Annotated in this window: 55 protein-coding genes (2 of these 55 only partly in view); 28 read left to right on the top strand and 27 right to left on the bottom strand. The window is 68.0% G+C overall.

Annotated elements, in window-relative coordinates:
- The 4 genes from ACSQ3D_RS14250 to ACSQ3D_RS14235 form a co-directional block, all read left to right on the top strand.
- On the top strand, positions 1-968 hold the 3' portion of the coding sequence (locus tag ACSQ3D_RS14250) for a threonine ammonia-lyase (RefSeq protein ID WP_056163130.1). Its footprint begins 232 nt before the window's first position; 968 of the gene's 1,200 nt are visible here — the last part of the coding sequence; its start codon lies off the left edge, out of view; it ends in the stop codon at positions 966-968.
- A gap of 131 nt (positions 969-1,099) precedes the next feature.
- Positions 1,100-1,249 (top strand): hypothetical protein, encoded by a 150-nt coding sequence (locus ACSQ3D_RS14245; RefSeq protein ID WP_200912360.1) that lies wholly within the window; start codon positions 1,100-1,102, stop codon positions 1,247-1,249.
- Between the two features lie 67 nt (positions 1,250-1,316).
- Entirely contained in the window at positions 1,317-2,024 is a 708-nt protein-coding gene (gene queC, locus ACSQ3D_RS14240; protein ID WP_396504288.1) for a 7-cyano-7-deazaguanine synthase QueC, read from the top strand.
- Positions 2,025-2,464: 440 nt separating this feature from the next.
- Positions 2,465-4,336 carry a phosphoenolpyruvate carboxykinase (GTP) gene (locus tag ACSQ3D_RS14235; protein WP_056410406.1) on the top strand — a complete coding sequence of 624 codons (1,872 nt, stop codon included), beginning with the start codon at positions 2,465-2,467 and terminating at the stop codon, positions 4,334-4,336.
- Positions 4,337-4,550: 214 nt separating this feature from the next.
- Here the strand turns inward: ACSQ3D_RS14235 and ACSQ3D_RS14230 are convergent, their stop codons facing one another.
- Positions 4,551-4,991 carry a hypothetical protein gene (locus ACSQ3D_RS14230; RefSeq protein WP_056163122.1) on the bottom strand — a complete coding sequence of 147 codons (441 nt, stop codon included), beginning with the start codon at positions 4,989-4,991 and terminating at the stop codon, positions 4,551-4,553.
- Positions 4,992-5,128: 137 nt separating this feature from the next.
- Here ACSQ3D_RS14230 and ACSQ3D_RS14225 point away from each other — a divergent pair, with 137 nt between their 5' ends.
- From ACSQ3D_RS14225 to ACSQ3D_RS14210, 4 genes are all read left to right on the top strand, one after another.
- Positions 5,129-6,088 (top strand): LysR family transcriptional regulator, encoded by a 960-nt coding sequence (locus tag ACSQ3D_RS14225; RefSeq protein WP_056411561.1) that lies wholly within the window; start codon positions 5,129-5,131, stop codon positions 6,086-6,088.
- 32 nt (positions 6,089-6,120) lie between these two features.
- A complete protein-coding gene (locus ACSQ3D_RS14220) occupies positions 6,121-6,966 on the top strand; it encodes a metallophosphoesterase (protein ID WP_436127337.1) in 846 nt (281 codons plus the stop codon).
- Between the two features lie 116 nt (positions 6,967-7,082).
- Complete coding sequence (locus ACSQ3D_RS14215; protein ID WP_436127336.1) at positions 7,083-7,505, top strand: universal stress protein; 423 nt, start codon at positions 7,083-7,085, stop codon at positions 7,503-7,505.
- Positions 7,506-7,671: 166 nt separating this feature from the next.
- Complete coding sequence (locus ACSQ3D_RS14210) at positions 7,672-8,127, top strand: fasciclin domain-containing protein (protein WP_396504285.1); 456 nt, start codon at positions 7,672-7,674, stop codon at positions 8,125-8,127.
- 87 nt (positions 8,128-8,214) lie between these two features.
- Here the strand turns inward: ACSQ3D_RS14210 and ACSQ3D_RS14205 are convergent, their stop codons facing one another.
- Complete coding sequence (locus ACSQ3D_RS14205; RefSeq protein ID WP_156370394.1) at positions 8,215-8,838, bottom strand: TetR/AcrR family transcriptional regulator; 624 nt, start codon at positions 8,836-8,838, stop codon at positions 8,215-8,217.
- Between the two features lie 113 nt (positions 8,839-8,951).
- Positions 8,952-9,863, bottom strand: a complete 912-nt coding sequence (locus ACSQ3D_RS14200) for a LysR family transcriptional regulator ArgP (protein WP_056410413.1) — start codon at positions 9,861-9,863, stop codon at positions 8,952-8,954.
- Positions 9,864-9,980: 117 nt separating this feature from the next.
- Here ACSQ3D_RS14200 and ACSQ3D_RS14195 point away from each other — a divergent pair, with 117 nt between their 5' ends.
- Genes ACSQ3D_RS14195 through ACSQ3D_RS14185 form a run of 3 tightly spaced genes read left to right on the top strand, consistent with a single transcriptional unit; the run spans position 9,981 to position 12,334 of the window.
- A complete protein-coding gene (locus ACSQ3D_RS14195; protein WP_436127335.1) occupies positions 9,981-11,318 on the top strand; it encodes a D-amino acid dehydrogenase in 1,338 nt (445 codons plus the stop codon).
- A 38-nt stretch (positions 11,319-11,356) separates the two neighbouring features.
- A complete protein-coding gene (locus ACSQ3D_RS14190) occupies positions 11,357-11,917 on the top strand; it encodes a flavodoxin family protein (RefSeq protein WP_436127334.1) in 561 nt (186 codons plus the stop codon).
- 51 nt (positions 11,918-11,968) lie between these two features.
- Complete coding sequence (locus ACSQ3D_RS14185) at positions 11,969-12,334, top strand: hypothetical protein (protein WP_436127333.1); 366 nt, start codon at positions 11,969-11,971, stop codon at positions 12,332-12,334.
- 9 nt (positions 12,335-12,343) lie between these two features.
- Here the strand turns inward: ACSQ3D_RS14185 and ACSQ3D_RS14180 are convergent, their stop codons facing one another.
- Both ACSQ3D_RS14180 and ACSQ3D_RS14175 read right to left on the bottom strand, forming a co-directional pair.
- Positions 12,344-13,117, bottom strand: a complete 774-nt coding sequence (locus ACSQ3D_RS14180; protein ID WP_436127332.1) for a YdcF family protein — start codon at positions 13,115-13,117, stop codon at positions 12,344-12,346.
- A gap of 116 nt (positions 13,118-13,233) precedes the next feature.
- A complete protein-coding gene (locus ACSQ3D_RS14175; protein ID WP_056163105.1) occupies positions 13,234-14,022 on the bottom strand; it encodes an alpha/beta fold hydrolase in 789 nt (262 codons plus the stop codon).
- A gap of 241 nt (positions 14,023-14,263) precedes the next feature.
- On the opposite strand from ACSQ3D_RS14175, the gene ACSQ3D_RS14170 reads away from it, so the two are divergent.
- Positions 14,264-14,785, top strand: a complete 522-nt coding sequence (locus ACSQ3D_RS14170; protein WP_436127454.1) for a flavin reductase family protein — start codon at positions 14,264-14,266, stop codon at positions 14,783-14,785.
- A 73-nt stretch (positions 14,786-14,858) separates the two neighbouring features.
- Positions 14,859-15,434 (top strand): MOSC domain-containing protein, encoded by a 576-nt coding sequence (locus ACSQ3D_RS14165; RefSeq protein WP_436127331.1) that lies wholly within the window; start codon positions 14,859-14,861, stop codon positions 15,432-15,434.
- A 53-nt stretch (positions 15,435-15,487) separates the two neighbouring features.
- Here ACSQ3D_RS14165 and yccS read toward each other — a convergent pair whose 3' ends face one another.
- From yccS to ACSQ3D_RS14130, 7 genes are all read right to left on the bottom strand, one after another.
- Entirely contained in the window at positions 15,488-17,749 is a 2,262-nt protein-coding gene (gene yccS, locus ACSQ3D_RS14160; RefSeq protein WP_436127330.1) for a YccS family putative transporter, read from the bottom strand.
- Positions 17,750-17,853: 104 nt separating this feature from the next.
- On the bottom strand, positions 17,854-18,246 hold the full coding sequence (locus ACSQ3D_RS14155; protein ID WP_056163091.1) for a VOC family protein: 393 nt from the start codon (positions 18,244-18,246) through the stop codon (positions 17,854-17,856).
- A gap of 75 nt (positions 18,247-18,321) precedes the next feature.
- Positions 18,322-18,588, bottom strand: a complete 267-nt coding sequence (minE, locus tag ACSQ3D_RS14150) for a cell division topological specificity factor MinE (RefSeq protein ID WP_056163087.1) — start codon at positions 18,586-18,588, stop codon at positions 18,322-18,324.
- Between the two features lie 3 nt (positions 18,589-18,591).
- Positions 18,592-19,410, bottom strand: a complete 819-nt coding sequence (minD, locus tag ACSQ3D_RS14145; RefSeq protein ID WP_436127329.1) for a septum site-determining protein MinD — start codon at positions 19,408-19,410, stop codon at positions 18,592-18,594.
- Positions 19,411-19,414: 4 nt separating this feature from the next.
- Positions 19,415-20,221, bottom strand: a complete 807-nt coding sequence (gene minC / locus ACSQ3D_RS14140; protein WP_436127328.1) for a septum site-determining protein MinC — start codon at positions 20,219-20,221, stop codon at positions 19,415-19,417.
- A 211-nt stretch (positions 20,222-20,432) separates the two neighbouring features.
- Positions 20,433-20,759, bottom strand: a complete 327-nt coding sequence (locus ACSQ3D_RS14135) for a proteophosphoglycan ppg4 (RefSeq protein WP_436127327.1) — start codon at positions 20,757-20,759, stop codon at positions 20,433-20,435.
- Positions 20,760-20,913: 154 nt separating this feature from the next.
- The gene (locus ACSQ3D_RS14130) at positions 20,914-21,693 is read right to left on the bottom strand and encodes a hypothetical protein (RefSeq protein ID WP_436127326.1); all 780 of its coding nucleotides are present in this window, start codon (positions 21,691-21,693) and stop codon (positions 20,914-20,916) included.
- Between the two features lie 216 nt (positions 21,694-21,909).
- On the opposite strand from ACSQ3D_RS14130, the gene ACSQ3D_RS14125 reads away from it, so the two are divergent.
- Positions 21,910-22,839 carry a DMT family transporter gene (locus tag ACSQ3D_RS14125; RefSeq protein ID WP_436127325.1) on the top strand — a complete coding sequence of 310 codons (930 nt, stop codon included), beginning with the start codon at positions 21,910-21,912 and terminating at the stop codon, positions 22,837-22,839.
- A gap of 67 nt (positions 22,840-22,906) precedes the next feature.
- Here ACSQ3D_RS14125 and pssA read toward each other — a convergent pair whose 3' ends face one another.
- Positions 22,907-23,533, bottom strand: a complete 627-nt coding sequence (gene pssA, locus ACSQ3D_RS14120) for a CDP-diacylglycerol--serine O-phosphatidyltransferase (protein ID WP_056410436.1) — start codon at positions 23,531-23,533, stop codon at positions 22,907-22,909.
- 250 nt (positions 23,534-23,783) lie between these two features.
- Between pssA and ACSQ3D_RS14115 the strand changes: the two genes are divergently transcribed.
- Complete coding sequence (locus ACSQ3D_RS14115; protein WP_436127324.1) at positions 23,784-25,769, top strand: acyl-CoA synthetase; 1,986 nt, start codon at positions 23,784-23,786, stop codon at positions 25,767-25,769.
- Positions 25,770-25,885: 116 nt separating this feature from the next.
- Entirely contained in the window at positions 25,886-26,923 is a 1,038-nt protein-coding gene (locus ACSQ3D_RS14110; RefSeq protein WP_436127323.1) for a Bug family tripartite tricarboxylate transporter substrate binding protein, read from the top strand.
- 236 nt (positions 26,924-27,159) lie between these two features.
- Here ACSQ3D_RS14110 and ACSQ3D_RS14105 read toward each other — a convergent pair whose 3' ends face one another.
- Together ACSQ3D_RS14105 and ACSQ3D_RS14100 are read right to left on the bottom strand one after the other, a co-directional pair.
- Entirely contained in the window at positions 27,160-29,268 is a 2,109-nt protein-coding gene (locus tag ACSQ3D_RS14105) for an acetoacetate--CoA ligase (protein ID WP_436127322.1), read from the bottom strand.
- A 194-nt stretch (positions 29,269-29,462) separates the two neighbouring features.
- Positions 29,463-30,293, bottom strand: a complete 831-nt coding sequence (locus ACSQ3D_RS14100; protein WP_235503859.1) for a M48 family metallopeptidase — start codon at positions 30,291-30,293, stop codon at positions 29,463-29,465.
- 469 nt (positions 30,294-30,762) lie between these two features.
- Between ACSQ3D_RS14100 and ACSQ3D_RS14095 the strand changes: the two genes are divergently transcribed.
- The 4 genes from ACSQ3D_RS14095 (at position 30,763) to ubiM (ending at position 35,014) form a co-directional block, all read left to right on the top strand.
- Complete coding sequence (locus tag ACSQ3D_RS14095; RefSeq protein WP_056410441.1) at positions 30,763-31,374, top strand: TetR/AcrR family transcriptional regulator; 612 nt, start codon at positions 30,763-30,765, stop codon at positions 31,372-31,374.
- A 387-nt stretch (positions 31,375-31,761) separates the two neighbouring features.
- Positions 31,762-32,718, top strand: coding sequence for an alpha/beta fold hydrolase (locus tag ACSQ3D_RS14090; protein ID WP_436127321.1), 957 nt, complete (start codon positions 31,762-31,764; stop codon positions 32,716-32,718).
- Between the two features lie 188 nt (positions 32,719-32,906).
- Positions 32,907-33,338, top strand: a complete 432-nt coding sequence (locus tag ACSQ3D_RS14085; RefSeq protein WP_056410443.1) for a hypothetical protein — start codon at positions 32,907-32,909, stop codon at positions 33,336-33,338.
- Positions 33,339-33,661: 323 nt separating this feature from the next.
- Complete coding sequence (gene ubiM / locus ACSQ3D_RS14080) at positions 33,662-35,014, top strand: 5-demethoxyubiquinol-8 5-hydroxylase UbiM (protein WP_436127320.1); 1,353 nt, start codon at positions 33,662-33,664, stop codon at positions 35,012-35,014.
- A 260-nt stretch (positions 35,015-35,274) separates the two neighbouring features.
- On the opposite strand, the gene ACSQ3D_RS14075 is transcribed toward ubiM, so the two are convergent.
- Entirely contained in the window at positions 35,275-36,102 is an 828-nt protein-coding gene (locus ACSQ3D_RS14075) for a class I SAM-dependent methyltransferase (RefSeq protein ID WP_436127319.1), read from the bottom strand.
- Positions 36,103-36,474: 372 nt separating this feature from the next.
- Between ACSQ3D_RS14075 and ACSQ3D_RS14070 the strand changes: the two genes are divergently transcribed.
- Positions 36,475-37,383 carry a hypothetical protein gene (locus ACSQ3D_RS14070; RefSeq protein WP_436127318.1) on the top strand — a complete coding sequence of 303 codons (909 nt, stop codon included), beginning with the start codon at positions 36,475-36,477 and terminating at the stop codon, positions 37,381-37,383.
- A complete protein-coding gene (locus tag ACSQ3D_RS14065; protein WP_396504267.1) occupies positions 37,384-37,884 on the top strand; it encodes a hypothetical protein in 501 nt (166 codons plus the stop codon). It abuts the gene before it with no gap.
- 94 nt (positions 37,885-37,978) lie between these two features.
- Here the strand turns inward: ACSQ3D_RS14065 and ACSQ3D_RS14060 are convergent, their stop codons facing one another.
- The gene (locus ACSQ3D_RS14060) at positions 37,979-38,743 is read right to left on the bottom strand and encodes a zf-TFIIB domain-containing protein (RefSeq protein WP_436127317.1); all 765 of its coding nucleotides are present in this window, start codon (positions 38,741-38,743) and stop codon (positions 37,979-37,981) included.
- 169 nt (positions 38,744-38,912) lie between these two features.
- On the opposite strand from ACSQ3D_RS14060, the gene ACSQ3D_RS14055 reads away from it, so the two are divergent.
- From ACSQ3D_RS14055 to ACSQ3D_RS14045, 3 genes are all read left to right on the top strand, one after another.
- A complete protein-coding gene (locus ACSQ3D_RS14055) occupies positions 38,913-40,199 on the top strand; it encodes a solute carrier family 23 protein (RefSeq protein WP_056410457.1) in 1,287 nt (428 codons plus the stop codon).
- 320 nt (positions 40,200-40,519) lie between these two features.
- The gene (locus ACSQ3D_RS14050; protein ID WP_056410458.1) at positions 40,520-41,671 is read left to right on the top strand and encodes an ABC transporter substrate-binding protein; all 1,152 of its coding nucleotides are present in this window, start codon (positions 40,520-40,522) and stop codon (positions 41,669-41,671) included.
- A gap of 99 nt (positions 41,672-41,770) precedes the next feature.
- The gene (locus ACSQ3D_RS14045) at positions 41,771-42,193 is read left to right on the top strand and encodes a hotdog fold thioesterase (protein WP_436127316.1); all 423 of its coding nucleotides are present in this window, start codon (positions 41,771-41,773) and stop codon (positions 42,191-42,193) included.
- A 269-nt stretch (positions 42,194-42,462) separates the two neighbouring features.
- On the opposite strand, the gene ACSQ3D_RS14040 is transcribed toward ACSQ3D_RS14045, so the two are convergent.
- A complete protein-coding gene (locus ACSQ3D_RS14040) occupies positions 42,463-43,032 on the bottom strand; it encodes a cob(I)yrinic acid a,c-diamide adenosyltransferase (RefSeq protein WP_436127315.1) in 570 nt (189 codons plus the stop codon).
- Positions 43,033-43,266: 234 nt separating this feature from the next.
- Complete coding sequence (locus ACSQ3D_RS14035) at positions 43,267-43,704, bottom strand: hypothetical protein (RefSeq protein WP_056411574.1); 438 nt, start codon at positions 43,702-43,704, stop codon at positions 43,267-43,269.
- 334 nt (positions 43,705-44,038) lie between these two features.
- Here ACSQ3D_RS14035 and ACSQ3D_RS14030 point away from each other — a divergent pair, with 334 nt between their 5' ends.
- A complete protein-coding gene (locus ACSQ3D_RS14030) occupies positions 44,039-44,404 on the top strand; it encodes a calcium-binding protein (RefSeq protein WP_056410461.1) in 366 nt (121 codons plus the stop codon).
- Positions 44,405-44,625: 221 nt separating this feature from the next.
- On the opposite strand, the gene ACSQ3D_RS14025 is transcribed toward ACSQ3D_RS14030, so the two are convergent.
- The 8 genes from ACSQ3D_RS14025 to ACSQ3D_RS13990 form a co-directional block, all read right to left on the bottom strand.
- Positions 44,626-45,423, bottom strand: coding sequence for an amino acid ABC transporter ATP-binding protein (locus ACSQ3D_RS14025; RefSeq protein WP_056410463.1), 798 nt, complete (start codon positions 45,421-45,423; stop codon positions 44,626-44,628).
- Entirely contained in the window at positions 45,407-46,060 is a 654-nt protein-coding gene (locus tag ACSQ3D_RS14020) for an amino acid ABC transporter permease (protein WP_218383891.1), read from the bottom strand. The genes ACSQ3D_RS14025 and ACSQ3D_RS14020 overlap by 17 nt, the downstream gene beginning before the upstream one ends.
- A gap of 6 nt (positions 46,061-46,066) precedes the next feature.
- A complete protein-coding gene (locus ACSQ3D_RS14015; RefSeq protein ID WP_056410469.1) occupies positions 46,067-46,741 on the bottom strand; it encodes an amino acid ABC transporter permease in 675 nt (224 codons plus the stop codon).
- A gap of 202 nt (positions 46,742-46,943) precedes the next feature.
- The gene (locus tag ACSQ3D_RS14010; RefSeq protein ID WP_396504261.1) at positions 46,944-47,765 is read right to left on the bottom strand and encodes a transporter substrate-binding domain-containing protein; all 822 of its coding nucleotides are present in this window, start codon (positions 47,763-47,765) and stop codon (positions 46,944-46,946) included.
- The gene (locus ACSQ3D_RS14005) at positions 47,762-48,625 is read right to left on the bottom strand and encodes an FCD domain-containing protein (RefSeq protein ID WP_436127453.1); all 864 of its coding nucleotides are present in this window, start codon (positions 48,623-48,625) and stop codon (positions 47,762-47,764) included. The genes ACSQ3D_RS14010 and ACSQ3D_RS14005 overlap by 4 nt, the downstream gene beginning before the upstream one ends.
- A gap of 126 nt (positions 48,626-48,751) precedes the next feature.
- A complete protein-coding gene (locus tag ACSQ3D_RS14000; RefSeq protein ID WP_436127314.1) occupies positions 48,752-50,266 on the bottom strand; it encodes a carboxylesterase/lipase family protein in 1,515 nt (504 codons plus the stop codon).
- Positions 50,263-51,264: a Bug family tripartite tricarboxylate transporter substrate binding protein gene (locus ACSQ3D_RS13995; protein WP_436127313.1), complete on the bottom strand. Its 1,002-nt coding sequence runs from the start codon at positions 51,262-51,264 to the stop codon at positions 50,263-50,265. Before ACSQ3D_RS13995 ends, ACSQ3D_RS14000 begins: the two co-directional genes overlap by 4 nt.
- Before the next feature lie 117 nt (positions 51,265-51,381).
- Positions 51,382-52,071, bottom strand: coding sequence for a TetR/AcrR family transcriptional regulator (locus ACSQ3D_RS13990; protein ID WP_436127312.1), 690 nt, complete (start codon positions 52,069-52,071; stop codon positions 51,382-51,384).
- A gap of 164 nt (positions 52,072-52,235) precedes the next feature.
- Here ACSQ3D_RS13990 and ACSQ3D_RS13985 point away from each other — a divergent pair, with 164 nt between their 5' ends.
- Together ACSQ3D_RS13985 and ACSQ3D_RS13980 are read left to right on the top strand one after the other, a co-directional pair.
- Entirely contained in the window at positions 52,236-53,660 is a 1,425-nt protein-coding gene (locus tag ACSQ3D_RS13985) for an FAD-binding oxidoreductase (RefSeq protein ID WP_436127311.1), read from the top strand.
- Between the two features lie 88 nt (positions 53,661-53,748).
- Positions 53,749-54,418 carry the 5' portion of an alpha/beta fold hydrolase gene (locus ACSQ3D_RS13980; RefSeq protein ID WP_436127310.1) on the top strand. Its footprint extends 71 nt past the window's final position, so only the first 670 of its 741 coding nucleotides appear in the window; its start codon is at positions 53,749-53,751; its stop codon lies off the right edge, out of view.

The raw sequence follows: 54,418 nt of genomic DNA, 5'->3' as shown, positions 1-54,418 counted from the left end.
ACCACGCGCAGGGCGTGGCCTACCATGCGCAGCGCCTGGGGCTGCGCGCGGTGATCGTGATGCCGCGCTTCACGCCCGGCGTGAAGGTGGAGCGCACCCGCGGCTTCGGCGCCGAGGTCGTGCTGCATGGCGATACGCTGGAAGAAGCCCGCGCCCATGCCTATGCGCTGGCCGATGCGCAGGGGCTGACCTTCGTGCACCCCTACGACGATGAAGGCGTGGCGGCCGGCCAGGGCACGCTGGGCCTGGAGATGCTGCAGGCCGTGCCCGACCTGGACACGCTGGTGATCGCGGTGGGCGGCGGCGGGCTGATCTCGGGCGTGGCGACGGCGGCCAAGGCCATCCAGCCCGGCATCGAGATCGTGGGCGTGCAGACCACGCGCTTTCCGGCCATGGTGAATGCGGTCCAGGGCACCCGCCACCCGCAGGGCACATCCACCATCGCCGAAGGCATCGCCGTGGGCACGCCCGGCAAGATCACGCAGGAGATCGTCAAGCGCCTGGTGGACGACCTGGTGCTGGTGGATGAAGGCGACATCGAGCAGGCCGTGCTGATGCTGCTGGAGATCGAGAAGACCCTGGTCGAAGGCGCGGGCGCTGCGGGCTTGGCCGCATTGTTGCGCTACCCCGAGCGCTTCAAGGGCAAGCGCGTGGGCCTGGTGCTGTGCGGCGGCAACATCGACCCGCTGCTGCTGGCCGCGATCATCGAGCGCGGCATGGTGCGGTCCGGCCGCCTGGCGCGCATCAAGGTCAGCGCGCGCGACGTGCCCGGCGTGCTGGCGCGCATCACGGCCACCGTGGCCGACGCGGGCGCCAACATCGAAGAAGTGCACCACCAGCGCGCCTTCACCATGCTGGCGGCGCAGAACGTGGAGATCGAACTCGTGCTGCAGACCCGGGGCAAGACGCACATCGACGATGTGCTGGGTCGCCTGCGCGAGGCGGGCATGGAGGCGGCGCTGATCTGAGAACCGGCCGGCGATGGGCAGGGGTTTGCGCACGCGTGATCCTCTGCGGCACGGCGAACCGGTCCCGCCGTTTGGAGTGCGCGCCGCTCGCGGCTAGAATTGCGCAAGTTTTAAGCATCTGGAGCCGCCCCATGTCCGAACACAACACCGCACACGCACCCGCCGAATCCCACCCCCACGACCCCGTGGAGAACGTGGTCCACGTGGCCCCGGTCGTGCTGCCCGTGGTGGGCGGCGTGCTGATCTTCCTGCTGGCGTTCATCGCCGTGTACATGGCCTGAGCCACCGGAACATCGCCACAAGCCCCGCGCTGCGGGGCTTTTTTTTGCCCACGCCAGGAGCCTTGCCATGCGACCCGGACACGCCCTCGTTCTTTTCTCCGGTGGACAGGACTCCACCACCTGCCTGGCCTGGGCGCTCACCCAGTTCGCCCATGTGGAGACCATCGGCTTCGACTACGGCCAGCGCCACCATGTGGAGCTGCAGGCGCGCCAGACGGTGCTGGCGCAGATGCGCGAGCGTTTTCCGCAGTGGCGCGAGCGCCTCGGCGAGGATCACATGCTCGACCTGGCCGTGCTGGGCCACATCAGCGACACCGCGCTGACCAGCGATGCCGAGATCCAGATGACGGCCGCCGGGCTGCCCAACACCTTCGTGCCCGGCCGCAACCTGCTTTTCTTCAACCTGGCGGCTGCGGTGGGCTACCGGCGCGGCCTGCACACCCTGGTGGGCGGCATGTGCGAGACCGACTTTTCAGGCTACCCCGACTGCCGCGACGACACGCTCAAGGCCCTGCAGGTGGCCGTGTCGCTGGGCATGGGGCAGCGCTTCACGTTCGACACGCCGCTCATGTGGCTGGACAAGGCCGACACCTGGGAGCTGGCCCGCACCCTGGGTGGGGACGCGCTGGTGGACCTGATCATCACCGAGTCGCACACCTGCTACCACGGCGTGCGCGGCACGCTGCATGCCTGGGGGCATGGCTGCGGCACCTGCCCCGCCTGCGAATTGCGCAAGGCCGGGTACGAGCGCTGGAGTGGACAGAAGACCCCCTGAGTCGCCTGCGGCGCCTCGGTGGCGCGCGTCAAAGGGCGGCCTCCTGTGCCTGTCCACGCCTGTGCAGGCAGGCTCGGAGCCGCGGGCCTGCGCCGCCGAAGGGGCGCATCCGCAGTGACCTGGCTGCCAGCTCCACGGGGCACTGGCGTTGCGCGCGCCGGTTTTTGGCCGCATAACCCCATGCATCTTTTGCATAATTTTGGGCCGAGTCTGACAGACAAGTCGGCAGCAGATTCATAAAATTGACATCCCAGCCGACCCGCGGACTCCGTGGAATAGCCGCCACACCGTGGGGCTGACCCCTGCGCCCGCCCGCCGACTGAGCACGAAAGCCGTTTTTTCAAAGGCAGCGCTCAGCATCGCACCTGCGCCAGGCCTTGCCGCGTACCACCGGGTTCGCTTCCTTTGAAAAAACTGTTTTTTAACTTAGGAAGCTCCCGATGAACGCACCCACCATGCAGGGCCTGAATCTCAACGCCCCCACCTACGTGAAGAACGCCCGGCTGCTCGCCTGGGTGGCCGACATGGCCGCCCTGTGCAAGCCCGAAAGCATCTACTGGTGCGATGGCACGAAGGAAGAGTACGACCGCCTGTGCCAGCAGCTGGTCGATGCCGGCACCTTCAAGAAGCTCAACCCCGCCAAGCGCCCTGGCAGCTTCCTGGCCTGGTCCGACCCGTCGGACGTGGCCCGCGTGGAAGACCGCACCTACATCTGCTCGGCCGCCAAGGAAGACGCCGGCCCCACCAACAACTGGATGGCCCCCGCCGAGATGCGCGCCACGCTGCAGCCCCTGTTCGACGGCTGCATGAAGGGCCGCACCATGTACGTGGTGCCTTTCAGCATGGGCCCGCTGGGCAGCCACATCGCCCACATCGGCGTAGAGCTGACCGACAGCGCCTACGTGGCCGTGAACCAGCGCCTGATGACCCGCATGGGCAAGGCCGTGTACGACGTGCTGGGCGTGGAAGGCGAGTTCGTGCCCTGCATGCACACCGTGGGCGCCCCCCTGGCCGACGGCGAGAAGGACACCACGAGCTGGCCCTGCAACCCCAAGGTCAAGTACATCGTGCACTACCCCGAAACGCGCGAGATCTGGTCGTACGGCTCGGGCTACGGCGGCAACGCGCTGCTGGGCAAGAAGTGCCTGGCCCTGCGCATCGCATCGACCATGGGCCGCGACCAGGGCTGGCTGGCCGAGCACATGCTCATCCTGGGCGTGACCAACCCCGCCGGCAAGAAGTACCACGTGGCTGCGGCCTTCCCCAGCGCCTGCGGCAAGACCAACTTCTCGATGCTGGTGCCGCCCGAGGCAGGCTTTGCCGGCTGGAAGGTCACCACCATCGGCGACGACATCGCCTGGATCAAGCCCAACGCCGACGGCAAGATGGTCGCCATCAATCCCGAAGCCGGCTACTTCGGCGTGGCCCCCGGCACCAACATGCACACCAACCCCAACTGCATGAAGAGCCTGGACAAGGATGTGATCTTCACCAACGTGGCCCTCACGGACGACGGCGACGTGTGGTGGGAAGGCATGGAAAAGGACACCGGCAAGCTGCCCGACCACCTGATCGACTGGCAAGGCAAGGACTGGACGCCCCAGATCGCCAAGGAAACCGGCGCCAAGGCCGCCCACCCCAACTCCCGCTTCACGGTGGCTGCCGCCAACAACCCCGCGCTCGATGCGCAGTGGGACGACGCCAACGGCGTCGCGATCGACGCGTTCATCTTCGGCGGCCGCCGCTCCACCACCGTGCCCCTGGTAACGGAAGCCCGCACCTGGACGGAAGGCGTGTACATGGCCGCGACCATGGGCTCGGAGACCACCGCCGCCGCCTTCGGCGCCCAGGGCGTGGTGCGCCGCGACCCGTTCGCCATGCTGCCGTTCTGCGGCTACAACATGAGCGACTACTTCCAGCACTGGCTCGACATGGAAGGCAAGATCGCCGCCACCGGCAAGCCGCTGCCCAAGGTCTTCTGCGTGAACTGGTTCCGCAAGGACGAGGCCGGCAAGTTCGTCTGGCCCGGCTACGGCGACAACATGCGCGTGCTCAAGTGGATGATCGACCGCATCGAAGGCACGGCCCAGGGCACGGAGACGATGTTCGGTGTGGCACCCCAGTACGCCGAGATCAACTGGACAGGCATCGACTTCAATGCCCAGCAGTTCGAAGCCGTGACGCACATCGACAAGGCCGCCTGGGCCGAGGAGTTCAAGCTGCACGACGCGCATTTCGAGCAACTGGCGTACCACCTGCCCAAGGCGCTGCTCGATACCAAGGCCGCCCTGGAAAAGCGCCTCGCGGCTTGATCCGGTAGCCTGCCCGGCCCCGCAGCCGGGTCAGCCCCGCCCCTGAAAACCGCCCCGTCTGGTGACCGGGCGGTTTTTTTTGATGCCTGCCTTTCCCGTATGCGCCTCGGGCGCGTGCCGCGCCAAGCCTCGGGGCACAAAAAAAGCCGTGGCGCGAACGCCACGGCTTTCAAAGTAGTTCGGCGGATCGTGCGGCCTGGCCGCACGGTCCATCTCAGTAGTACTTGCGGATGTCGCTCACCGTGGCGATGCCCATGGCGTGGTTCAGTTCAGCCATGATGCGGGGGTCCTTCATGGCGACTTGCCAGGTGCGCTCGTCTTCGGCAGCGCGGCGGCGGTTTTCGGTAAAGGCCTTGCCAGCCACGCGCAGGACAGCGCTGGCGCGGCGGGCTGGCGACGTCAGCAGGGCCAGGGCGGCGAAGGCGACGAGCCACAGCACCATCCAGGCAGCCAGCAGGTGGCCTTCAGTCCAGGTGTCGACCACCTGGTGGGCTACCACCAGCAGTGCGGACACCACGGCAGCCAGCAGGAGGGTGGCAGCGCCACGGGCGCCGTCAAATTGGGTGGCAGCGCGCTTCAGGGCAGCGGCGGCGTTTTCGGCGCGTACAACGCCAAGGTGTTCGGTGGGGTAGTCAACGTGTGCGAAGGTGGTCATTTCGGTTTCCCTTTTCTAACGCTTGTGGCGTGATTGCCGGGCGATGGGGTGATATTAGGGTTTACCCTTTCAGCATTCAAGTTTATATTTTGAATCATGGATATTCACATTGGTGATAATTGCTGGCAGGCAAAACCATGACACCTTTGAACTTCCGCTCCCTCGACCTCAACTTGTTGCGTGTTTTCGACGAGGTGATGGCCGAGCGCAGCCTGACGCGCGCCGCCCACAAGCTGTCCATCACCCAGCCCGCCGTGAGCAACGCGATGCGCCGCCTGCGGGACGTGGTGGGCGACGAGCTGGTGGTGCGCAGCGGCCAGGGGGTGGAGCCCACCGCGCGTGCGCTGGCGCTGTGGCCCCCGGTGCGCGAGGCGCTGGCGCAGCTGCAGGAGTCCTTTTCGCCCGGGCGGTTCGACCCTGCCACGGCCGAATCCACCTTCGTGCTGGCCATGGCCGACGCCACCGCGGCCACGCTGGTGCCGGCGCTGGTCGAGATCATCGAGCGCGAGGCGCCCGGCATCGCCATCCGCGTGCTGCCCCTGACCACGCGCGACCCGCGGCGCCTGCTCGATGACGAGGCGGCCGACATGGCCGTGGGCTACTTCCCCGCCGTGCTGGCGGACCTGACGGCACGCGCCCAGTCGGGCGATGCGGTGGCTTTCGAGAGCCGGCGTCTGTACGACGGCGAATACGTGTGCGTGATGCGCCAGGGCCACCCGTTGGCCACCGCGCCCCTGACGCTGGACGCCTACTGCGAGGCCCGCCACATGCTGGTGAGCTTCTCGGGCCGGCCGTTCGGCTTCATCGACGAGGCCCTGGCGTCGCTGGGGCGCGAGCGCAAGGTGGTGATCACCGTCAACCAGTTCTTCACGGCCGGACGGGTGGTGTCGGGCTCGGACCTGCTCACCGTGCTGCCGCGCCACTTCGTTCCGGTGACGGGCATTGCCGATGCGCTGGTGCAGCGCACCCTGCCGCTGGACGTGCCGCCCGTGCACGTGGATGCGCTGTGGCGCCGCCGCAGCGCCCAGCAGACCGCCATGACGTGGCTGCTGCAGGCCCTGGCCCGGTCGGCCCGGCGGACCTTCCCCGAAGCCTGACCCTCAGCGCGAGGACGTAGACTGCCCGGTCCATGAAGATTCAACTGCTGTCCGACCTGCACCTGGAAGTCCACCCCCATTTCAAGCCCGAACCTGCGCCCGGTGCCGACGTGTTGGTGCTGGCCGGGGACGTGGGCTCCTACCAGACCGGCTCCCTGCTGGCCGACGACGACTTCGGCCTGGCGCGCTTTTCACCCTTGCCCCAGTACGCGGGCTGGCCCACGCCGGTGCTCTTCGTACCCGGCAACCACGAGTACGACGCGCAGGATTTCGACGAAGCCCACGCCCGCCTGCGCCGCACCTGCGAGGGGCTGGGCATTGTGTGGCTGGAGCGTGAAACGCTGCAGCTGCAGGGCGTGCGCTTTGTCGGCGCCACGCTCTGGTGCGACTTCGACGCCCTGGCCGACCATGAAGGCACGACCGACATCACCCGCCGCCTGAAGCACCGCGACAAGGCCTTCCGCGCCGCAAACTTCTACCTGCGCAAGACGGGCGGCACGCGCCAGGGCGAGCCCTTTCTGGCAGAGTCCATGCGCGAGGAAGCCCTGGCCAGCCAGGCCTGGCTCACGGCGGCACTGGCCACGCCCTTCGACGGCCCCACGGTCGTGGTCACGCACTTCGCGCCCAGCCTGAAAAGCGCCGACCCGCGCTACGGCCTGGTGCCCGGCACCGCAGGCTTTTGCAATGCGCTCGATGCCCTGCTGCCCCAGGCCCAGCTCTGGCTGCACGGGCACCTGCACGCCCCCAGCGACTACCTGGTGCGGGGCGTGCGCGACAACGGGCTGCCCTGGCAGTGCCGCGTGGTGGCCAACCCGCTGGGCTATGCCCGCAAGGGCGAGCAGGCTGCGTTCGAGCCGCATTTTTGCGTCACCGTATGATGGGCTTGACGGTGCCATGAGGCACCGCCAGCGCAGGAGAAAAAGCATGACCCAGGTCAAGACAACAGAAGTCCCCGCGCAGTAGTCTGACCCCATCCCTTTTTCTGGAGCACCTCATGAACATCCTGCTTGCTGTCGACGGCAGCGCGTACACCAAGAAAATGCTGGCCTACCTCGCCACCCACGAGGAACTGCTCAGCGGCAACCACCAGTACACCGTGCTCACCGTGCAGGCCCCGCTGCCCGCCCGCGCACGCTCCGCGCTGGGCAAGGACGTGGTGGACAACTACCACGCCGAAGAAGCCGAGAAAGTCCTCGCCCCCGTGTGCAAGTTCCTCGGCCGCCACGGTATCGAAGCCAAGCGCAGCGTCAAGGTCGGCGCGGTCGGCGAGTCCATCGCCAAGGTCGCGGACTCGGGCAAGTTCGACCTGCTGGTGATGGGCTCCCATGGCCACGGCGCGCTGGCCACGCTGGTCATGGGCTCGGTGACCACCCAGGTGCTGGCGCACAGCAAGGTGCCGGTGCTCCTGGTGCGCTGAGCTTCCGCGCCCAACGCAGCCCCGCCCTGGCGGGGCTTTTTTGTGTCCAAAATTTACCAATCGGTCATTGAATAACCAATTGGTTTACTTTGAGACCAATTGGTTATACAGTCGCGCCACGCCCATCTTGGCGTGTCATTTCCATCGAAACCGAGAGGAACGACCCATGAAGAAGACCTTGATCGCAATCGCCCTGACTGCTGGCGCCACCTTCAGCGCCATGGCGCAGGACATCGTTGATACCGCCGTGAAGGCCGGCAACTTCAAGACGCTGGTCGCAGCCGTGCAGGCAGCCGGGCTGGTGGACACCCTGAAGGGCCCGGGCCCGTTCACGGTGTTCGCGCCCACCGACGAAGCATTCGCCAAGATTCCCAAGGCCACCCTGGACGGCCTGCTGGCCGACAAGGCCGCATTGACCAAGGTGCTGACCTACCACGTCGTGCCCGGCAAGGTCATGGCCAAGGATGTGAAGGCCGGCAAGGTCAAGACCGTGCAGGGCCAGGAACTCACCGTGTCCACCAGCATGGGCGTGATGGTGGACCAGTCCAAGGTCATCGCGACCGACGTGCCGGCCAGCAACGGCGTGATCCACGCCATCGACACCGTGCTCATGCCCAAGTGACCACCCCGAGGTCTGGCCTGCCATCGGGGCCAGCCACGCAGCAAAAAGCCCGGCAAGCCGGGCTTTTTTTCGTCGATGCGGGGCGTCTCAGCGTGCCGCCAGCCCTTCGAAGCAGGTGCGCACCACCAGGTCGATGATCTCGGCGTCCGAATACTGGCCGCCTTCCTTGAGGAAGCTCACCACCGGGTCGCAGGCGCGGGCGTACAGCGTGTAGAGCACCACCAGCGGCGGCAGCGTGGGGTTGATCAGGCCCTGCGACTGGGCCACGGTGATCCACTCGCCGATCTGGTCGCTCACGGTGACCAGGCCGTCGAGGTAGTCCTTGTTGGCCATCAGCACCGCGCGCAGCGTGGAGTTGCGGCTGGGCAGCAGCGGCATTTCGTTGGTCAGCAGGCGCTCCAGCGACCAGCGCACCAGCGCCTGCAGCTTCTCCACCGGCGGCATCTCCTGCGGGAGGCTGGCCAGGTAGGCCTTCACCCGCCCCAGGATCTGCACCATGGCGGCGCTGCACAGCTCTTCCTTGCTGCAGAAATGCTTGTACAGGCTGGCCTTGGCGATGCCCACGGCGTTGGCCACGTCGTCCATGGTCATGGCGTCGAAAGCTTTTTCGCCGAGCAGCTGGCAGGTGGATCGCAGGATGGCTTCCTCGCGGGCCTGGTGCATCTGCTCCTTGAACGACGGTTTGGTGGGCTGCGTTTGCATGCCGTCCATTTTATACATTCCGGTAGAAAAATAAATGACCAAGTTGCAATGCAACTACGTCGTTCACGACATAACCGGCATCGCAAGGCCGGCAACCGGGCACCGCAGCCTCCCCTCCCCCGTCATGGCACCAGCGAATGCGCTGCGGCGGTGGTGAGCGCGGCGGTCAAGGCATCTAGCAATTCCGATTCCAGGTTCCAGCAGTGCCAGTACAGCTGGATGGGCAACGAGCGGCCCGGCGCCACGTTGACCAGGCTGCCGTCCGCGATGGCGGGGCGGGCGAGCAGTTCGGGGATCACCCCCACCGCCCAGCCCGCGGCGACGGCCCGCAACTGCGCCTCCGAGCCCGGCACGAACAGGTGGTTCAGGGCCACACGCTTCAAGCCAAAGGCCCGGGCGACGAACTCGGCGGCCATGTCGTCCTTGCGGTTGAAGGACAGGAACGAGACCTCGCGGAAGTTGTGGGGTGTGAGCCCCTGGGGCAGGTGCTGCTCGGCATAGCGGGTGGCCGCCACCGCCACATAGGGCATGGCGCCCAGCGGCACCATCTTGCAGCCGCGCAGCGCCTGCTTGAGCGTGGTCACGCAGCCCAGCACCTGGCCCGAGCGCAGCCACTCCTGCGTGAAGTCCTGGTCGTCCACGATGATTTCGAGCGGCAGGCGCTGGCACACCAGGTCGTGCAGCGCCCCCATGGCCCAGGTTGCGATGCTGTCGGCGTTGATGGCGATGGAGATGCGCTCGTCCTCGCGCGTGCCGCCCGGCGCGCTCGGTGCCAGCTCGTGCAGGTCGCGCTCCAGGTCGGCGCGCAACAGGCGCAGCTGCTTGGTGTGCTTGAGCAGCAACTGCCCCGCCGAGGTGGGCCGCAGCGGCCGGCTGCGCACGATGAGCACCGAGCCCACCTGCGCCTCCAGCGCGCGCAGGCGCTGCGAGACGGCGGACTGGGTCACGTTCAGGCGCTGCGCCGCGCGCTCGAAGCCGCCCTCTTCGACGATGGCGGCAAGGCATTCCAGGGCGGCGGGGTCGTAGGTGCTCATGATGTGACAGCGTATGAACCGGGTGCAGCGCGGCCCGCTTCATTAGGCCTGCTGATGTTTTTGGAGTAAGTTTAATTTTGCTTTTAGTGGAACGCAATGTGGATCACACTGCGCCCCATGAAAACCATCATCCTGGGCGCCGGCATCATCGGCATCAGCACCGCCTGGCACCTGCTCGAACGGGGCCATGAGGTCGTCGTGGTCGACCGCCAGCCCGATGCGGCGCTGGAGACCAGTTTTGCCAATGCCGCGCAGATCTCGGTGAGCTACTGCGAGCCCTGGGCCAACCGCGATGCGCCGCTCAAGGCGCTCAAGTGGATGTTCGACAACGAAGCACCACTGCTGTTTCGCCCGCACCTGGACTGGCAGCAGTGGCGCTGGGGCCTGCAGTTCCTCGCGCAGTGCAACGATGCGGCGTTCGAGCGCAATGTGCAGCAGATCGTGGCGCTGGGCGCGTACAGCCATGCGGCGCTCAAGGACCTGGTCAGCACCACGGGCATCGAATACAACCGCCTGGAGCGCGGCATTGCCCACTTCTACACCGACCAGAAATCGTTCGACGCCGCCGGCCACGCGGTGGAGCTCATGCGCCGGCACGGCGTGCAGCGCCGCCTGGTGAGCCGCGACGAGCTGCTGCAGATCGAGCCCGCCTTCAAGGCCTACGGCGACAAGATCACCGGCGGCACCTACACCAGCACCGACGAGAGCGGCGATGCCCGCATGTTCACGCAGGAGCTGGCCCGCCGCTGCTTGGAGCGTGGCGCGCAGTTCCTGTACGGCCACGACGTGCTGCGCCTCAACAAGATCGGAGATGCTATCGATTCAGTAGCTGTCATGGCACGCCAGACAAGCGGTGGCGGCAAAAAAGACTTCATAGTGAAGGGCGATGCCGTGGTGGTGGCCTGCGGCTCCTACAGCGCGCCGCTGCTGCGCACCGTGGGCGTGGACCTGCCCATCTACCCCGGCAAGGGCTACAGCGCCACGTTCCCGCTGCTCAAGCCCGAGGGCGCGCCCATGGTGTCGACCATCGACGACGGCAAGAAGATCGCGATGAGCCGGCTGGGCAACCACCTGCGCGTGGCGGGCACCATCGAGCTCAATGGCTACGACCTGTCGCTGGACAGCACCCTCGCACGCGCCCGCTGCCACATGCTGTCGCGCCGCATCGAGACCATCCTGCCCGGCGTGTGCGACACCCGCACGCCCGAAGAAGGCGGCAACCCGCAGTACTGGACGGGCCTGCGCCCCGCCACGCCCACCAACATCCCCTTCATCGGCCAGACCCGCGTGGGAAAGCTTTGGGTCAATGCCGGCCACGGCACGCTGGGCTGGACGCACGGCGCAGGCTCCGGCAAGGCGCTGGCCGAACTCATCTGCGGCGAACGGCCCGCGATGAACTTCGGCTTTCTGGGGACCGAGGCAGCACGCGCGCCCCGCGCCGTGGTTGCGGCCTGAGCCTGCAGAGACAGACGGGTTTCGCTACGATGCCCGCCATGTCTTCAGCACCGCACTACCTCTTTCTGACCACCTCCACCCGCGAGCCGGGCCACACGGGCAATACCGAGTGGCTGGCCCGCCAGGCCGCCGCCGCGCTGCCCACCGGTACCGCGCAAACCTGGCACCACCTGGCGCGCATGGACCTGCCGCCTTTCGTGGACCAGCGCCACACCTCAGGCACCTATGCGCCGCCCGAAGGCGACATGAAGACCCTGCTGGACGCCACGCTCGCGGCCACTCACATCGTCTTCGTGGCGCCGGTGTACTGGTACAGCATCCCGTCGCCGCTCAAGACCTATCTAGACCACTGGAGCGCCTGGATGCGCGTGCCGGGCCTGGCGTTCAAGGAGCCCATGGGCGCCAAGACGCTGGCCCTCATCACCACCAGCGGCGACCGGGCCAAGGCCCAGCCGATGATCGACTCCGTGGAGCTGTGCGCCAAGTTCCTGTCGATGACCTGGGGCGGCGCGCTCTGGGGCAAGGGCGGGCCGCCCAATGCCGTGCAGGCAGATGCACAGGCCGTGGCCGCTGCGGCGACGTTCCTGGCCGCGGCTTGAGGCGCCGGCTACGCTGGCACAACCCCTGACGCACGCCGACATGGTGACCGGGTGACCACCCTCACGCTGCTGCTGTTACCGCCACCGCCCGGGCTGGCGCTGCAGTCCGCGGCACAGCGGGTGTTCGACACGCTGGGCGCACACGCACCGCGCTTCATCGAGCGCCATGGCGCCAACCAGAGCTACGACTTCTACTGGCAGGCGCATGGCGGTGCGGCCTTGGGGCAGGCCATCTGCAGGGTGCGCGGTGACCTGTGGGAGCCAGAGAAGCCGCAAAACAGCATCCACATCGAACTGGAGCAGCACGCCGGCGCGGCGAACGCACTGGCCGATCTGCAGCAGAAGCTCCTGGCCCGGGGCTGGACTTTGCCGCCCACGCAACCCACGCCACCCACGCCACCCACGCCACTCACCTAGACTGCAGGCTCAGGCGGAGCCCGCCACCCTGCGCACCCACGCGCCCCCGCGCTGCGCCAAAATGCCCAGCCACTCGTGCAGCGCCAGGCTGCTGTCCGCCAGCGCCGATGCGCGCGGCAGCAGCCGCTGCAGACGGTGGGACGATGTGTAGGTGAGCCCCATGGGCGCAGGCAGCACGTCGAGCCCCTGGCGCCGGAACAGATCGGCCGCGCGCACCATGTGCCAGCCGTGGGTCACCAGCGCGATGCGCTCTATGCCCGCGGCCTTGAGCACGGGCGCGGAATTCGCCGCATTGCCCTGCGTGTCGAGCGAATGCACTTCGGTCCAGCGCACGCGGCCGCGCAGCTCATGCTCGGCCACGTCCTTCATGACCAGTGCTTCAGCCCGGGCACCGCCGAACGAGCCGCCGGTGGCCAGCAGCGGCAGCCCGGTCTGCCGCTGCAGCGCCACGGCGTAGCGCAGCCGCTCGCGCGCGCCGCGGCTGAGCACATCGGTGCCGTTGTCGGGCGCCGTGGCATCGGGCCCGCCGCCCAGCACCACGATGGCCTGGGCACGGGCGAGGTCCGCCTGCACGATGGGCTGATAGCGCTCCAGGCTGCGCACCAGCGCGCCCGACACCGGCGGCCAGGACAGCGCCAACACGGACAATAGCGACAGAACCGCGATCAGCAGGCCCGTGCGACGGTGGCGCCGCGCAATCCACAGGCCGACAAAGGCCAGCACGATGCTGAGCACCGGGGGCATCAGCACCGCGGACAGGATTTTCTTGAGCAGGAACCACATAGGTAGAGGGCGGCCATCATGCCAGTGCACACCCGGTGCCCGGACGCGCGCCGCACGGTGGCGCACAAGCGCCTCCGTGGCCACGCAGCCCGGGCGGGCGTTCAACCGGCGTCAGGTCAATGCAGTACCCGCGGGCGCACCAGAAACTCCAGCAGCGCGCCGTCAAAGTTCTCCGGGTCTTCCAGCTGTGGCCAGTGGCCCACGTGCGGCAGGTTCAGGTGCTCGGCATCCGGCATCACCTGGGCCAGCGCCTGCAAGGCTTCGGGCGGGGTGCACCGGTCCTGGCCGCCCCCCACCAGCAAGGTCGGCACGCTCAACGACTGGAGCGCCGCAGCGCCCCGGTCGAAGGTGCCCAGCGCCTGCAGTGCGCGCCGGTAGGCGCCGGGGTACACCTGCGACAGCGCATGGGTGGCCAGCCGCGCGCCCTCGGGCAGCGCACCGGTACCGATGAACCGCGGCACCAACGTGTGCGCCAGCTGCTCCATGCTGCCGCCCTGCTCCAGCGCCTGCAGCGCCGCCAGCCGGGGCTCCACCCAGTCCTGCGTGGCCTGCGCATCCAGGGCCGGGCCACCGGCGCACAGCACCAGACGCCGCACTGCCGCCGGTTTGCGCACCGCCACTTCCAGCGCCACCATGGCGCCCATGCCATGGCCCACCAACGACACCGAGCTGCACTTCAAGGCATCGATCAGCAACAGGCAGCTCTCGGCCAGGCCCTTGAAGCTGTAGGGCTCGATGGGCGCGCTGCGGCCGTAGCCCGGCATGTTCCAGGCCACGGCGCGGTACCCGGCGGTCGCGAGGGCCTCGACCTGCGGGGCGAAGGTGACGTGGTCGCCGTCGGCGTCGTGCAGCATCAGCACGGTGGGCCCGGAGCCCAGGGTGGTGAAGGTGGGAAGAAGGGCCATGCGGTCGGAATCCAGAAAAGAAGAGGACGGCGCCCGGGGCAGCCAAAGGGGCACCGCCGCGGGGATGCCCTGATTATCGGCAGTCAGCCCGACAGGGCCCCGATACGCGGTGCAAGGCCCTTCGAGCCGCCAGCGTGGGCGGGTGCCGCGGCGGCTGCGCAGCCCTCGGCACGGCACGGTTACAGGGCACGTTTCATAATGGCTGCTCTGGCCCTTGCGCCTTCGCCGTGCCGCTGCTGTTGTGAACCTGCCCTTGCCCCGCCCTGCCCTCGCCCGCCCTCCCAGCTTTTCCGTCCGCGAATTCCGCGATGCGCTGGGCATGTTCGCCACCGGCGTCACCATCGTCACCGCGCGCAACGACGACGGTGCGCTGGTAGGGCTCACCGCGAGCTCCTTCAATTCCGTCTCGCTGGACCCGCCCCTGGTGCTCTGGAGCCTCTCGCGAGCCGCCGCGTCGATGCCGGCCTTTGCCAACGGCTCGCACTACGCCATCAACGTGCTGGCGGCCGACCAGAAGGCGCTGGCAGAGCGCTTCGCCTCCAAAGGGGTGGACCGCTGGACAGGCGTGGACCACAGCCCGGGGATCAGCAACGCACCGGTGCTGGCAGGCGCTGCCGCCACCTTCGAGTGCTTCAACCGCAGCCGCTATGAAGAAGGCGACCACGTGATCTTCGTGGGCGAGGTGGAGCGCTGCAGCCACCGCGCGGGCGTGCCGCCGCTGCTGTACCACGGCGGTCGGTTCTACACCGAGCACCCGCTGTAGCGCACGGCCCCCGGGCGCGGCGCTTTCGCGTCGGCCACCCTGGCACGCCACCCGCTACCGTACGTTTTCTTTCATGCACATCCGCAGCATCAACATCGGCACAGCCCGGCGCCTGCGCGTGGGGGAGCGCTCTTTGCTCACCGGCATCGGCAAGTCGCCTGTGCAGCGTGCCGTCCCTGCCGGCCCGCTGGGCCTGCAGGGCGACGAGCAGGTGGAGCTGAGCATCCACGGCGGCCTGCAAAAGGCCGTGTACGCCTACCCGGCCGTGCACTACGCGTTCTGGCAGGCCCAGCGCCTGGAGCGCGGCGTGAGCCTGTTCGACGAAGCGCTGCCGCCGGGCTTCGTGGGGGAGAACCTCACGGTGGACGGACCGCTGGAGCACGAGATCTTCGTGGGCGACGAGCTGCACTTCCCGGACTGCGTGCTGCGCGTGACGGCGCCGCGCGAGCCCTGCTCCAAGTTCAACGCCGTGATGGGTTTTGCACAGGCCGGGCGCGCGATGGCGATCGCGGGCTGCTGCGGCTACTACCTGGCGGTAGACCAGCCGGGCACGCTTGCCGCAGGCCAGACGGCCACGCTGGTGCCCGGGCAGCGCGGCCTGAGCATTGCGCAGGCCTTTGCGGCCAAGTTCGCTAAGCACATCCGCTGACCGGCTGCAGCCCGGAGCCCCCGCGAACCTGGCTCTCATGGGGGGCAGATGGATCAGGCCCGCCCCGCGGCCCCGGCGTCCGGCTCGACCAGCTGCCGGGCATGTGCCTGCAACTGCGGAAACACCTTGCCCACCAGCAGCAGCTGCGCCGCCATCAGGCTGTGCGCGCTCGCTGGGGGCTGCGGCATGGCGGCCTGCGGCGTGCCGAACTCGCGCAGCACCTGCTCGACGGCAGGGGCTGCCACCGCATGGCGCCGCCGCACGCCCGACTGCTGCTGCGCCCGCTCGAGCTCCTGCGACAGTTGCTGCAGCGACACCAGCAGCGTGCGCGCCAGCGCCTGTGTGGCGTCGTCCACCGGCTGCGTGCCTTGCGCGCCGCGCTGCGCACCCAGGGCCGACAGGTAGTTGAGCTGCGTGTGCGACAGGCACAGAAAGCTCGCCATCACCGCGGCATTGCCGCGCACGCGCAACGGCTCCTTGAGCATGGCGCTGTACGAGTTGGACAGCGCTGCGTCCGCGTTGTGGGCGTTGCGCCGGGCCAGGCGGTATTCGAGGTGGTCGCACTTGCCGCTGTGGTACTGCGCCAGGATGGCGCGCAGGTACAGCGCCTGCGTCTGCAGCACCTGGGCGGCCAGCTGCGGCCACTGGCGCGACTGCCAGTGCGGCCACACCAGCCACGACGCCGCAGCCGCGATCAGGCACCCCACGGCGGTGTCGAGCAGGCGCGCCGCGATGACGCCCTGCGATGTACCCATCTGCTGAAAGCTCAGCAGCAACAGCATGGTGACCGCCGCCGTGGCCAGCGTGTAGCGCGTGTGCCGCGCGCCGAAAAACACCGCCCCGGCGAACACCAGCAGCGCCGCCTGCACCAGCGCCCCCGGAAAGAGCTGGATCGCCGCCCAGCCCAGCGCCAGCCCCATGGCCGTGCCCTTGGCGCGCTGCAGCAGCCGCGTCTGGGTGGCCGCGTACTGCGGCTGGCTCACGAACACGATGGTCAGCAGGATCCAGTAGCCGTGCGGGTCGGCCGTGGCCTGCATCACGGCAAAACCCACGGCCAGCGACAGGCTCAGGCGCACGCTGTGCCGCAGCCAGGCAGAGCGGGCACTGAGTTGCGCGCGCAGGCGCGAGCCGGCATCGCGCAGGCTGCGGGGCTCGCGGTCGAACAGCGTCTGGTCCACCGCGCTGTCGGCCTGCGGGTCTGCCGGCAGCGCGAGTGCGCCCGCAAACACGCCGGCCATGGCGGTGAGGTTGTGGCCCAGCGCATGCAGCGAGCGCAGCGGGCGGGCCATGGGGTGCGGCGGGGTATTGGCAGCATCAGATGCATTGAGCGCCGCAGCCGCAGCCGCGTCCTGGTGGGCGATGGCCGCCTGCATGTCCTCGATGGCGCGGCCCGTGGCGCCCCAGTGCTGCGGCCGCGACTGCTCCTGCATCGCCACCGACAGCTTGAGCGCCTGCTCGCCCAGCAGCGTGAGCACGCGCTGGCAGCGGTACAGCACGTCGCTGTGAAAGAACGACTGCGCCAGCAGGTCGTAGTGCTCGTGCGACGAGCTCACGCGCTCGTGCACGTCCTGCGCGGCCAGGTACTGGTGCATGGCCGTCTGCAGCCACGGCGGCGGCGTGCCCCGGCCCATGCGGCTCATGAGGCTTTCCTTGGCGGCGTTGAGCGCATCCACCACGCGGCCGTTGTGCAGGGCCAGCGCCATGCGGCGGCGCTCCAGGTCCACGTCGCGCACGGGCTCGAGCAGCAGGGCCTTCAGCCGCAGGTATTCGCCCAGCACCGCATAGAGCCTGGCCATCCGAAAACGCACCGGGGCCCGGGGCATGGCCAGGCTCCAGACCACCGAGACCACGCCGTACCAGGCCGCCCCGGCCAGCATCAGCGGCGTGGCCTGCTCGGCCGCGGCGCGGCTGGCGTCGGCGGCCAGGGCCGCGTAGATGAACAGGATGAGCGAGCCGAACGCGATGGCGCGGTAGCGTTCGCTGAGTGCGCCCAGCAGGGTGAGCGCCCAGGCCGACACCACCATGGCCCCCATCAGCGCCCAGGGCCAGGACACCGTGGCCCACACCGCCAGCGCCATGAGGCCGAAGCACCCCAGCGCCAGCAGCTGCGCCCGCAGGCGCCCCCGCCAGCTGTCATCGGTCTCGGTGAGCGCGCTGGCGATCACGCCCAGCAGCACGGGCATGAGTTCGGCCTGCCATTCGGCCCACCAGCCGCAGGCCAGCACCGCCGCCAGGGCGAAAAAGGCCCGCGCGCCGCGCGTGAAGCCTTCGTGGTGGCGCGCGCGCTGCCAGCTGAGTTTCCAGGATTCGTCCACGGGACTGCCTCGCATTAGGGATTACCCTGATGTTAAGCAATAAGCCGGCCATGCCGGCGACCTGCCAGCCTCAACCCAGGCGGTACGGACGGAAGATCCTGCGGTCAGCCCGCCCCGTGGCAGCACACGCAGAGCTTGTTGCCGTCCGGGTCTCGGAAATACGCACCGTAATAGTTCGCGTGGTAGTGCGGGCGCAGGCCCGGCGGCCCGTCGCAGCTGCCGCCGTGGCGCAGGGCCAGCGCGTGGACGGCGTCCACCGTGGCCCGGTCGGCAGCCAGCAGCGCGTTCATGGCACCGTTGCCGGGCTGGGCGGCCTGCTCGTCAAAAGGCCGGCCGATGAGGAACAGCGGCCGCGCCACGCCGGGCGTCTGCCAGCCGGCCCACGGCCGTTCAGGCTCTGCAAACCGCAGCGCCAGGCCCAGGCGCTCCATCACCGGGCGGTAGAACGCCATGGCGCGCTCGAAATCGTTCACGCCGATGAATACATGGGACAGCATGGTGGGGGGTCCTGTCGTCAGGGGTGCGGCCCCGGGCCCCGGCAGGGACGCGTCGGCCGCACCGGCGTGCAGCGCTCAGCGCACTGTGTCCGGCAGCTCGATCTTGACTTCCAGCACTTCCAGGTTGTCCTGGCGCTCCAGGTGCACCTTGAGGTCTTCGGGGTTGATCTTCACGTACTTGGAGATCACGGCCACCAGCTCGCGCTGCAGGGCAGGCAGGTAGTCGGGCTCGGAGGCGTTGCGGCCGTTGCGCTCGTGCGCGAGGATGATCTGCAGGCGCTCCTTGGCGACGCTGGCCGTCTTCTTCTTTTCGCCGAGCAGAAAGGACAGGAAAGAAGCCATGGCTTATTTGCTCCCGAACAGGCGTTTGAAGAAGCCGGGCTTTTCCGCCTCGATGAAGCGCAGCGGCTTGTCGGTGGCGCCCAGGAAGCGGTCGATCACGTCCTTGTACGCCTCGGACACATCGGTGCCCTGCGCGTGGATGGCCGGCGTGCCCTGGTTGGACGACTGCAGCACCACTTCGGACTCCGGGATCACGCCGATGAGCTTGATGCGCAGGATGTCCTGGATGTCTTCCAGGCTCAGCATCTGGCCGTCCTCGACGCGGCTCGGGTTGTAGCGCGTGATGAGCAGGTGCTCCTTGATGGGCTCGCCGCCGTCGATGGCGCGTTGGGTCTTGCTGCCCAGCATGCCCAGGATACGGTCGGAGTCGCGCACCGACGACACCTCGGGGTTGGTCACCAGCAGCGCCTCGTCGGCGAAATGCATCGCCATGAGCGCGCCGCTTTCGATGCCGGCAGGAGAGTCGCAGACGATGTACTCGAAGTCCATCGCGGCCAGGTCCTTGAGCACCTTCTCCACGCCTTCCTGCGTGAGCGCATCCTTGTCGCGCGTCTGGCTGGCGGCCAGCACGAACAGGTTGTCGCACTGCTTGTCCTTGATGAGCGCCTGGTTCAGGTTGGCCTCGCCCTGGATCACGTTGATCAGGTCGTACACCACGCGGCGCTCGCAACCCATGATCAGGTCCAGGTTGCGCAGGCCGACGTCGAAGTCGATCACGGCGGTCTTGTGGCCGCGCAGGGCGAGGCCGGTGGCGAAGCTGGCGCTGGTGGTGGTCTTGCCCACACCACCCTTGCCGGAAGTCACGACGACGATTTTGGCCATGGGTTTATTGAGTCTCTCTGGGGTTGATACGTACAGGATTTCGCAGCGGCTCGATGAGGAGCTTTTCGCCTTCCAGGCGCACCTGGGCGGGCCGGCCGGCGACTTCGTCGGGCAGCGCGGTCTCTGTGGTGCGGTAGATGCCTGCGATGGACACCAGCTGCGGCTCCATGCAGGTGGAAAAGATACGGGCTTCGGTGTTGCCCCGCGCGCCGGCGATGGCGCGGCCACGCAGCGGTGCATAGACGTGGATGTTGCCGTCGGCAATGACCTCGGCGCCAAAGCTCACCACGGCCATCACCACCAGGTCGGCGCCGCGGGCATACACCTGCTGGCCCGAGCGCAGGGGCTTGTCGATGACCACGGTACCGGGGCCTGCCACAGGCACTTCGACCTGCACCTCGCGCACCACCTCGACCTCGCGGATCACCTCGCGCACTTCGGGCTCGGCCACGGGCGCGGCTTCGGCGACGCGCACCGGGGCGGCATCGGGCGCGGCGGCCAGGCCGGCGGCGCGGGCGGCCTCCATATGGGCGGCGCTGCCGCCGCGCACGGCCACGGGCAGCGTGCTGTGGCTGCGCAAGGTGGCCACCAGGGCTGCGAAATCGATGGGGTCCTCGGCATCCTTGACGGCAGCCAGATCGATCAGCACGGGGTCGAAGTCGAAAAAGCCCGGTGCATCGGCCACGCGGTCGGCCAGGTCGGCCGCGAATTGCGCGGCGTCGGTGGTCTTGAGCACCACGGCCACCACAGGCAGCGAGGCGCTTTTGAGATCAAAGCTGGTGCGGGACTGGGCCGCCGTCGTAAGGGCCATGAATGGACGTTGTGGAAAGGGGCGCGGGAACCTGTTGAGGAAGGCGCAAAGTGTACCGTGGGGGCACGCCAGCCCTGCCAGACGGGTTTGACGGCACGCCATGGCCCCGTCTGGTTCAGCATTGTGCAGGTACTCGCCGCCGCCACCTGCGCCACCAGGACGACAAAAAGCCGGGCAAGCCCGGCTTTTTGCATTGGCAGAAAGAGCGTACTCAGTTGCGGTCAGCGCGTGCTGGACGGGCAGGCGCTGCGGCCATGCCGGAGCCCGACGAACTGGCGGCATTGCCGGAGCCCATCGTCGCGCCCGAAGAACCGCTGGTGCCCGCGCCCGTGGCGCCAGTTGCGCCGGTGCCACCGGTAGCGCCCTGGGTGCCGGTGCTGCCCATGGGTGTGTTCTGGGTGCTTTGCTGGCCAGCGCCCGTGGCAGGGTTAGGGTTGGATGGAGCGGGCGGGTTGCTTTGAGCGATGGCGGTACCCACCACGGCAACGGTGGCCAAACCTGCGAGCAATGCCTTCAGCGAATTCTTGGATGTGGACATGAGGGGACTCCTTGGATCTGTGAATGATGGAAATTGCCAGCACCGTCGCCAGCTGCATTCAGATTAAAGGGTCCTGGTGCGCGCAGCGTCATCCCGGGTCCGCAGCGTGTGTCGGACAGGGGCCTGCACACACCCCCCTGTCCACCCCAAGCACTCAGCGACGCGCAGGCTCTGCATTGCCCGGCACGTCGTACGTACCAAACAGGCTGGCGGCAGGGCGCGTTTCGGGCAGCACGTACACCACCGCGCCGGTGCTGCGCACCGCGGGGCTCAGCACCTTTTCGTAGAAGGCCACCGGCAGGTTGATGCAGCCGTATGAAATGCGGTTGTCCTTGGGCGTGCTGGACGCCAGCCGCTCCAGCCGGCGCTCGGACTTCACGTTGGCGCGCACGCGGTGCATGGACACCGCCGCGTCGTAGTCCACCCACACCACGTCTTCACCGCTGGCGTTGGTTCCAGGCTCGGCCACGAAGCGGCCTGCCGGTGTGGTGCGCTCGGCCGGCAGCACCTGGGCGATGGGCTTGTCGCCGATGCCGGGCACCGTGTGGTCGCCGATGGCCGAGCCCATCAGCGCGGACGTGGCGCCCTGCAGCTTGCCATCGGGGCTGAAGACATAGACCTTCGCGTCTTTTTTGTCGACCACCACTACGGCGTGACGGCGATGGTCGCCCGAGTGAAACGCCCAGTGGGCAATGCGCCGTGCGTCGGCCGAGGCGCTTTCGCTCCCGAACTGCGCGAGGCGCGACCCGTGCGCCGAGGGCTGCACCGACGACTGCATTGGCGACTGCCCCGTCACTGGGCGCGACGTGGGACCCGAATTCGCCAGCGGGGCAGATGACTGCCCTTGCGCGGGGCTGCCCGCCAAGACCAGCACGGCGCCGCCGAGCAGCAGGCTCTGTTGCAGGGTTCGAAGGGCGGTACGGAAGGGTGGCATAGGCGACGCGGGCGTTCAGCGGTGGCAGAGCACCGCCATGGCTCTTCACCATACGCACATCTCACCGTCACAGGGCGTGCGCCAATGCCGCAGCGCGTGTAGGACGCGCGCTGCCGTCACCGCTTGCAGCGCACCATGGATGCCCGTGGCGCGGGGGCGATGTGCGGTGCAACAGACGCGTCAGCGCCCCCAGGCAGCCCCTTCCATAATCGCCCGATGCCCTCTACCTCCACCCGCAAAACACACATCGACTCCCTGGCCATTGCCATCTTGCTGGCCTGCTGCATGTTCTGGGGCTTCCAGCAGGTGCTGGTCAAAGCCACCGTGGCCGAGGTAGCACCGGTGTTCCAGGCCTTTGTGCGCTTTGCGCTGGCCACCGTGGCGGTGGTGGCCTGGTGCCTGTGGCGCGGCGTGCGGCTGTCCGCGGCGGCCGAGCCCGCCGGGGCGGCGCGCGCGGGGCTGCTGGCGGGTGCGCTGTTCGCGGGGGAGTTTGCGTGCATCTACCTGGGCCTGCAGTACACCAGCGCCTCGCGGCTGACGGTGTTCTTATACGCATCACCGTTCTGGGTGGCGCTGCTGCTTCCGCGCTTCATTCCTGGCGAGCGGCTGCAGGGCTGGCAGTGGGCGGGCCTGGCCGCTGCGTTCGTCGGCGTGGGGCTGGCCCTGGGCGACGGGCTGATGGGCCCCGCCAACGCCGCCCTGCCCCGCGCCTGGCTGGGCGACCTGCTGGGGCTGGCCGCGGGTCTGATGTGGGCGCTGACCACGGTGGTCATCCGCACCACGCCGCTGGCCGGGGTGGCACCCGCCAAGCAGCTGCTCTACCAGGTGGGGGTGAGCACGGCGGTGCTGCCGATGATCTCGCTGGTGCTGGGCGAGCCGTGGGTCTGGCAGTTCAGCGCCTTCGCTTGGGGATCACTGCTGGCGCAGGCGCTGGTGGGGGCGTTTGCCAGCTACCTGGCCTGGATGTGGATGCTGGCGCACTACCCGGCGACCAAGATCTCGGTGTTCGTGTTCCTGACCCCGGTGTTCGCGCTGCTGTTTGGCGCGCTGTGGCTGGGTGAGCCGGTGACGCCTGGGTTGGTGACCGCACTGGTGCTGGTGGCCACGGGCATCGTGCTGGTCAACCGCAAGCCCGCGGCACGCTGAGATTTGAATAAAAAATAGCTGCTACCGCTTGCCTGGAAAGCGCTGGCAGCTATGTTTTTAGTAGCAATCAGAATTTCGGTATCTTGATCCGGCTGATCATCAGCGAGCCCGACACCGCGAAGATCAGCACCAGCGGGTGCAGCGTGAAGCCGCCGATCAGCATCTTGCCGAACCACAGGTTCTCGCGCACCGCGCCCAGCCAGGCGGCCAGGGCCATCAGGGCAACCAGCACGATGGAGGTGGGGATCGGCGTGCCTTCGAAGTACTTCACCTTGCCCGTGCCTTCGGACAGCGTCTCGGCCGTGACGTTGTAGCGCGCCAGGCGCGACACGCCGCAGGCCACGAAGTACGCCAGCACGATGCGGTCGAACAGGCCCTGCATGCCGCAGGCATACGCAATGATGGCGGGCGCCACGCCGAACGAGATCACGTCGGCCAGCGAGTCGAGTTCGCGGCCCATGGCCGAGCTCTTCTGGCGCCAGCGGGCGATGCGCCCATCGAGCACGTCGAAGATCAGCGCGGCCAGCACCAGGGCGGCGGCGAAGTACACGTGCACCACGTCGCCGGTTTCCAGGTAGGTCATGGACGAGAACAGCGCGCCCACGCCACAGACGGCATTGCCCAGCGTGAACCAGTCGGCCAGGTGGAATTCGCGGATCATGGAGAAACGCTTGGGATGTTGAGGTGTGTTCATGTCGAGGGCTCCGTTCACGCCGTGGTGGGCAAGAACGCGGTTACGTTCTCAGGACGCCGCATTATGAGCGGCTGTGTGCGGCGTTTTCTGTAGGCACACCGCCCGCCCGGCAGAGCGCAGACGCCCGCCGCGGGCGCCTGGCGCGGCAGGGTTCCCCTGGGGACGCCCCGACGGTCCCCCCGGGGACGCCCCGAGATTGTCAGGACGGCCCGCCGGCCCAACAATGCCTGATCCGTCCACTGCCGACCCCATGACCACCACCTCCGCAGCCCCGTCCCCCGCATCCGCACCGCCCCTGAACCCGCCCTTCGCCCGGGTGGCGAGCATCCGCAGCCTGGCCGACGTCGAGCGCCTGGAAGCCCGGCCCCTGGCCGAAGCGCTGCCGGTGCAAAGCACCTACGAAATTTTCTGCAATGCCGCCCACGCGTTCGGCGACCGTACCGCGCTGACCTTTCTGCCCACCGCCCACCCCGCCGACATGCCGGTACGCTGGTCGTTCAACGACCTGCTGGCCGGCATCCACCAAACTGCGAACCTGCTGCACACGCTGGGCGTGGGGCCCCAGGATGCGGTGGCCGTGCTGCTGCCCGGCTGCCTGGAATACCACCTGGCCCTGTGGGGTGGCGAGGCGGCGGGCATCGTGCAGCCGCTCAACCCCATGCTCACCGACGAGAAGATCGCGGCCATGATCACCCTGGCGCGCGCCAAGGTGCTGATCGCCTGGGGCGACGAGGCCACCGACGGCGATGCCGGCCTGTGGGCCAAGGCCCTGCGCCTGCGCCGCCAGGTGCCGACGCTGACCACCGTGCTGCGCGTGGCGCCGCATGACGAGGTGCAGGGCGGCGTACAAGGCGCGGCCCCCGCACTGCCCCATGGCGTGATGGACTTCGCGGCACGCACCGCGCAACCCGCAGACCACCTGGTGAGCCGCCGGCGCATCGCGGCCACCGACATCGCCGCGTACTTTCACACCGGCGGCACCACGGGTGCGCCCAAGCTCGCGCGCCACAGCCACGGCGCGCAGGTGTTCACCGCCTGGGGCAGCGTGCAGATGCAGGGCATCACGCCGGGCGACGTGGGCATCAACGGCTACCCGCTGTTCCATGTGGCGGGCGTCCTGCCGGGCTCGCTCGCCGCGCTGTCGGCAGGGGTGGAGACCATCATCCCCACCACCGGCCTGTTCCGCAACCGCGAGGTCATCGCCAACTACTGGCGCCTGGCCGAGCGCTACCGCTGCACCTACCTCTCGGCCGTGCCCACGGTGCTGGCCGCGCTGGCCAACGTGCCGCTGGATGGCGCCGACATCCGCTCGCTGCGCTACTGCCGCACCGGCGCGGCCATCCTGGCGCCCGAACTGGCGGCGCGCTTCGAGCGGCTGTTCGGCCTGCACGTGCACGAGAGCCTGGGCATGACGGAGATGGCGGGCATCTCCACCATCACGCCGCCGGGCGTGGAGGCCCCCGCAGGCTGCGTGGGCTGGCGGCTGCCGTACACGCGGCTGCGCATCGTGGCGCTGGATGCTCACGGCAATGCGTCGGACCAGGACATGCCGCCCGGCGAGGCGGGCATGGTGCTGTTCAAGTCGCCCAACCTGTTCTCGGGCTTTCTGGACGCGGCCGACACGGCCCGCGCCTTCACGCACGACGGCTGGCTGGCCACGGGCGACCTGGGCTTTGTGGATGGCGAGGGGCGGCTGCACCTGAGCGGCCGCTCCAAGGACCTCATCATCCGCAGCGGCCACAACATCGACCCCAAGGTGATCGAGGATGCGCTGGGCGCCCACCCCGCCGTGCAGCTGTGCGCCGCCGTGGGCGCGCCCGATGCCTATGCGGGCGAGCTGCCCGTGGTGTACGCCACGCTGGTGCCGGGCGCCGAGGCCACCGAGGCCGAGCTGCTCGCCTTCACCGCCGAGCGCGTGGACGAGGCCGTGGCCCGCCCGCGCTGGGTGCAGGTGCTGGACACCATGCCGGTGACCAACGTCGGCAAGATCTTCAAGCCCGAGCTGCGCCTGCGCGCGGCCTGCCACACGGTGGCCGCGCTGGTGGATGCAGCCTGCGCGGAGCTGGGTGCCGACGGCGCGCGCGATGTGCTGCCCGACGGGGACAACGCCGTGCGCGTGGTGATCGCCAGCGACGGCAGGCCCGGCGCGGCAGAGGCCCTGAAGGCGCGGCTGGACGCTGTGCTCGCGCCACTGCCCGTGCGCACCACGGTGCAGGTGGTGCAGGCCAAGGCCTGACCCGCCCGGCCGACCCGCCCGGCTGTGCCAACCTTGTCTGTCTTTCTTGATCTTCCTGTTTTCGCTGCGTTCTGCTTTGCTGCTTTTCCGTCCATAACCATTCCAGGAGACACCGCATGACCACACCGGCCCCGAAGACGACGACAACAACGAAGAACATCAACGCGATGAACCGCCGCGCCTGGCTGGGCGCCGCGGCGCTGGCGCTGTCCGCCGGCGGCGGCACGGCCGCGTTCGCGCAGGCCGCGCCGTACCCGAGCAAGCCCATCAAGGTGGTCGTGCCCTTTGCTGCCGGCGGCGCCACCGACGTGCTGGCGCGCGTGCTGGCCGAGAAGATGGCCGTGGGCCTGGGCCAGCCCATGGTCATCGACAACAAGCCCGGCGCGGCCGGCATCATCGGCACCGACGCGGTGGCCAAGGCCCCGCCCGACGGCTACACGCTGCTGCTGGGCCTGAGCAACTCGATGCTGACCAACCAGTTCCTGTACACCAAGCTGCCCTACAGCCCGGAGCGCGACATCGCGCCCATCTACCAGATCGCGATCGCGCCGCTGGTGCTGGTGGCCCACCCCAGCGTGCCCGTCGCCACGGGCCCCGAGCTGCTGAAATACGTGGTGGCGAACAAGGGCAAGGTCGCCTACGGCTCGTACGGCACGGGCGCCTACCCGCACCTGGCCGGCGCATACATGAGCCAGTCGCAGAACGCCGACATGAGCCACGTGGCCTACCGCGGCGAGGCGCCCATGGTGCAGGACCTGCTGGGCGGGCAGATCCAGATCGCATTCGCCAGCGCGCTGCAGGTCAAGCCCCACCTGGAGGCCGGCAAGCTCAAGGCCATCGGCGTGAGCGGCGAGCGCCGCATGGGTACCCTGCCCAACGTGCCCACGCTGGCCGAGCAGGGCCTGAACGACGAGGCCTACCGCGTGGCGGGCTGGCTGGCCTTTGGCGCCCCTGCAGGCACGCCCCCGGCCATCCTGGAGCGGATTGCAGCCGAAGTGCGCAAGGCCACCGAACTGCCCGATGTGGCCCAGCGCATCGCGGCGATGGGGTTCGACGTGCAGAGCAGCTCGCCCGCTCTGTTTTCCGCCGCGATTGCGAAGGAGCGGCCGGTGTGGGAGCGGTTGATCAAGGCGTCTGGGGCAAAGCTGGATTGAAAGTTCGCGTTGGAACACATCCCCGTTCGGGCTGAGCTTGCCGAAGCCGGGGCACGGATGGGGCGGCCCTTCGACAAGCTCAGGGTGAACGGATGGTGGTGGCACGACGGCCCTGGAACGGCCCGCCCTCCCCCACCCGTTCGGGCTGAGCCTGTCGAAGCCAGGGCAACCCCTGAACAACGTTCGCATTTTTCATCAGAATCCGCCTCCAGCGCTCGTTGAATAAGCGCTGGCAGCTATGGTTTCAGCAGCACCCCTGCCCGCTCCGCCGCAAACGCCACATACCAGTCCAGGCACCCCGGATTGGCCATCGCATCCTTGTTGACCACCTTCTCGATCGGCTGCCCCAGCAGCAGCTTCTTGATCGGCAGTTCCTGCTTCTTGCCGCTCAGGGTGCGCGGCACCTCGGCCACCACAAAGATGTCGTCCGGCACAAAACGGGGAGACAGCGCCGTGCGCACCGCGCCGTTGATGCGGCCACGCAGGGCCTCGTCCAGCACGCTGCCGGGGCGCAGCACCACGAACAGCGGCATGTAGCTTTCGCGGCCCAGGTACTCCAGGTCCACCACCAGGCTGTCGAGCACCTCGGGCAGGGACTCGACCGCGCTGTAGATCTCGCTCGTGCCCATGCGCAGGCCGTGGCGGTTGATGGTGGCATCAGAGCGGCCGTAGATGATGCATCCGCCATTGGCGCCGATCTTGAGCCAGTCGCCATGGCGCCATACCGCCCCCATGCTGGCCGGGCCGTCGCCACCGCCGGGCTGGCGGCCGTGGCCTGCGGGGTACATGTCGAAGTAGCTCGACAGATACCTCGACCCGTCTTTGTCGCCCCACAGGTAGAGCGGCATCGACGGAATGGGCTGCGCGCAGACAAGCTCGCCCACCGCGTCCATCACGGGACGACCTTCGGCATCCCACGACTCCACCGCCGCACCCAGCATGCGGCACTGCATCTCGCCGGGCACCTGGGGCAGCTCGCGGTGGCCCCCGATGAAAGCGCCGCAAAAGTCGGTGCCCCCGGAAATATTGTTCCACCAGATGTCGTGTGTGCCCAAGGCCTCGAACTGCGCCGTGCCCCACTCCTGCACCTCGGGCGACAGCGGCGATCCGGTGGTACCCAGCGCGCGGATGCGGCCCAGGTCGCCATAGTCCGCAAGCGTGATGCCCGCCTTCATGCAGTTGGCAAAGAACGCCGCACCCGCGCCGAAAAACGTCACGCCGGTATCGGCCGCAAAGCGCCACAGCACGCCCCAGTCCGGGTGCTCCTTGCTGCCGCCCGGGTTGCCGTCGTAGATCACGCAGGTGGTGCCCGACAGCAGGCCCGAGAGCTGCGCATTCCACATCACCCAGCCGGTGGAGCTGTACCAGTGGTAGCGCTCGCCGAAGCTGTTGGGCTCGTAGCTGCAGCCGATGTCGTTGTGCAGCACCTTGAGCTGCAGCGCCACCAGCACCGTGCCGCCGTGGCCGTGCACGATGGGCTTGGGCAAGCCGGTGGTGCCGCTGGAATAGACGATCCACAGCGGGTGGTCGAAGGGCAGCCACATGGGCTCGAAGGCCGCGGTGTCGGGGTCGTGGCGGGCGGTAGCGCTCGCCCAGCCCGCCCAGCCGTCCATGGACGCGGATGCATCGAGGTTGCCCAGCAGGACCGCATGCTGCACGCTGGGCAAGGCCTCGCGCAACTCCGCCAGCACCGCCGTGCGGTCGTGGTCGCGCCCGCCGTAGGTGACGCCGTCCACGCCGATGAGCACCTTGGGCTCGATCTGGCGGAAGCGGTCCAGCACCGCATGCGTGCCCATGTCGGGCGCGCAGATGCTCCACACGCCGCCGATGCTCACCGTGGCCAGAAAGGCGACCATGGCCTCGGGCACGTTGGGCAGGTAGGCGGCCACGCGGTCGCCAGGCTCCACGCCCTGGGCCTTCAGGTGCAGCGCCAGCGACGCCACCTGGCGGCTCAGCTCGGGCCAGGAGAGTTCGCGGTGTTGGCCCTTTTCATTGCGGCTGATGATGGCCGGCAGACCGGCCGCGTGTGCGGCATCCACATGCCGCAGCGCCTGCCGTGCGTAGTTGACCTGTGCGCCCGGGAACCACTGCGCACCCGGCATGGTGTTGCGTGCCAGCACGGCGGTGTGCGGCGTGGGCGACTGCAGGTCGAAGTAGTCCCACACGCTTTGCCAGAAGGCGTCGAGCTCCGTGGTGGACCAGCGCCACAGCGCGTCGTAGCTGTCGAACGCGATGCCGCGCTCGTCGCGCAGCCAGTTCTGGTACAGGCGGATCTGGGGAATGTAGGGCGGTCGTGCGCCCTCGGCCGAGGTACTTGGGCCGCTGGGGGGTGTTGTTGTCTCCATCGCCTGCAAGGTAGCAGCGCATCCGTGCAGGCGCCACCGCGGACAGTCACCTGTTGGACATCCACCACGGCGGCGGCGGACCCCCAGCACGCCGCCAATAGAAAAATGGGCCTCGCAATGCGAAGCCCATTTTTTGATGATTTCTGGCCCAGCCGCTAGCCTGCAGAGCGCCAGCAGCTATGTTTTCAATAGCATTACTTCTTGCCGGCCGCCTTGTCACGCATGCGGTCGGCGCGGGCGCCTGGGTCCGGGTGCGACGACAGCATCTGGTCCATGCCGCCTTGCTTGCCGCCCAAGGCAGCGAGCTTGCGGAAGGCCCCTTCCATCGCCTTGACGTTGTACTTGTGCTTTTGCATGAAGGCCAGGCCGTAGTCGTCCGACTCGGTTTCCTGGCTTTGCGAGAACTGGCTGTTGAGCAGCTTCTCACCCAACTCGCCCAGGTCCGAATCCGCGATCCGCGACCCGGCGCCGCCCGAGGCCGCCACGGCCTTGCGGCCGGCCGATGCCATGTAGGCGGTGCGCATGGCGCTCATGGTGTGGGCATGCTTGACGTGGCCGATTTCATGGCCGATGACACCCAGCAGCTCCTGGTCGTTCATCAGGTCCATCAGGCCCGAATAGACGCGGATCGAGCCGTCGGCCGTGGCGTTGGCGTTCACCTCGTTGCTCAGGTACACCTTGAAATTGAGCTTCATGCCGTCTTCGTTGACGTGCTTGGCCGTCAGGCGGGCCAGGCGCTTCGCATGCTTGTTGCCGGCGGGTGCGAGTTTTTCCGTGCGGTCGCCATAGGCGCGGTATTGCAGCGCCACGGACTTGAGTTCGTCGTCCGACACGGTGGCGGCTTTGAACACGTCGAGCACAGCGCCTACCTTGTTCTCTGACTTGCTGGCGCCGGACCCCCCGGAACTGGTGGAGCCCAGGGCGGAAGAAACGGAGGACAGGCCGCTGGCAGAGCCACCCTCGGTGGTTGCACAGCCGGCCAGGCACAGCGCGCACGCCATGGCGATGTAAGTCAGTCGTTTCACAGAATGGTTTCCCTCTTTGGATGAATTTGCGATGGAGCAACGCGCCGCTCCGGCGGCGCAGGCGCAACGGCTTGGTGACGCATTTGCAACCGCTGCAGCGGCTTGTTTCAAATGGCGGGCGATTGTTTCATGCAGCTACCGGCCGCTTCTTGACAGGCTGCACTCGATTGCAACCGTTCGTATCGTCGAGAGCGGGCAGCGAGCCCCGTGCTGGTGGCAGGCCAACGCGCCAACGGCGTCACCCTGATCTGGTGCAAAGCGCTTCAAGTAGCGCATTTCTGCCGCCCTGACGACTCAGCGGCTGTGACCTGAAGTTCTACTGCAAGGCCTCCCGCCAGTGGCGCACGGCTTACATGCACTCACAATTCCAAAGGCTGCCAGCAAGCCATTGCGAAGAGCAAATGCTGGCCTTCAGAGGGCGCGCAGGCTGCCATTTCATTTTTAGCACATGTGTGCTAAATTCAGATCCATGGACGCCAAGACCCAAAAAGCAGAGCTCACCCGCGCCGCCATCGTCGGCGCCGCGCTGGACCTGGCTGCCGCCGAGGGGCTGGAGTCGATCACGCTGCAGGCCGTGGCCGACCGCGTGGGCTTGTCCAAGAGCGGCGTGTTCTCGCGCGCCGGCTCGCGCGAGGCCTTGCAGAAGGCGGTGATCGAAGAGTTCGGCCGCCGCTTTCTGGCCGACGTGTTCGTGCCGTCCATGCAGCACCCCAAAGGCCTGCCGCGCCTGAACGAGATCGTGCGCCGCTGGATCGCCCGCACGCGCGATGTGGAAGCCTTCACCGGCTGCATCTACACCGCCGGCGCCTTCGAGCTGGACGACCGCGACGGCGAGCTGCGCGACCAGCTGCACGGCGAGATCACACGCTGGCGCGCCGCCCTGCGGCGCACGGTGCTGCAGTCCATCGAGGCCGGACACCTGCCGGCCGACACGCCCGCAGACCAGCTGGTGGGCGAGATCTACGCGATGATCATGGGCCTGTTGCACGATGTGCGCTTCCTGCGCGATCCGCAGGCCGTGCAACGCGTGGAGGCGTCGTGGGCGCGCCTCATCCAGAGTTACCAGCCGACGGCGGCCTGAAGACGGTGCGCCATGGAAATCTCTTGCTTTGTTTTGCCCCAATTTCGCACAACCGTGCGAAGAAAGGAGAAGCCATGTTGATCTTTCTGATACTCGCAGCCGCCATCGCCGCTGCGCGCGCCGTGCAGGCACTGCGCGACACACTCGCCCAGCTGCCGCGCAGCAACCGCGACTGGATCTTCTACTGAGCGCGGCTCACACGACGCTGCGGGCGCCGTGGCCGCGCGCGGGTTCGTACGACGACCCGCGCTGCCTGCAACGCAGCGCGTGGCCAGAGCAGCTTTGCCGCGTTGTATGACCCGCCCTCAACGCCCGCGCCCGGCCCCAGGCCGCGCCGCGCCAACCACCCCACCCTCCCCTGTGTGTTTGATTTTCCGGAGCACCGCCATGAGCCATTCCAACGCCCTGCAGACCACCACCCACTTCTACGGCGGACATGCCGGCATGCGGCTGCTGCGCACCGCCCTGGGCGCTGCCGAGCGCCTGTGGCCCGCCCTGGCCGTGCGCGCGGCCTACCGCCTGTTCGGCACGCCCTTGCCTTTGCGCAGACCCGGCGGCAACGCCCTGCCCGCCGGTGCTTGGCGCACCGAGCGGTGGCCGTTCGAAGACGCCGAGATCACGCTCTACACGCCCCAGGCGCAGCCCCATGGCCCCGCAGTGCTGTTGCTGCACGGATGGGGCGGCCACGCGCGCCAGATGCTGCCGCTGGCCGATGCACTGGCCGCGCGGGGCCTGCGACCGGTGCTGGTGGACCTGCCCGCGCACGGCGGCAGCCGGGGCCGCGTGAGCAACCTGGCGCAGTTCGCCCGGGCCATCGAATACGCCACGGCCCGGCTGCACGCGCAGGACTCGGCGCCCACCGCGGTGGTGGCGCATTCGCTCGCGGCCAATGCGGCTGCGCATGCCGCCAGCCGCGGCCTGGCCACCGGGCGGCTGGTGCTGCTGGCGCCGCCCGCATCGCCACACGAATACACACGCCTGTTCGCGCAGGTGTTCGGCCTGTCGGAGCGCACCCGCGCCGCGATGCAGCGACGCATCGAGGCGCGCGAAGGCATTCTGATGCGCCAGTTCGAGCCGCCCGCCGTGGGCCCGCGCATCGCCCTGCCCACGCTGGTGGTGCACGACCGGGGCGACCGCATCAACCGCTTTGCCGACGGCGAGGCCTACCGCGACTGCATTGCGGGCGCCACGCTGATGCCCACCGAAGGGCTGGGGCACCGCAAGATCCTGCAGCACGCCGAGGTGCTGGCCGCCGTGGCGGATTTCGTGGCGCAGCCGGTGTCTGCGCAGCAGCCGGCAGGCACCGGGCACGGCCGGCTGCTGGCCGACGGCTGCCCGAAGTGATGGGCCGCGGCTTGAACCGTGGGGCGGCCTGTCGCCAACAGTTACAGCCGCCATGGCGACGCGGGCAGACAGCGCCTATCATCCGGGACGCCGCTGCGCCGCGAGAACCGTTCCTGCGGGCGCAGCGGCCGATGAATGGCCGGTGACCGCACCGGCCGCCCCACGCTGCTATCCGACTGGCGCCTGCAATGCACCTTCTCACGTCCGCCTGGCCTGCACTGGCCTACCTGCTGCCCGCGCTGGTGCTGGTGTCTGCGATCTACTTTCTGGCCAAGGGCGACCGGCGCGCGCTGGCGCACCTGATGGCGCTGCTGGCGTGCTTCCTGATCGGTGCGCTGCTGATGGAGTTCTTCATCTTCATGGCCGCGCGCATGGCCCGCTCGGGCAGCCGCGATGCCGTGCTGGGCATGGGCACCCGCCAGCTGCTGGAGACCATGGCCAACCCACGCTCCATCGCCGCGCAGCCCCTGACGCTGGCGGCCGTTTCCGCCTACAGCGTGCTGGCCGCGTACCTGTGGCTGCTGGTCACCTGGGTGCTGCACCTGCGCGGCAAGCCCGCGGGTGGCGCCCGCAAGAAGAAGCCCGCCAAGGCATCCGCCCGCAAGCCGGCGCGCGCCTGAGCCGCAGGTTTTTTTTATCACGCACCTTTTTTGAGGGTTTTTGATGGCCTACCGCTGGATGGACGGGCGCCAGAAGCTATTTATTGGATAGCAACTGCCTTGACGGGCCATCTGCGTGGCTTCGTCATGCGCCCCACAGCCCGGTAGACCCCCATCGCCACCGCACGGCGCGTGCGTGGCCGATGTGCGGCCAGCCGCCAGCACCTCCCAAGGCCAGGCTTGATGCAGGGCAAAGCCTGCCGCCCGGGGCGCATCCACAATGCAGGCCGTCGCCTCCGCTTGCAGGGGCGTGCGTACCTGGCGGGTCCACCCGCCCCTCGGCCATGACATCCACCACCACCTCCCCTTCTCACAGCGACGTCCTCATCGCCGGTGCGGGGCCTGCGGGCCTGGCGCTGGCCATCTCCCTCGCACAGGCCGGGTTCACTGCCACCGTGGTCGAGCAGCAGCCGCAAGCCGCGCTGGCCGACCCCGCGCCCGACGGCCGCGAGATCGCGCTGACCCACCCCAGCCGCGCCACGCTGCAGCGGCTGGGCACCTGGACGCAGCTCGCGCCGCACGAGACCGGCGCCATCCACGCGGCGCAGGTGCACGACGGGCCGCTTGGCCAACACAGCGCGCTGCAGCTCGATGCCCGGCGCGCGGGCGCGGGCCATGAAGCGCTGGGCTTCATCGTCCCCAACCACGCGCTGCGGCGCACCGCGTATGCCGTGGCGGCGCAGACGCCCGGGGTGCGCATCGTCACCGGCGCCCAGGTGACGCGCGTGGCGACCCTGGCCACGCATGCCGAGCTGGAGTACCGCCTGCCGTCCGACCTCGCGGCGCGCCCCGGCACCCACGGCGCGACACCGCCGACCGAGCGGCTGCAGGCACCGTTGCTGGTGGCGGCCGACAGCCGCTTGTCGGCCACGCGGCGGCAGCTGGGCATCGGCGCGCGCATGGCGGACTTCGGCCGCACCGTCATCGTCTGCCGCATGCGCCATGCCCTCGCCCACGGCGGCGTGGCGCACGAGTGTTTTGGCTACGAGCGCACGCTGGCCATACTGCCTCTGCCGGATGCGATGGACACGGTGGGCGCGGCCGACGCGGTCGGCACCGCGCACCGGTGCTCGGTCGTCGTCACCGCAGGCGCTGCAGATGCAGCCGCTCTGATGGCCTTGCCGGCCGACGCGTTTGCGGCCCAGGTACAGGCGCAGTTCCGTGGCCGCCTGGGCCCTATGCAGCTCGACGGCGAGCGCCATGCCTACCCGCTGGTGGCTGTGTATGCAGACCGCTTTGCCGCCCAGCGCTGCGCCCTGCTGGGCGACGCCGCCGTGGGCATGCACCCGGTGACGGCGCACGGCTACAACCTGGGCCTGGCCGGTGTGGAGCGGCTGACCACCGCCCTGCAGACCGCGCGCCGCCAGGGCCGCGGCATCGGCGACCACCGCGCACTGGCCGCCTACGCCCGCGCGCACCACCACCACGCCTGGCCGATCTACGAAGGCACCAACGCCATCGTGCGGCTGTACACCGACGCACGCCCCCTGCCCCGCCTGCTGCGCCAACTGGTGCTGCAAGGCGCGCGCCGCCTGCCGCCCCTGCAAGCCGCCATCGTGGGCCAGCTGACCGGCAAACCGCCTGGCTGGATGCAGGCGCTGGCGCCCGGCCGTCCCACAAATCTTCAAAAAACATAGCTGCCAGCGCACGCCTGGATTGGCTTGCAGCCGTATTTGCACCGCAACCCAACCCCAATAAGCGCCACCAGCGATATTTTCAATAGCAAGCTACCTCTGCAACTGGCGCGCCCCAAGGCCAGTGCCACCGTGGAACTGGCTCCGCCAGGCCACGGGTGGCGTCCCCCTGCGGGGGAAGGCGCCATAGGCGACTCAGGGGGGCTTCCATCCTTCCAGGCCACGGGTGGCGTCTCCCTGCGGGAGAAGGCGCCGAAGGCGACTCAGGGGGAGTCGTGCACCCCCAGCGTCACCATGCCGTACAGCGGCGCGCCCAGCCAGGGCCACCACAGCGTCTCCAGCGCCAGGCCCGCCCAGCCATAGCATTCCGCCACGCTGTGCTCGTGCAGCAGCTCCAGGCGCGGGTGCACGGCGGCCAGGTCGGACAGGCGCGCCACACCCCAGCGGAACTCGGCCCCGGTGGGCCCCACGCTCGCATGGCGGGCCGCCGTGCCCACCGCGCGGTGGGTCAGCACATCCAGCACCAGGCGCGAGCCCGCGGGCGCGCACTGCGCGAACTCGGTCAGCACGGCCTCGACCTGCGCGGGCTCCAGGTACATCAGCACGCCTTCGCACAGCACCAGCACGGGCTGCGGCGGCGGCTCGCCGGCGGCGGCATCACGCGTCGGCAGGCCCAGGCGGCCCCACCAGCCGGGCTGGGTGATGTCCACCTCGGCCAGGCGGGCGCGCGGGCACTGCGCAGGCAGCAAGGGGCGGCGCATCGCCATCACCTCGGGCAGGTCGGCGTCCAGCCAGTGGTTGGCACCGGTGTCCAGCCACTGGAAATGGTGCGACAGGCCGCAGCCCAGGTTCACGCCCTGGGCCCCGGGGTGCATCAGGAAGAATCCCTGCGCCGTGTCGCGAATGAACCGCGTGCGCCACAGCACGTTGAGCACCGTGGGCAGGTCGTTGAGGTAGGCCTCCACGTCGGCGCCCAGGCGCTCCAGCAGCTCGGCCGCCACCGCATCGCCGCACGCCAGCCACGGAAAGTAATGGTCGCCCCGCGCCCGTGCGGCCAGGGGGATGAGCAGGGTGCTGGGTACGGGGGGCAAGGCGGGGCCGCGCGCCTGCGCCTTGCCATCGCAGAGCTGCGCGCTGTGAGCAGCGGCCGGAAATGTGCGAATGGAAGCGGGAGTTAGGAACTGCAGCACGCTGATTACCTCCTGAGCTTGCGACGACGCCGACCACCATCGCGCCAACGCTGCGATCTATTGTGACGTGCACTCATGCGCAAAGGAACGATGGCCCGCCGCTTATTGGGGCATCCATAGCCCGATATACCACCGTATTTCAGCCGAAACCCATCCCCGACGGGGCACTGATTTTCAGCTCTTCAGTTATACACAATACATATTTTTTCGTAACGGCAAGTCAGAACCTCCAAACACAAAGAGACAATCCAACCTCATTTTCTATAGGTACCCATGTCTGCAGATATTGCCTCTACATTTTATTTGGTTGGTTATGCAAATGCCGTTTCTCAATCAATGAGCGAAAATCAGGTGGATACACTTGTATTGACGCCTGAAGATTACATCAGCATCCTAGAAGACAGATCAAAAAATAATCCATCCCTGGCTAGCGCACTGCGCAAAATATTGTCCGGCAGCAGCTCAGGAAAGTACTGGAAAACAGTTCTCAGCCCCAACATTGGCGAGCCTTGGGTAGCGCCCGTCGCCATGGGCGTCAATGACGCCGTAATGGTCACAAAAACTTTGAACGCGTTAGGGATATCAGGCATCACCACCTATATCAAAACTACCCCTGCCGGCACTTACATCATTATCAAAGGCTATGCAGCCTATAGAAGTGCCGCGCTCAACGGAACCCGCTACCTGGCCGCAAACCCAAAAATGGTACAGCTCGGCCTTGGAATGAAAGGAATGGCAGGCGTCGTCAAAGGCGGTTTTATTCTGAGCGTAGTTGTAGCAAGTGGAATCGAAATCGCCGAGTTTATTTTTAATGATGAAAAAACAATGTACGACCTGATCGGAGGCATTGGTGTGGAGGCGGCCAAGGCGGGACTTGCTTCCATGGCCGCCTATGCATTCGGAGCGGGAGTAGGATTAGTTACCACAGTAGCCATTGCTCCGCTTGTGGGCGTGGTAGCAGTTACTTTCATTGTCGGTTATGCATTGAACAAAATAGATGGGCACCATAAAATAAAACAAAGGGTTATCGACGCCTTAAAGGCTATTCCAAGCACGGCGACAGAAGGCATTTATGTTATAAATACAACATCGCAAAGCTTTCAAAAGAAAATCAATTCCGACCTCCAAGCAAAATACCAGGAACTGATGGACTGGCTTTGCCCCATTTGCAGAAGGTATTGAATGTCTACCCCAACGATAGATGTTGAAAAGCTCCGGCGTAACCTTTGGTACATCGTTCCCATGTTTTCAGCCATGGCGGCTCTCTGCCTATGGATGACATGGGATTTGGTTACCTTGATGCAACACATCGCGGCCCGCGCACCCATGGTGCGCTTTTGGCCAGGTGCGGTCATCGGCCCGGTTGGATTGGTCTTCTTTGGCGCCGCACTGATATTGGCTTTGGTAAGGGCTACCGCTTACGAGGGCCCCTTCACTCGCATGCTGGACAAGGTCTTGCTCTATTCGGGGCTGGTGCAGGTAGGGCTGATTGGGCTGATTTTCTTCGCGTCATCCATAGCTCAAAACCATGTAATGCCTGCACGGGGCTACACACAATGCTCACTGCTGCAGGGGAATCCCAGTTTATGGTTCACGGACTGGATTCAAAATCCAAATTGGTGTGTAAGCGGGAAGGACATGGCATGGGTGCAGGAGCAAGCGCGCACCACCCCTCGGCCTTGAGAGCCTGTGCGATGTTGGATTGCCAAAGCCCTTCGATTTCACTCGCTGAGCAATTCGCAGCGCCTCCCCGGCGCACAGGCTCGCCGGACTCCCGTCATCGCGCAGAAGTGAGCACACTCCAAACGATGGCCACACCAGCCGCCAGCAGATCGCCGGTGAACGAGTCTTCATCGCGGTCCCGCGTGCCGCTGAACGCGCTCTTTTGCCGCTCCCGCTCGGCCCGGCTGCGGTCGCGCTCCAGCGCCACCAGAGCGTCGCCGATGTCCACCGCCGCGGCCGGCGTGCCGGGTGCGGCGTGGGCGGGGCGGGCGCTGGCCCGGGCGTAGCCTTCCATCGCACGCACCACGGCATCGGGGTCGATGAGCGAGAACGCAGCGCGGCAGTACGGACACGCGTGGTCCTTGCGGATGTCCACCGGCGCGCCGCAGCTGGTGCAGTAGATGGCGCCCACGCGCTTGGCGAGGTCGTCGATCTCGGGGCGCGTCATGTGGCGCACGAATCCTTTCTCGACCATGAAGGAAGAGAAGGTGCTGAAGCGCCCGTGCTGGCGCGCGCAGCGGTAGGTCATGTACCGGCCGCTGCGCACCACGTCGAAGCCCTTGTCCAGCGAAGAGTGGCAGCGCGGGCAGTCCATGCGCGACTCCAGCGGGCGGTGTTCATCGGTGCGGTGCTCGTGCAGCAGCCGGAACAGGTCCACCACGGCCTGGGGCGAGAGCTTGAGGTTTTCGTACCGGTCGAGCCAGATGCCCTGGCAGGCATAGCAGATGTCCAGCTCCAGCGCGTGCCCGGTGTTGCTGGTAAAGGGGTAGGCCTGCATGGGCTGGCGGCACGACGGGCAGGACGGTGCGAAAGGCTGCATGGTTTCGTTGCAAGGGTGAAGGCGGGCCCCTCGCGCCCGCCGGTGGCCGCATCCTAACGCCGGGGCGCCGCACGCTCCCCGGCCCCGGGTCTTCCCGGACGTTCGTGGAGCGCGGGCGGATTCATCCACTAGCATTCGCGCCTCGAACTACAAAGTACAAGGAACATCCATGGGATTCATGAACTGGCAAGAAAAAAGCGCTGCCGTGCTGCAGCAAGGCGGGGTGATAGCGCCCGACGAGCGGCTGCCCTGGCCCCAGACCGCCGCCATGGGCGTGCAGCACGTGATCGCCATGTTCGGCGCGACGGTGCTGGCGCCCATCCTCATGGGGTTCGACCCCAACGTGGCCATCCTGATGAGCGGTGTGGGTACGCTGATCTTCTTTCTGGTGACGGGCGGGCGGGTGCCCAGCTACCTGGGCTCGAGCTTTGCGTTCATCGGCGTGGTGATCGCGGCCACGGGCTACGCGGGCAAAGGCCCCAACGCCAACATCGCCGTGGCGCTGGGCGGCATCATCGCGTGTGGTCTGCTCTACACGCTGATCGGCGCGCTGGTGCAGGCCATCGGCACGCGCTGGATCGAGCGCTTCATGCCGCCCGTGGTCACGGGCTCGGTGGTGGCGGTGATCGGGTTGAACCTGGCGAGCATCCCGATCAAGAACATGGCGGCCAGCAACTTCGACAGCTGGATGCAGGTAGTGACCTTCGTGAGCGTGGGCCTGGTGGCCGTGCTCACGCGCGGCATGGTGCAGCGCCTGCTGATCCTGGTGGGGCTGATCGTGGCGAGCATCATCTACGCGGTGCTGACCAACGGCCTGGGCCTGGGCAAGCCCATCGACCTGTCCATCCTCGCGAACGCCGCATGGGTGGGCATGCCCAACTTCGCCGCGCCGGTGTTCGACGGCAATGCGATGCTGCTGATCGCCCCGGTGGCCATCATCCTCGTGGCCGAGAACCTGGGCCACATCAAGGCCGTCACGGCGATGACCGGGCGCGACCTGGACCGCTACATGGGCCGCGCGTTCATCGGCGACGGCGTGGCCACCATGGTCAGCGGCGGCGTGGGCGGCACGGGCGTGACGACCTATGCCGAGAACATCGGCGTGATGGCCGCGACCAAGATCTACTCGACCGCCGTGTTTTTGCTGGCGGGCGTGTTCGCGCTGGTGCTGGGTTTTTCTCCCAAGTTCGGCGCGCTGATCCAGACCATTCCGCTGCCGGTGATGGGCGGTGTCTCCATCGTGGTGTTCGGACTGATCGCAGTGGCGGGCGCCAAGATCTGGGTGGACAACAAGGTGGACTTTTCGCAGAACAAGAACCTGATCGTGGCGGCCATCACCCTCATCCTGGGCACGGGCGACTTCACGCTCAAGTTCGGCCAGTTCGCGCTGGGCGGCATCGGTACCGCCACGTTCGGCGCCATCCTGCTGTACGCGCTGCTCAACCGCAAGGGCTGAGCGGCTCGGCCAGGGCGGGCGGCCCTTCCATCCAACGCAACTGCCCGCAGGGCGGTGCGGTCCCAGGCCCCCCGCCCCGTGGCGGGGGGCTTTTTTTATCGGCCGGGCGCCACGCTGCCCGGCATCGCGCTGCACGGTGTTCATGGCGGGCCGTGCGGCAGCGAATCCCCGGCCGGGACAAGGCCAAACACGGGGCTGTCACACACCCCTGGTTACAATCAGGGTTAACCCTAGGTCTTTCGACCGGCCCCACCCCTGTGTTCCCTGCTACACCCAGCCCCGCCGGCGCTGGATGTTTTTTGCCCGTGAGTTTTCATTCCATGCAACGTCGCCAGTTCACCCAGTCCCTCGTCGCCGCCAGCACCGGCCTGCTGTTTGCCAACCCCTCGCGCGCCGTGGGCGTGCAGGACCCGATGGACGCCAAGAGCGTGGCCATCGGCTGCTCCATCGGCCTCACCGGCCCGCTGGCCAGCCTGGGCAAGGAGCTCAAGCAGGGGCTGGACGCAGGCATCGCCCAGGCGAACGCCCGCGGCATCCATGGCCGCGAGTTGAAGCTGGTGGTGCTGGACGACGGCTATGACGCAGCGCGCTCCGAAGCCAACGCGCGCAAGCTGATCGCCGACGGCGGCGTGGTGGCGCTGCTGTCGTGCATGGGCACGGCCAACAACCAGCGCATCCTGCCGCTGGTGGACGAAGCGCAGATCCCCTACGTGGCCCCGCAAAGCGGCGCGACGTCGCTGCGCAAGGCGGACTACCGCTCGGTGTTCCACGTGCGTGCCAGCTACTCCGACGAAGCCCAGCGCCTGACGCAAAAGCTGGTGGCCATGGGCATCACCGACCTGGCCATCGTCTACCAGGACACGGCCTTCGGCCGCGAATTCCTGGCCGATGTGAACAACGCCATGAAGGCCGCCAAGCAGCCCGCACCCAAGGCCTTCAAGCTCGACGCACAGGGTGCGCAGGTGGCCGACGTGGTCAAGCAGGCCGTGGCGGCCAAGCCCACCACGGTGCTGCTGGGCACCGCGGGCGATGTGTCGGCCTCGCTGATCAGCGAGTTCAAGAAGGTGTCGCCCAGCACCCCGCTGGCCGCAACCAGTGTGGCCCTGTCCGGCGACAACCTGCGCGAGCTGGGCGGCAAGGCCTCCGGCCTGGCCCTGTCGATGGTGCTGCCCGACGCGAGCCGCACCAGCGTCGCCCTGGTGCGCGACTACCAGCGTGCCATGAAGGCCGCGGGCTTCCAGGACTTCTCGGCCCGCAGCTTCGAAGGCTATGTGAACGCCCGCGTGCTGACCGAAGGCCTGGAGCGCACCGGCCGTGAGCTGACCCGCGGCAAGCTGCGCAACGCCCTGGCGGGCATCCGCAGCAACGACATGGGCGGCCTGATGATCGACTACGCGGGCAGCGCCCCGTATGTGGGATCGCGCTTCCTGGAGCTGGGCGTGATGGGGTCCAACGGCAAGTTCGTGGGGTAAGCAGCAGGTCCGCACGCCGCCCCGGGCGGCGAGATGGGCACAATGGCCGGTCCGAACAGATTCACACCCTCCGCACCTCCCTGCCCGACCGAAGCCACCATGCCCATCTGGAAAAAGCCTGTCGACCTGGCTCGACTCAACGCCGACCACCACAACACCGCTGCCTCGCACCTGGGCATCGAGATCATCGAACTGGGTGACGACTTCCTGCGTGGCCGCGTGCCCGTGGACCAGCGCACCAAGCAGCCGTTTGGACTGCTGCATGGCGGCGTGAGCGTGGTACTGGCCGAATCGCTGGGATCGGTGGGCGCCTACTACGCCAGCCCAGAAGGCCACAACGCCGTGGGCCTGGACATCAACGCCAACCACCTGCGCTCTGCGACCAGCGGCTGGGTGACGGCCACCGCGCGGCCCATCCACATCGGGCGCACCACGCAGGTGTGGCACATCGACATGGTCAACGACGCGGGCGAGCTGACCTGCGTGTCGCGGCTGACGATGGCGATCCTGGGTCCGAGGTAGAGACCATTCCCCTGAGCCGCTTTGCGCCTCGGTGCTGGTCGCCAGAGGCGACAGCTCTTCGGGCCGTCCAAGCCTGCGCAAGCAGGCTCGGAGCCGCGGCCCTCAGCCCTTCTCTCGAATCGCTACGCGATTCGGGAAGGGGGGCGATGCCCTCGCTGCGGGGCGGCCCTTGCTAGGCATCCCTGGTATTGGGGCGTGCCAGTTTCAGAAGTCGCGGAATTGATGGAGAATCGGCCGCCAGCGCTTGGTGAACAAGCGCAATCAGCTATCTATTCAGTAGCATTCTGCGCCGCAAGACGCTCGCTTTTCCAGTACACGTCGTCGCCGCCGTCCATGCGGTTGAGCACGCGGGCCAGGACGAACAGCAGGTCCGACAGGCGGTTCAGGTACTGGCGCGGGGCGTCGTTCAGCTGTTCGGCGCTCCCCAGCGCCACCACCGCTCTTTCGGCCCGGCGCGCCACGGTGCGGCACACGTGGGCCTGCGCGGCGGCGCGGGTGCCGGCGGGCAGGATGAATTCCTGCAGGCGCGGCAGCGCGGCGTTGTAGTGCGCCAGGGCCTCGTCGAGGTCCAGCACCGCCTCGGGCTTGAGCAGCTCAAAGCCGGGGATCGACAGCTCACCGCCCAGGTTGAACAGCTGGTGCTGCACTTCCACCAGCAGGTCGCGCACGTCGCCCGGCAGTGGCTCGCACAGCAGCAGGCCAATGTGGGAGTTGAGTTCGTCCACATCGCCGAGCGCATGGATGCGCAGGCTGTCTTTGGAGACGCGTTCGTTGTTGCCCAGGCCTGTGGTGCCGGCGTCGCCGGTGCGCGTGGCGATTTGTGTGAGTCGGTTGCCCATGGGTGCCTTGAGAGAAAGGGTCGTGTCCGCGCGCTTGCCTGATCGCAAGCGGTGGGCCTGAAAGTCTGCAGACCGGATTTTGCGCCACATGCTGCCTCACACACCTGCATCAGCGCTTGAACATCCACAGCAAAAAGCCCGCACCCACTGATTCACCGCGAGGTGAATCAGTGGGTGCGGGCTTTGCGCAGGGGGAGCTGGCCAGCGCCCCCCGCAGGCAGCCATGCACAAGCCTTAGTGGGTCGTGGTGGGCATGCGGTTCATGCGGTCGATATCGGCGGTCGACACGCCCGAGCCTGTGGGCTTCATGTTGTTCCAGGACGTGGTGTGGTACGCATCCCATTCCGCGCGGGACACCATGCCGTCACCGTTGGTGTCCATCAGGCGTGCGTTCACGCGGGCGTCGGCCTTGGCAGCGGCCTTGCCGCCGGAGGCGCTGGGGTTGATCTCGGCCACAGGGGCGCCGCGGCCGTCACCGGCAGCGGGGTTGGCGGGCATGGCGGTGCTGCGGGCAGCACGGTCATCGGCCTTGTTCTGTGCATTGGCAGCGGCAGGGCCGCCCGATGCTGCGGGGTTCACTTCCGACGGAGGACGGGGTGCGTTCGGTGCCTGGGCCAGAGCGGCAGTGCAAGCGAGGGTTGCGAGGGCGGCGATGACGGTGTGCTTTTGCATGAAGAGCTCCTTGATGAGTGAGTACAACAGAGGGTTGAATAAAGCACCGCACTGTTGCGGGCTTGGAGTCATTGTTGGAAGCGATGGGCGAACGCCATGTAGGACTTGCGCGGGCACAGCGGTCAGCCTGCAGGGCGGCTCGATACCGGCGCACGCCGCACCGGCGCGCAGTACGTTTGGGTACATGCCTGCCGCATTCGGACATAAACCACGCCCTGGCCGTTACACCGCGCTGGCAAATGTTGGGCAAGGCAACAGCAGGCAAGAGTGCTGGTGTTGGCGCCCATGCTGCGGTGCAATGGAGTCCTGTTCAACTTCGAAGGAATCCACTTCCATGAAGGCACTGCAACGACGCAACTACTCGTTCGACACGCGCAGCGTGATGCTTTTCGCGGCCCTCTCCCTGGGCGGCGTAGGCGCATTGCAAGCACAGACGACTTCCTCGCCCCAGTTCGGCCCCAGTGACAAGACTGCGCCCCACGCTGGCTCCAAAAATTCCACAGGCCCCGCCGTGATAGCGGCGCCTCAAGCCACCGCGGCCTCTGCCGCATTCGACCGCGCCGATGCCAACAAGGACGGCCAGCTCAGCGCGCAGGAAGCCGCCAAGCTGCCCGCCATCGGCCAACGTTTCAAGGAGCTGGATGCCGACAAGAACGGCACCCTTTCCCGCTCTGAATTCGAGAAAGGCGCCAGCTCCTGATGCCCCTGCACTGACGCTGCCGCACAGGGCCGCCATGCCCTGGGCCGCGGTGTCCCCACGCCATGTGCGGGCCCTGCGGTGACGCAAGGGCTCGTGAGCCTGCCCGCGCTGGAACTCCAGGGCGCGGGCAGGCTCTTGTGCGTGCAGAAAAAAAGCGTGGGTCAGGCCTGCGGCACCGATGCGCTGCAACGCGGTCGCCGGCCGGTAGATCGGTAGATCGGTCAGTCGTGCAGCGACGACAGGAATTGCTGCAGCTCCGGCGTCTGCGGGTTGCCGAAGATCTCTGCCGGCGCGCCCGTCTCGTGCACGCGGCCCTGGTGCATGAAGATCACCCGGTCGCTCACCTTGCGGGCAAACGCCATCTCGTGCGTGACCATCATCAGCGTCATGCCTTCGAGGGCCAGCGACTCCACCACGCGCAGCACCTCGCCCACCAGCTCCGGGTCCAGCGCCGAGGTGATCTCGTCGCACAGCAGCACCTGCGGCTCCATGGCCAGCGCGCGCGCAATGGCCACGCGCTGCTGCTGGCCGCCCGAGAGCTGCTCGGGCATGGCATCGAACTTCTCGGCCAGGCCCACGCGATCGAGCAGCTTGCGCGCCTGCGCCTCGGCCGCCTTGGCATCGCGCGCCTTCACCAGCGTGGGCGCGAGCATGATGTTGCGGCCCACCGAGAGGTGCGGAAACAGGTTGAAGCTCTGAAAGATCATGCCCACCTGCTGGCGCAGTGCGCGCATGGCGGTGGGGCTCTCGTGCATCAGCTTTTGGCCGTCCACGCTGAGCGCACCTTCCTGGAACACTTCCAGGCCATTCACGCAGCGCAGCAGCGTGCTCTTGCCCGAGCCGCTCTTGCCGATGATGGCGATCACCTCGCCCTTGCGCACCTTGAGGTCGATGCCCTTCAAGACCTCGTTCGTGCCGTACGACTTGCGCAGCGCCGTGATCTCGACGATGGGGCGGCCCACGGGCGATGCGTCTGGTGCAGCCACGGGGGATGCGCTGGTGTCAGTGGCGGTGGCCATGGAGTTTCCTTTCGAGGGACTGTGCGACCAGGCTCACCGGGAAGCACAACACAAAGTACAGCAGGGCCACGCAGGCGTAGACCAGGAAGGGCTGGTAGGTGGCGTTGGAGATCATGCTGCCCGCCTTCGTCAACTCGACGAAGCCGATCACCGACGCCAGCGCCGTGCCCTTGATCACCTGCACCAGAAAACCCACCGTCGGCGGCACCGCAATGCGCAGCGCCTGGGGCAACACCACGTGGCGCAGCTGCTCGCCGAAGTTGAGCGCCAGGCTCTGCGCGGCCTCCCACTGGCCCTTGGGGATGGACGCCACGCAGCCGCGCCAGATCTCGGTGAGGTAGGCGCTGGTATAGAGCGTGAGCGCAAACGCGGCGGCCGTCCACGGCGATGTCTTGATGCCAAAGAGCGCGATGCCGAAGTACGCGAGGAACAGCTGCATGAGCAGCGGCGTGCCCTGGAACACCTGCACGTAGGCACCGATGAGCCGCTCGGTGCCGCGCACCTTGGACAGGCGCAGCACCAGCAGCACCAGGCCCACCAGCCCGCCGCCGATGAAGGCGATGAGCGAGAGCGTGACCGTCCAGCGCGCGGCCATCAGCAGGTTGCGCAGGATGTCCCACAACGAAAAATCAACCATGGCGATCTACCTTCCTACGAGGAAACGCGCCCCCACCCACATCAGCAGGCGGCGGGTGAGCATGGACAGCACCAGGTACACCAGCGTGGCCAGGATGAAGGCCTCGAACGCGCGGAAGGTGTTGCTCGATATCAGGTTGGCGGCGTAGCTCAGCTCGGGCGTGGAGATCTGGCCGCACACGGCCGAGCCCAGCATCACGATGATGATCTGGCTGACCATCGCAGGCCACACCTTGAGCAGCGCGGGCGGCAGCACCACGCGGCGGAAGGTCTGGCCGGGCGTGAGCGCCAGGCTCTGCGCCGCCTCGATCTGGCCGCGCGGCGTGGCCTCGATGCCGGCGCGGATGATCTCGGCCGAGTACGCGCCCAGGTTGATCACCATGGCCAGCACCGACGCGACCTCGGGCGAGAGCTTGAGGCCCAGCGCCGGCAGCCCGAAGAACAGGAAGAACAGCTGCACGATGAAGGGCGTGTTGCGCACCAGCTCCACATACGCCGCCACGGCCCAGCGCAGCGGCGCCGCACGCGGCCCGAGGTTGCGCGCACGTGCCCAGGCGCAGGCCGTGCCCAGCAACAGCCCCAGCACGGTGCCCACGATGGTGAGGCCGATGGTCCACGCCAGGCCACGCACCAGCAGCGGCCAGGACGAGAGCACGGCAGAGAAGTCGAGTTGGATCAACATGGTGCTGAGGGCTTGGGGTTGTGGGTTCTGCGTGCTGCAGTGCGCGTTGTGTCTGGATAGCGGGATGGCACTTTCGCCACCAACTCCCGCCACTCGTTCGGGCCGAGCCTGTCGAAGCCAGGGCGCGCGCACAGCGCGTCGGGATGGGCTTCCACAGGCTCATCAGCCTGAACGATGGGGAGGAGTCACAACGCGCCGTTGATCACAGAGGCAATTCACCTGCAGGCCGGCCCAGCCACTTGCTCGACAGCTTGTCGATGTCGCCCGACTTCTTCGCTTCGGCAATGATCTCGTTCACGCGCAGGCGCAGCTTGTCCTCGCCCTTGGCCACGCCGATGAAGTTGGGGCTGTCTTTCAGCAGCAGCTTGTATTCGGTCTGCAGGTTGGGGTTCTTCATCATGATGGTGCCGGCCGTGGACGCGCTGGTGGCGATGGCCTGCGTCTGGCCCGACACGAAGGCCGAGATGCTGGCGGCGTGGTCTTCGAAGCGCTTGACGTCCACGCCGGCGGGCGCGACCTTGCCCAGTTCCTGGTCTTCCATCGCGCCGCGCGTCACGGCGACCGACTTGCCGGTCAGGTCGGCAAAGCTCTTGATCGACAGGCTCTTGCTCGCGAAGACGGCCTGGAAGAACGGCGCATACGAAGCGGTGAAGTCGATGACCTTCTCGCGCTCGGGGTTCTTGCCCAGCGTGGAGATCACGAGGTCGGCCTTCTGCGTCTGCAGGTAGGGGATGCGGTTGGCGCTGGTCACGGGGATCAGCTCGACCTTCACGCCGAGCTTGGCACCGATGTACTGGGCCATCTCCACATCCAGGCCCTGGGGCTTGAGGTCGGTGCCGACGAAGCCGTAGGGCGGGTAGTCGGTGGGGATGGCGATCTTGATTTCCTTGGCCTTGAGGATGTTGTCCAGCGCGTTCTGCGCGTGGGCGGCGGGTGCCATGAGCGCAGCCGACAGGCCGGCGGCGGCGAGCACGCCCAGGGTCAGGCGGCGGGTCGATGGTGCAGGGGTGCGGCGGATGGTCATAGCAGGGCTCCTAGGTAGGTGGATGCGTCGGCGGGTGCTGCGTCGTTGTCGGACGCGGGGGAAAGGGAACGTGCGGTGGCGGCGCGCGGCTTGCGGGGCCGGGGCTTCTTGCCAGGTGTGACGGGGGTTGCAGGCTGGGCCGGCGTGGCAGCAATGGCGGACCTGGCAGCGCCCGGATCGGCGGCGGGGCTCTTGTGCATGGGCGCCAGCGCGTCGCGCAGCCCCGCCAGCGGGTCGGTGCTGGCCTGCAGGCGCAGTGCCGACTGCACCGAGCCGATGTGTTCGGACATCAGCGCCTCGGCCCGGGCGATGTCGCCGGCCTCCAGCGCCTCGACGATGCGCACGTGGTCCGCGCAGGACTGCGCCGCATCGTGCGACGACTGGTAGAGCATGGCGATCAGCGTGGTGCGCGCCGTGAAGTCGCGCAGCGTGTCGGCCAGCAGGCCGTTGCCCAGGCATTCGGCCAGGCACACATGGAAGTCGCCCAGCAGGAAGCTGCGCACGCCCACGTCGCTGCCCGCGAGCGCCGCCTTCTCGCGCTGCAGGTGGGCCTTGAGCTGGCGCACGGCGGCCTTGTCGACCGACTTGAGCTGGTGCAACAGGCCGAGTTCGATCACGCGGCGCGCCTCGAAGGCCTCGCGGGCCTCGTCTTCCGACGGTTCGATCACATACCAGCCGCGCCGCGCGCTCACGGTGACGATGCCGCGGGTGGACAGGCGCGTGAGCGCCTCGCGCACGATGGTGCGGCTGCAGTCGAACAGCATCGCCAGCTGCTGCTCGCCCAGGCGCGAGCCGGGCGCCAGCTTCTGGGCCATCACGGCTTCGATGATGCGATTGCTGATGTCGTTGGCGGTGGTCATTGCCATCCACCGATTGCAGGTTCCGTGCCAACTGGTATACAAGCTCTGCGCACCAGTCTGGCGCACCCGGGCTGCCCATCAGCGTGCCGGCCGGGCGCCCTCGCCCCGGCATGGGGCATCACCGCCTCAGGTCAGCGCATCCCAGAGGTGCAGCAGGTCGTCGTCCGGCCGGTCGGTGCAGGCAGACGGCGTGCCGAAGCGCATTGTCCAGGCCGGGCTGTCGGTGAACGCGGGCCAGCCCGGGTCGCCCGACACGGCGAACTGTGCCCATGCCGAGTGCATGGCCTGCGACAAGGCCGCCGGCGGCTGCGGACCGGTGAACTCCAGGCCCTGCGGCGTATCGAGGTTGGCAAAGACGAAGGGCAGCTCCACCGCATGCGCGGCCCCCAGGCGGCCCCGCGCCTGGGGCGACGGCCATTCGAAGCTGTAGCGATAGGCCCCGCCCGTGCAGCGCGCCGCCAGGCGCGCGATGCCCAGGGCCGGCGCCCGGTAGTAGTAATCGGCCTGCAAGGCGGCCAGCAGCGCCCCCGGGGTGGCCTGGCCGCCGTCCACGCGGGTGCGGTAGGCGGCCACCAGCGCTGCGGGCAGTTCGGCATCGTGTGCGAACGCATCGACGTGTGCGGGCGTGGCGTGGTCCCACAGGCCCGTGGGCAGGTGGTACAGGCGCATCTCGTCGGCATTGCTGCCCACCAGGACCTGCAGCGCGCGGGCCTGCACGGGGTGGGCGGCCCAGCACTGGTGCATGGCGTGCAGCGGCGGCGCGGACAGCACCTCGCCATCCACCACGGGCCGCAGCGGAAAGAACTGGCGCCCGCCCAGGCCCATGCGGCGGCGCAGCGCCGGGTCGATGGCCAGGCGATGCACGGCCTGCAGCACCGCCGCAAGCGGCGCCTGCGCCAGCGCGTCGCGCTCGGGCGCCACGCCCGCCAGCGCAGCGACGGCTTCGCGGGCTGCGGCGGCCTCCTCCAGCGTCTGGCAGGCCACGCTGGGGCTTTGCAGGATGGCCCGCTGGAACAAGCCCAGCGTTTGCGGCATGCCCAGCAGGCAGGCCAGCGCACCCGCGCCGGCAGACTGGCCCATCACCGTGACACGGCCTGCGTCGCCACCCCAGGCAGCGATGTGCTGCTGCACCCAGCGCAAGGCCGCCACGATGTCGAGCAGGCCGCGATTGGCCGGCGCGCCGGGCAGGTGCACAAAGCCGTCGATGCCCAGGCGGTACTGCACCGACACGAACACCACGCCCTGCCGGGCCCACGATGCCCCGTCGTAGAGCGGGTCGCTGGCCGAGCCCCGGAAGAAGCCGCCGCCGTGGACCCACACCACCACGGGGAGCGGCCCCGCAGCGTCGGTGGCGGGTGGGTCGGGCGCCCAGATGTTGAGCGCCAGGCACTCCGGCCCGCCCACCACGGGCGTGTGGGCCTGCGCCACGCGCGGCAGTTGCGGCGCGGCCGGCGCGAACGCCAGCGCATCGCGCACGCCCTGCCAGGGCGGCACGGGTGCGGGCGCCTGAAAACGCAGCGCTCCAAACGGTGGCTGGGCGTACGGAATGCCGCGGTACACCTGCATGCCCTGTTGCACGCTGCCGCGCAGGCCGCCCCCGTGGGCCAGCGAGACTTCGCAGTGCACAGCGCTGCCGGTCATTCGGTGGCCAGACCCAGCTTGTCGATCAGCGGCCGCCACACCGCCGCATCGCGCTCGGCCCACACGCGCACGTCGCGCGGCGCTGTGGCCGTGAGGCTCACGTTCATGGCGTCGAAGCGGCTCTTGTACTGCGCGTCGCTGCGGCACTTCTCGGTGGCGGCATTCAGGCGGTTGAGCAGCTCAGGCGGCGTGCCGGCGCGCGCCACCACGGCGATCCACGATGGCCGCGCGAGGTCGGCCGCGGCGGGCAGCGCTTCGGCGATGGTGGGCACATCGGGCAGCAGTGGCGAGCGCTGCGCGCCGAACACGGCCAGCGCCGTCAGCTTGCCCGCCTTGACCTGCGCGGCGGCCGTGCCCATCACCAGGGTCATGGCCTGGATCTGCTGGCCCATGAGCGCCGTGAGCCCCGCCCCTTCGCCGACGAACGGAACGTGCGTGCCGGGCGCACCCATCTTGTCCAGCAGCGCGGAGGTGAGCAGGTGCGCCGGGCTGCCCTTGCCCGGCGAGCCGAAGTTGACGCCGCCGGGCGTGGCGCGCGCCAGCCTGTCCAGGTCCTGCAGCCGCGCGATGCCGCTGCCCGCCGGAACGGCCAGCACCAGCGGCGAGGTGCCGAGCACGGCCACGCCATCGAAGTCCGCCAGCGGGTCGTACGGGCGCTGGCGGTACACATAGGGCGTGATCGACATCTGCGACATGCCGATGCTCATGAGCGTGTAGCCATCGGCCGGCTGGCCCTTGAGAAAGTTGACGGCCAGGATGCCGTTGGCACCCGGCTTGTTCTGCACCACCACGCTCTGGCCCAGTTCACGCGCGGCGCAGTCGGCCCAGACACGGGTCATCGCGTCCGACCCGCTGCCCGGCGGCTGCTGCGCCACGAGCTGCAGGGGCTTGGCCGGATACGCCGCCGGCTGGGCCTGGGCGAAGGGCCACCAGGCCGCACAGGCCAGCGTGGCCGCCAGCGCGGCGGGGCGGATGCAATGGGCTTTCGAGGACGTCATGCGGTGTCTCCAGGTGGTGGTGGGCGAAGGGCTGCACGCGCGCGCCAGACCGGGCGCTCGGCCGGGCACTTGGCCGGTTGGGCCCGACCTTGCAGGTGGCGTGCGGTGAAACAGTCGTCAGGTCTTCGGGCCGCGCCGCGCGCCGTGGCGGGCTGCACGTGGCGGTGCGGCGGCCTCGCAGCGGCTGGCGATCAGGCCCGCCAGGCACTGCAGCTGTGCCTGCGGCGCGGCGCTGTCGCCCGCTGCAGGTGCGGTGGCCGTGTCCGGGAACAGCTGCAGCAGCCCCATGCCGCGCAGCGTGGAGAACACCAGCCCCAGGAACGCCGCACGGTCCGGCGCCGTGGCCAGCTCCGGGAACGCGTCGAAGAAGCCATCGCGCATCTGCGCGTTGATCTGCTGGCGCAACTGCGCGATGTGCTCCAGCACCGCGCTCTGGTTGCGGCAACCGAGGTAGATGTTCCAGGCGACGATGAAACGCGGCTGGGCATAGATCAGATCCCACGCGGCCTGCACGAACAGCGTCGCGCGCTGCGCGGCGGGCAGCGTGCGCGCCGGCCAGAGCTGGCCTGCCTCCACGCGCTGCTCCACCAGCTCGCTCAGCACACGCATCATGAGCACGGCCTTGGACTCGAAGTGGTGCTGCACCGCGCCCGAGGTCATGCCGGCCGAGCGCGCCAGTTCGTGGATGGACATCTCCTCCAGGCTGCGGTGCTGGATCACGTCGATGGCCGTGGCGATGAGGTGCTGGCGCGTGGCCGCGCTGCGCTCGGCGTGGCTGCGGCGCTCAGGGATGTTCCGGGTGTTCATGCGGCACAAGCAATATACATTTCAAACGTAATGTAAATGCGGCGCCGTCGCACCCCATCGGGGAATACCCGGTGGGCAACCCTGCCCGCACTGGGGGCCGGCCGCACAGGGCCGGCCCGGCCACCTAGAATGATTTCCAACCGCCGACCTACGGAGACACACCCATGAACGCCCCCACCGCCACCGCCCACCTGATGCCCGAGATCCACCTGCGCGATGTGCCGCAGGCCTTGATCGAGGCACTGCAAAACCGCTTTGGCGCGCAGTGCTCCACGGCCCAGGCCGTGCGCGAGCAGCACGGGCGCGACGAGGGCTCGCTGCAGGCGCCCCCGCCTTCGGCCGTGGTGTTTGCCCAGAACACGCAGGACGTGGCCGACGCCGTGAAGCTGGCCAGCCAGTACGAGGTGCCCGTGATCCCCTACGGCGCGGGTTCATCGCTCGAAGGCCACCTGCTGGCCGTGCAGGGCGGCATCAGCATCGACGTGAGCCGCATGAACCAGGTGCTGAGCGTGAACGCCGAAGACCTCACGGTGACGGTGCAGCCCGGCATCACGCGCAAGCAGCTCAACGATGCGATCAAGGACACGGGCCTGTTCTTCCCCATCGACCCCGGCGCCGACGCGAGCATCGGCGGCATGAGCGCCACGCGCGCCAGCGGCACCAACGCCGTGCGCTACGGCACCATGCGCGAGAACGTGCTGGCGCTGGAGGTGGTCACGGCCAGCGGCGACATCATCCACACCGGCACGCGCGCCAAGAAGAGCAGCGCGGGCTACGACCTCACGCGCCTGCTGGTGGGCAGCGAGGGCACGCTGGGCATCATGACGCAGATCACCGTGCGCCTGTACCCGCTGCCAGAAGCCGTGAGCGCCGCGATCTGCTCGTTCCCGAGCATCGAGGCCGCCGTGCACACCGTGATCCAGACCATCCAGCTGGGCGTGCCGATTGCGCGCGTGGAGCTCATCGACCACCACACGGTGCGCATGGTGAACGCGCACAGCAAACTCTCGCTGCGCGAGGAGCCCATGCTGCTGATGGAGTTCCACGGCTCGCCTGCGGGCGTGAAGGAGCAGGCCGAGACCGTGCAGGACATCGCCAGCGAGTTTGGCGGCCAGGCCTTCGAATGGGCGAGCACCCCCGAGGAACGCACCCGCCTGTGGACCGCACGGCACAATGCCTACTTCGCCGCCGTGCAAAGCCGCCCGGGCTGCCGCGCCATCAGCACCGACACCTGCGTGCCCATCAGCCGCCTGGCCGACTGCCTGCTCGAATCCGTGGACGAGGCCGAAGCCAGCGGCATCCCGTACTTCCTCGTCGGCCACGTGGGCGATGGCAACTTCCACTTCGGCTACCTGATCGACCCCGACAGCGCCGAAGAACGCGCGAAGGCCGAGGCCTTGAACCACACCCTGGTAGCCCGCGCGCTGAGCATGGGCGGCACCTGCACCGGCGAACATGGCGTGGGCATCCACAAGATGGGCTTCCTGCTGGACGAAACGGGGGCGGGCGCGGTGGACATGATGCGGTCTATCAAGCGGGCGCTGGACCCGAAGAACATCTTGAATCCGGGAAAGATTTTCGCGATGTGATCACTGTGGGCGCAGTGTGAGGCGCGCCGTGGTGCCATCCCAGGGCGCTGTGCGGATGCCGCCGTGTGCTGAGCCACTGTCAACGAGCATGCTCACCGTCGTACTCCTGCCTGGCATGGACGGCACGGGCGACTTGTTCGCCCCGTTTGTCGCAGCGCTGGGCCCATCGATCAGAACGGTGGTGGTGCGCTATCCCACGCAGAGTGCGCTCGGCTACCAAGCACTGGAAGTGGTGGCACGGCAGGCACTGCCGCAAGACGGACCCTATGTGCTGCTGGGTGAGTCGTTTTCAGGCCCCATCGCCCTGTCGCTGGCTGCGTCCTGCCCGCCAGGGCTGGCCGGGGTGGTGCTGTGTGCCACCTTTGCGACGAACCCGGTGCCGCTGCTGCACCCCGTGCGCGCGCTTGCGGCCATCACGCCCTTCGAGCTTGCATCCGCATGGCTGGTGCGAAAACTTCTCATGGGCCGGCATACGTCGCCGGATCTGGGGCGCCTGTTGCGCGCTACTCTGGCCAAGGTGTCGGGGGCAGCGCTGCGCGCCAGGGCGGGCGCCCTCTTGAGGGTGAACGTGGTCGCCCAGCTGCGCGCGGTGCAAGTGCCGGTGCTGTACCTGCAAGCCACGGAAGACCGGTTGATCAAGCGCGCATCGGCGGAGGTGATCAAGCGCGCGCTGCCCAACGTGGAGATCGTTCGCATCGAGGCTCCACACTTGCTGCTGCAGGTCGCGCACACCGCTGCCGCAACGGCGGTGGCCGCTT

This window comes from Acidovorax sp. LjRoot117 (assembly GCF_964252695.1).
Lineage (GTDB): Bacteria > Pseudomonadota > Gammaproteobacteria > Burkholderiales > Burkholderiaceae_C > Acidovorax.
Note: the sequence above shows the minus strand (reverse complement) of the source record. Positions and strands in the feature narration are given on the sequence as shown.

Bases quoted from the DNA above. Each gene is read 5' to 3' on its own strand.
- ACSQ3D_RS14020 (WP_218383891.1), bottom strand. From the start codon at position 46,060: ATGGTTGATTTTTCGTTGTGGGACATCCTGCGCAACCTGCTGATGGCC.
- ACSQ3D_RS14130 (WP_436127326.1), bottom strand. From the start codon at position 21,693: ATGCCACCCTTCCGTACCGCCCTTCGAACCCTGCAACAGAGCCTGCTG.
- ACSQ3D_RS14000 (WP_436127314.1), bottom strand. From the start codon at position 50,266: ATGACCGGCAGCGCTGTGCACTGCGAAGTCTCGCTGGCCCACGGGGGC.
- ACSQ3D_RS14060 (WP_436127317.1), bottom strand. From the start codon at position 38,743: ATGCAGCCTTTCGCACCGTCCTGCCCGTCGTGCCGCCAGCCCATGCAG.
- ACSQ3D_RS14205 (WP_156370394.1), bottom strand. From the start codon at position 8,838: ATGGACGGCATGCAAACGCAGCCCACCAAACCGTCGTTCAAGGAGCAG.
- ACSQ3D_RS14090 (WP_436127321.1), top strand. From the start codon at position 31,762: ATGAGCCATTCCAACGCCCTGCAGACCACCACCCACTTCTACGGCGGA.
- ACSQ3D_RS14070 (WP_436127318.1), top strand. From the start codon at position 36,475: ATGTCTGCAGATATTGCCTCTACATTTTATTTGGTTGGTTATGCAAAT.
- ACSQ3D_RS14065 (WP_396504267.1), top strand. From the start codon at position 37,384: ATGTCTACCCCAACGATAGATGTTGAAAAGCTCCGGCGTAACCTTTGG.
- ACSQ3D_RS14135 (WP_436127327.1), bottom strand. From the start codon at position 20,759: ATGTCCACATCCAAGAATTCGCTGAAGGCATTGCTCGCAGGTTTGGCC.
- ACSQ3D_RS14180 (WP_436127332.1), bottom strand. From the start codon at position 13,117: ATGTGGTTCCTGCTCAAGAAAATCCTGTCCGCGGTGCTGATGCCCCCG.
- ACSQ3D_RS14125 (WP_436127325.1), top strand. From the start codon at position 21,910: ATGCCCTCTACCTCCACCCGCAAAACACACATCGACTCCCTGGCCATT.
- ACSQ3D_RS14015 (WP_056410469.1), bottom strand. From the start codon at position 46,741: ATGTTGATCCAACTCGACTTCTCTGCCGTGCTCTCGTCCTGGCCGCTG.
- ACSQ3D_RS14050 (WP_056410458.1), top strand. From the start codon at position 40,520: ATGCAACGTCGCCAGTTCACCCAGTCCCTCGTCGCCGCCAGCACCGGC.
- minE (WP_056163087.1), bottom strand. From the start codon at position 18,588: ATGGCTTCTTTCCTGTCCTTTCTGCTCGGCGAAAAGAAGAAGACGGCC.
- ACSQ3D_RS14235 (WP_056410406.1), top strand. From the start codon at position 2,465: ATGAACGCACCCACCATGCAGGGCCTGAATCTCAACGCCCCCACCTAC.
- ACSQ3D_RS14115 (WP_436127324.1), top strand. From the start codon at position 23,784: ATGACCACCACCTCCGCAGCCCCGTCCCCCGCATCCGCACCGCCCCTG.
- ACSQ3D_RS14030 (WP_056410461.1), top strand. From the start codon at position 44,039: ATGAAGGCACTGCAACGACGCAACTACTCGTTCGACACGCGCAGCGTG.
- ACSQ3D_RS14175 (WP_056163105.1), bottom strand. From the start codon at position 14,022: ATGGCCCTTCTTCCCACCTTCACCACCCTGGGCTCCGGGCCCACCGTG.
- ACSQ3D_RS14010 (WP_396504261.1), bottom strand. From the start codon at position 47,765: ATGACCATCCGCCGCACCCCTGCACCATCGACCCGCCGCCTGACCCTG.
- pssA (WP_056410436.1), bottom strand. From the start codon at position 23,533: ATGAACACACCTCAACATCCCAAGCGTTTCTCCATGATCCGCGAATTC.
- ACSQ3D_RS14195 (WP_436127335.1), top strand. From the start codon at position 9,981: ATGAAAACCATCATCCTGGGCGCCGGCATCATCGGCATCAGCACCGCC.
- ACSQ3D_RS14200 (WP_056410413.1), bottom strand. From the start codon at position 9,863: ATGAGCACCTACGACCCCGCCGCCCTGGAATGCCTTGCCGCCATCGTC.
- ACSQ3D_RS14105 (WP_436127322.1), bottom strand. From the start codon at position 29,268: ATGGAGACAACAACACCCCCCAGCGGCCCAAGTACCTCGGCCGAGGGC.
- ACSQ3D_RS13990 (WP_436127312.1), bottom strand. From the start codon at position 52,071: ATGAACACCCGGAACATCCCTGAGCGCCGCAGCCACGCCGAGCGCAGC.
- ACSQ3D_RS14025 (WP_056410463.1), bottom strand. From the start codon at position 45,423: ATGGCCACCGCCACTGACACCAGCGCATCCCCCGTGGCTGCACCAGAC.
- ubiM (WP_436127320.1), top strand. From the start codon at position 33,662: ATGACATCCACCACCACCTCCCCTTCTCACAGCGACGTCCTCATCGCC.
- ACSQ3D_RS14095 (WP_056410441.1), top strand. From the start codon at position 30,763: ATGGACGCCAAGACCCAAAAAGCAGAGCTCACCCGCGCCGCCATCGTC.
- ACSQ3D_RS14215 (WP_436127336.1), top strand. From the start codon at position 7,083: ATGAACATCCTGCTTGCTGTCGACGGCAGCGCGTACACCAAGAAAATG.
- ACSQ3D_RS14045 (WP_436127316.1), top strand. From the start codon at position 41,771: ATGCCCATCTGGAAAAAGCCTGTCGACCTGGCTCGACTCAACGCCGAC.
- ACSQ3D_RS14245 (WP_200912360.1), top strand. From the start codon at position 1,100: ATGTCCGAACACAACACCGCACACGCACCCGCCGAATCCCACCCCCAC.
- ACSQ3D_RS14055 (WP_056410457.1), top strand. From the start codon at position 38,913: ATGGGATTCATGAACTGGCAAGAAAAAAGCGCTGCCGTGCTGCAGCAA.
- ACSQ3D_RS14005 (WP_436127453.1), bottom strand. From the start codon at position 48,625: ATGACCACCGCCAACGACATCAGCAATCGCATCATCGAAGCCGTGATG.
- ACSQ3D_RS14040 (WP_436127315.1), bottom strand. From the start codon at position 43,032: ATGGGCAACCGACTCACACAAATCGCCACGCGCACCGGCGACGCCGGC.
- ACSQ3D_RS14085 (WP_056410443.1), top strand. From the start codon at position 32,907: ATGCACCTTCTCACGTCCGCCTGGCCTGCACTGGCCTACCTGCTGCCC.
- minD (WP_436127329.1), bottom strand. From the start codon at position 19,410: ATGGCCAAAATCGTCGTCGTGACTTCCGGCAAGGGTGGTGTGGGCAAG.
- minC (WP_436127328.1), bottom strand. From the start codon at position 20,221: ATGGCCCTTACGACGGCGGCCCAGTCCCGCACCAGCTTTGATCTCAAA.
- ACSQ3D_RS14035 (WP_056411574.1), bottom strand. From the start codon at position 43,704: ATGCAAAAGCACACCGTCATCGCCGCCCTCGCAACCCTCGCTTGCACT.
- ACSQ3D_RS14110 (WP_436127323.1), top strand. From the start codon at position 25,886: ATGACCACACCGGCCCCGAAGACGACGACAACAACGAAGAACATCAAC.
- ACSQ3D_RS14225 (WP_056411561.1), top strand. From the start codon at position 5,129: ATGACACCTTTGAACTTCCGCTCCCTCGACCTCAACTTGTTGCGTGTT.
- ACSQ3D_RS13995 (WP_436127313.1), bottom strand. From the start codon at position 51,264: ATGACGTCCTCGAAAGCCCATTGCATCCGCCCCGCCGCGCTGGCGGCC.
- ACSQ3D_RS14210 (WP_396504285.1), top strand. From the start codon at position 7,672: ATGAAGAAGACCTTGATCGCAATCGCCCTGACTGCTGGCGCCACCTTC.
- ACSQ3D_RS14165 (WP_436127331.1), top strand. From the start codon at position 14,859: ATGCACATCCGCAGCATCAACATCGGCACAGCCCGGCGCCTGCGCGTG.
- ACSQ3D_RS13985 (WP_436127311.1), top strand. From the start codon at position 52,236: ATGAACGCCCCCACCGCCACCGCCCACCTGATGCCCGAGATCCACCTG.
- queC (WP_396504288.1), top strand. From the start codon at position 1,317: ATGCGACCCGGACACGCCCTCGTTCTTTTCTCCGGTGGACAGGACTCC.
- ACSQ3D_RS14190 (WP_436127334.1), top strand. From the start codon at position 11,357: ATGTCTTCAGCACCGCACTACCTCTTTCTGACCACCTCCACCCGCGAG.
- ACSQ3D_RS14155 (WP_056163091.1), bottom strand. From the start codon at position 18,246: ATGCTGTCCCATGTATTCATCGGCGTGAACGATTTCGAGCGCGCCATG.
- ACSQ3D_RS14220 (WP_436127337.1), top strand. From the start codon at position 6,121: ATGAAGATTCAACTGCTGTCCGACCTGCACCTGGAAGTCCACCCCCAT.
- ACSQ3D_RS14230 (WP_056163122.1), bottom strand. From the start codon at position 4,991: ATGACCACCTTCGCACACGTTGACTACCCCACCGAACACCTTGGCGTT.